The organism is Ruegeria sp. HKCCA4008, from assembly GCF_013033125.1.
Lineage (GTDB): Bacteria > Pseudomonadota > Alphaproteobacteria > Rhodobacterales > Rhodobacteraceae > Ruegeria.
Genome location: NZ_WQDM01000013.1, coordinates 1 through 57139, shown reverse-complemented (window position 1 = coordinate 57139; position 57139 = coordinate 1). Strand labels below are relative to the sequence as shown.

General features: G+C 58.4%; 52 protein-coding genes, 1 other RNA gene and 1 riboswitch (1 of these 54 cut by a window edge). Of the genes, 37 read left to right on the top strand and 16 right to left on the bottom strand.

Going from position 1 to position 57139, the window contains the following annotated elements:
• On the top strand, positions 1-1019 hold the 3' portion of the coding sequence (locus GOW60_RS20025) for a permease (RefSeq protein ID WP_171230665.1). It extends 13 nt beyond the left edge of the window; 1019 of the gene's 1032 nt are visible here — the last part of the coding sequence; its start codon lies beyond the left edge, outside the window; the stop codon is at positions 1017-1019.
• Between the two features lie 56 nt (positions 1020-1075).
• On the opposite strand, the gene GOW60_RS20020 is transcribed toward GOW60_RS20025, so the two are convergent.
• Together GOW60_RS20020 and GOW60_RS20015 are read right to left on the bottom strand one after the other, a co-directional pair.
• Complete coding sequence (locus GOW60_RS20020) at positions 1076-1465, bottom strand: hypothetical protein (RefSeq protein ID WP_170347299.1); 390 nt, start codon at positions 1463-1465, stop codon at positions 1076-1078.
• A 51-nt stretch (positions 1466-1516) separates the two neighbouring features.
• Entirely contained in the window at positions 1517-2278 is a 762-nt protein-coding gene (locus GOW60_RS20015; RefSeq protein ID WP_171119869.1) for a DUF1013 domain-containing protein, read from the bottom strand.
• Positions 2279-2408: 130 nt separating this feature from the next.
• On the opposite strand from GOW60_RS20015, the gene GOW60_RS20010 reads away from it, so the two are divergent.
• Positions 2409-3050, top strand: coding sequence for a ribonuclease T2 (locus GOW60_RS20010; RefSeq protein ID WP_171230664.1), 642 nt, complete (start codon positions 2409-2411; stop codon positions 3048-3050).
• On the opposite strand, the gene GOW60_RS20005 is transcribed toward GOW60_RS20010, so the two are convergent.
• Positions 3047-3535, bottom strand: a complete 489-nt coding sequence (locus GOW60_RS20005) for a hypothetical protein (protein WP_152459209.1) — start codon at positions 3533-3535, stop codon at positions 3047-3049. The two genes, GOW60_RS20010 and GOW60_RS20005, sit on opposite strands and share 4 nt — an antisense overlap.
• Positions 3536-3741: 206 nt before the next feature.
• Here GOW60_RS20005 and GOW60_RS20000 point away from each other — a divergent pair, with 206 nt between their 5' ends.
• A complete protein-coding gene (locus GOW60_RS20000; RefSeq protein ID WP_152459208.1) occupies positions 3742-4239 on the top strand; it encodes a lactoylglutathione lyase family protein in 498 nt (165 codons plus the stop codon).
• Between the two features lie 69 nt (positions 4240-4308).
• Here GOW60_RS20000 and recR read toward each other — a convergent pair whose 3' ends face one another.
• From recR to GOW60_RS19985, 3 genes are all read right to left on the bottom strand, one after another.
• The gene (gene recR, locus GOW60_RS19995) at positions 4309-4902 is read right to left on the bottom strand and encodes a recombination mediator RecR (protein WP_171230663.1); all 594 of its coding nucleotides are present in this window, start codon (positions 4900-4902) and stop codon (positions 4309-4311) included.
• A gap of 61 nt (positions 4903-4963) precedes the next feature.
• Positions 4964-5317: a YbaB/EbfC family nucleoid-associated protein gene (locus GOW60_RS19990; protein WP_171230662.1), complete on the bottom strand. Its 354-nt coding sequence runs from the start codon at positions 5315-5317 to the stop codon at positions 4964-4966.
• A gap of 400 nt (positions 5318-5717) precedes the next feature.
• Entirely contained in the window at positions 5718-7481 is a 1764-nt protein-coding gene (locus tag GOW60_RS19985; RefSeq protein WP_171230661.1) for a DNA polymerase III subunit gamma/tau, read from the bottom strand.
• A gap of 171 nt (positions 7482-7652) precedes the next feature.
• Here GOW60_RS19985 and GOW60_RS19980 point away from each other — a divergent pair, with 171 nt between their 5' ends.
• Complete coding sequence (locus GOW60_RS19980) at positions 7653-8165, top strand: dual specificity protein phosphatase family protein (RefSeq protein WP_152459204.1); 513 nt, start codon at positions 7653-7655, stop codon at positions 8163-8165.
• On the opposite strand, the gene GOW60_RS19975 is transcribed toward GOW60_RS19980, so the two are convergent.
• On the bottom strand, positions 8157-8564 hold the full coding sequence (locus GOW60_RS19975; protein WP_152459203.1) for a hypothetical protein: 408 nt from the start codon (positions 8562-8564) through the stop codon (positions 8157-8159). The genes GOW60_RS19980 and GOW60_RS19975 overlap by 9 nt on opposite strands.
• Positions 8565-8654: 90 nt before the next feature.
• Positions 8655-8877: riboswitch (cobalamin riboswitch) on the bottom strand.
• 70 nt (positions 8878-8947) lie between these two features.
• Here GOW60_RS19975 and GOW60_RS19970 point away from each other — a divergent pair.
• Positions 8948-9868: a hypothetical protein gene (locus GOW60_RS19970; protein WP_371813399.1), complete on the top strand. Its 921-nt coding sequence runs from the start codon at positions 8948-8950 to the stop codon at positions 9866-9868.
• Between the two features lie 39 nt (positions 9869-9907).
• Here GOW60_RS19970 and rsgA read toward each other — a convergent pair whose 3' ends face one another.
• The 3 genes from rsgA to GOW60_RS19955 form a co-directional block, all read right to left on the bottom strand.
• Positions 9908-10933 (bottom strand): ribosome small subunit-dependent GTPase A, encoded by a 1026-nt coding sequence (rsgA, locus tag GOW60_RS19965; RefSeq protein WP_171230660.1) that lies wholly within the window; start codon positions 10931-10933, stop codon positions 9908-9910.
• A gap of 158 nt (positions 10934-11091) precedes the next feature.
• Positions 11092-11190, bottom strand: an RNA gene (gene ffs / locus GOW60_RS19960) — signal recognition particle sRNA small type.
• 39 nt (positions 11191-11229) lie between these two features.
• Positions 11230-13098 carry a bifunctional 2',3'-cyclic-nucleotide 2'-phosphodiesterase/3'-nucleotidase gene (locus GOW60_RS19955; protein WP_371813398.1) on the bottom strand — a complete coding sequence of 623 codons (1869 nt, stop codon included), beginning with the start codon at positions 13096-13098 and terminating at the stop codon, positions 11230-11232.
• 182 nt (positions 13099-13280) lie between these two features.
• Between GOW60_RS19955 and nudC the strand changes: the two genes are divergently transcribed.
• Genes nudC through GOW60_RS19940 form a run of 3 tightly spaced genes read left to right on the top strand, consistent with a single transcriptional unit; the run spans position 13281 to position 15360 of the window.
• Positions 13281-14264 (top strand): NAD(+) diphosphatase, encoded by a 984-nt coding sequence (gene nudC / locus GOW60_RS19950; RefSeq protein ID WP_171230659.1) that lies wholly within the window; start codon positions 13281-13283, stop codon positions 14262-14264.
• Between the two features lie 36 nt (positions 14265-14300).
• Positions 14301-14768 carry an SRPBCC family protein gene (locus GOW60_RS19945; RefSeq protein ID WP_171119860.1) on the top strand — a complete coding sequence of 156 codons (468 nt, stop codon included), beginning with the start codon at positions 14301-14303 and terminating at the stop codon, positions 14766-14768.
• Between the two features lie 49 nt (positions 14769-14817).
• Positions 14818-15360: a chloramphenicol phosphotransferase CPT family protein gene (locus GOW60_RS19940; RefSeq protein WP_171230658.1), complete on the top strand. Its 543-nt coding sequence runs from the start codon at positions 14818-14820 to the stop codon at positions 15358-15360.
• A gap of 4 nt (positions 15361-15364) precedes the next feature.
• Here GOW60_RS19940 and GOW60_RS19935 read toward each other — a convergent pair whose 3' ends face one another.
• Positions 15365-16198 carry a prephenate dehydratase gene (locus tag GOW60_RS19935; protein WP_171230657.1) on the bottom strand — a complete coding sequence of 278 codons (834 nt, stop codon included), beginning with the start codon at positions 16196-16198 and terminating at the stop codon, positions 15365-15367.
• A gap of 120 nt (positions 16199-16318) precedes the next feature.
• On the opposite strand from GOW60_RS19935, the gene GOW60_RS19930 reads away from it, so the two are divergent.
• The 5 genes from GOW60_RS19930 to GOW60_RS19910 all read left to right on the top strand — a co-directional run bounded on the left by GOW60_RS19930 (position 16319) and on the right by GOW60_RS19910 (position 22683).
• Positions 16319-16831: a cytochrome c family protein gene (locus tag GOW60_RS19930; RefSeq protein ID WP_152459925.1), complete on the top strand. Its 513-nt coding sequence runs from the start codon at positions 16319-16321 to the stop codon at positions 16829-16831.
• Positions 16832-17001: 170 nt separating this feature from the next.
• Positions 17002-18906: an extracellular solute-binding protein gene (locus GOW60_RS19925; RefSeq protein WP_171230656.1), complete on the top strand. Its 1905-nt coding sequence runs from the start codon at positions 17002-17004 to the stop codon at positions 18904-18906.
• A gap of 1 nt (position 18907) precedes the next feature.
• Positions 18908-20002, top strand: a complete 1095-nt coding sequence (locus tag GOW60_RS19920; RefSeq protein ID WP_152459198.1) for a microcin C ABC transporter permease YejB — start codon at positions 18908-18910, stop codon at positions 20000-20002.
• Positions 20003-21109 carry an ABC transporter permease gene (locus GOW60_RS19915; protein ID WP_171230655.1) on the top strand — a complete coding sequence of 369 codons (1107 nt, stop codon included), beginning with the start codon at positions 20003-20005 and terminating at the stop codon, positions 21107-21109.
• Positions 21106-22683, top strand: coding sequence for an ABC transporter ATP-binding protein (locus GOW60_RS19910; protein ID WP_171230654.1), 1578 nt, complete (start codon positions 21106-21108; stop codon positions 22681-22683). The genes GOW60_RS19915 and GOW60_RS19910 overlap by 4 nt, the downstream gene beginning before the upstream one ends.
• Before the next feature lie 24 nt (positions 22684-22707).
• Here the strand turns inward: GOW60_RS19910 and GOW60_RS19905 are convergent, their stop codons facing one another.
• Entirely contained in the window at positions 22708-24636 is a 1929-nt protein-coding gene (locus GOW60_RS19905) for an elongation factor G (protein WP_171230653.1), read from the bottom strand.
• Between the two features lie 212 nt (positions 24637-24848).
• The gene (hemN, locus tag GOW60_RS19900) at positions 24849-26204 is read right to left on the bottom strand and encodes an oxygen-independent coproporphyrinogen III oxidase (RefSeq protein WP_171230652.1); all 1356 of its coding nucleotides are present in this window, start codon (positions 26202-26204) and stop codon (positions 24849-24851) included.
• A gap of 61 nt (positions 26205-26265) precedes the next feature.
• Here hemN and fnrL point away from each other — a divergent pair, with 61 nt between their 5' ends.
• Entirely contained in the window at positions 26266-27009 is a 744-nt protein-coding gene (gene fnrL / locus GOW60_RS19895) for a transcriptional regulator FnrL (RefSeq protein ID WP_152459193.1), read from the top strand.
• 70 nt (positions 27010-27079) lie between these two features.
• Positions 27080-27334: a GlsB/YeaQ/YmgE family stress response membrane protein gene (locus GOW60_RS19890; RefSeq protein WP_152459192.1), complete on the top strand. Its 255-nt coding sequence runs from the start codon at positions 27080-27082 to the stop codon at positions 27332-27334.
• 37 nt (positions 27335-27371) lie between these two features.
• Here GOW60_RS19890 and GOW60_RS19885 read toward each other — a convergent pair whose 3' ends face one another.
• Positions 27372-28211 (bottom strand): universal stress protein, encoded by an 840-nt coding sequence (locus GOW60_RS19885; RefSeq protein ID WP_171119850.1) that lies wholly within the window; start codon positions 28209-28211, stop codon positions 27372-27374.
• Positions 28212-28411: 200 nt separating this feature from the next.
• On the opposite strand from GOW60_RS19885, the gene ccoN reads away from it, so the two are divergent.
• The 10 genes from ccoN (at position 28412) to nusG (ending at position 37502) form a co-directional block, all read left to right on the top strand.
• A complete protein-coding gene (gene ccoN, locus GOW60_RS19880) occupies positions 28412-30019 on the top strand; it encodes a cytochrome-c oxidase, cbb3-type subunit I (protein ID WP_152459190.1) in 1608 nt (535 codons plus the stop codon).
• A gap of 14 nt (positions 30020-30033) precedes the next feature.
• The gene (gene ccoO, locus GOW60_RS19875; protein ID WP_171230651.1) at positions 30034-30762 is read left to right on the top strand and encodes a cytochrome-c oxidase, cbb3-type subunit II; all 729 of its coding nucleotides are present in this window, start codon (positions 30034-30036) and stop codon (positions 30760-30762) included.
• 12 nt (positions 30763-30774) lie between these two features.
• On the top strand, positions 30775-30960 hold the full coding sequence (locus tag GOW60_RS19870) for a CcoQ/FixQ family Cbb3-type cytochrome c oxidase assembly chaperone (RefSeq protein WP_050605006.1): 186 nt from the start codon (positions 30775-30777) through the stop codon (positions 30958-30960).
• The gene (ccoP, locus tag GOW60_RS19865) at positions 30957-31820 is read left to right on the top strand and encodes a cytochrome-c oxidase, cbb3-type subunit III (protein WP_171119849.1); all 864 of its coding nucleotides are present in this window, start codon (positions 30957-30959) and stop codon (positions 31818-31820) included. Before GOW60_RS19870 ends, ccoP begins: the two co-directional genes overlap by 4 nt.
• Positions 31821-32239: 419 nt before the next feature.
• Positions 32240-33667 carry a cytochrome c oxidase accessory protein CcoG gene (gene ccoG / locus GOW60_RS19860; RefSeq protein WP_171230650.1) on the top strand — a complete coding sequence of 476 codons (1428 nt, stop codon included), beginning with the start codon at positions 32240-32242 and terminating at the stop codon, positions 33665-33667.
• A 2-nt stretch (positions 33668-33669) separates the two neighbouring features.
• Entirely contained in the window at positions 33670-34128 is a 459-nt protein-coding gene (locus GOW60_RS19855; protein WP_171230649.1) for a FixH family protein, read from the top strand.
• Between the two features lie 2 nt (positions 34129-34130).
• Positions 34131-36308, top strand: a complete 2178-nt coding sequence (locus GOW60_RS19850) for a heavy metal translocating P-type ATPase (protein WP_171230648.1) — start codon at positions 34131-34133, stop codon at positions 36306-36308.
• 5 nt (positions 36309-36313) lie between these two features.
• Complete coding sequence (gene ccoS, locus GOW60_RS19845; protein ID WP_152459183.1) at positions 36314-36472, top strand: cbb3-type cytochrome oxidase assembly protein CcoS; 159 nt, start codon at positions 36314-36316, stop codon at positions 36470-36472.
• Between the two features lie 99 nt (positions 36473-36571).
• Positions 36572-36769 carry a preprotein translocase subunit SecE gene (gene secE / locus GOW60_RS19840; protein ID WP_050605011.1) on the top strand — a complete coding sequence of 66 codons (198 nt, stop codon included), beginning with the start codon at positions 36572-36574 and terminating at the stop codon, positions 36767-36769.
• Between the two features lie 199 nt (positions 36770-36968).
• Positions 36969-37502, top strand: a complete 534-nt coding sequence (gene nusG, locus GOW60_RS19835; protein ID WP_152459924.1) for a transcription termination/antitermination protein NusG — start codon at positions 36969-36971, stop codon at positions 37500-37502.
• A gap of 87 nt (positions 37503-37589) precedes the next feature.
• On the opposite strand, the gene GOW60_RS19830 is transcribed toward nusG, so the two are convergent.
• Positions 37590-38819, bottom strand: coding sequence for a peptidoglycan-binding domain-containing protein (locus tag GOW60_RS19830; protein WP_171230647.1), 1230 nt, complete (start codon positions 38817-38819; stop codon positions 37590-37592).
• A 382-nt stretch (positions 38820-39201) separates the two neighbouring features.
• On the opposite strand from GOW60_RS19830, the gene rplK reads away from it, so the two are divergent.
• The 9 genes from rplK (at position 39202) to GOW60_RS19785 (ending at position 52849) form a co-directional block, all read left to right on the top strand.
• Positions 39202-39651 carry a 50S ribosomal protein L11 gene (gene rplK / locus GOW60_RS19825; protein ID WP_152459181.1) on the top strand — a complete coding sequence of 150 codons (450 nt, stop codon included), beginning with the start codon at positions 39202-39204 and terminating at the stop codon, positions 39649-39651.
• 1 nt (position 39652) lies between these two features.
• Positions 39653-40351, top strand: a complete 699-nt coding sequence (rplA, locus tag GOW60_RS19820) for a 50S ribosomal protein L1 (protein WP_171230646.1) — start codon at positions 39653-39655, stop codon at positions 40349-40351.
• Positions 40352-40479: 128 nt separating this feature from the next.
• On the top strand, positions 40480-41238 hold the full coding sequence (locus tag GOW60_RS19815) for a nuclear transport factor 2 family protein (RefSeq protein WP_171230645.1): 759 nt from the start codon (positions 40480-40482) through the stop codon (positions 41236-41238).
• A 322-nt stretch (positions 41239-41560) separates the two neighbouring features.
• Positions 41561-42079, top strand: a complete 519-nt coding sequence (rplJ, locus tag GOW60_RS19810; RefSeq protein WP_152459179.1) for a 50S ribosomal protein L10 — start codon at positions 41561-41563, stop codon at positions 42077-42079.
• A gap of 79 nt (positions 42080-42158) precedes the next feature.
• On the top strand, positions 42159-42536 hold the full coding sequence (gene rplL / locus GOW60_RS19805; RefSeq protein WP_152459178.1) for a 50S ribosomal protein L7/L12: 378 nt from the start codon (positions 42159-42161) through the stop codon (positions 42534-42536).
• 250 nt (positions 42537-42786) lie between these two features.
• Positions 42787-46923 carry a DNA-directed RNA polymerase subunit beta gene (gene rpoB / locus GOW60_RS19800; RefSeq protein WP_171230644.1) on the top strand — a complete coding sequence of 1379 codons (4137 nt, stop codon included), beginning with the start codon at positions 42787-42789 and terminating at the stop codon, positions 46921-46923.
• Between the two features lie 50 nt (positions 46924-46973).
• Positions 46974-51215, top strand: coding sequence for a DNA-directed RNA polymerase subunit beta' (gene rpoC / locus GOW60_RS19795; RefSeq protein WP_152459176.1), 4242 nt, complete (start codon positions 46974-46976; stop codon positions 51213-51215).
• Positions 51216-51487: 272 nt separating this feature from the next.
• On the top strand, positions 51488-51889 hold the full coding sequence (locus tag GOW60_RS19790) for a hypothetical protein (RefSeq protein ID WP_171230643.1): 402 nt from the start codon (positions 51488-51490) through the stop codon (positions 51887-51889).
• Between the two features lie 90 nt (positions 51890-51979).
• Entirely contained in the window at positions 51980-52849 is an 870-nt protein-coding gene (locus GOW60_RS19785; RefSeq protein ID WP_171230642.1) for a DMT family transporter, read from the top strand.
• Here the strand turns inward: GOW60_RS19785 and GOW60_RS19780 are convergent.
• Entirely contained in the window at positions 52834-53640 is an 807-nt protein-coding gene (locus tag GOW60_RS19780; protein ID WP_171230641.1) for a putative rhamnosyl transferase, read from the bottom strand. The genes GOW60_RS19785 and GOW60_RS19780 overlap by 16 nt on opposite strands.
• Before the next feature lie 390 nt (positions 53641-54030).
• Between GOW60_RS19780 and rpsL the strand changes: the two genes are divergently transcribed.
• Genes rpsL through fusA form a run of 3 tightly spaced genes read left to right on the top strand, consistent with a single transcriptional unit; the run spans position 54031 to position 57024 of the window.
• A complete protein-coding gene (gene rpsL, locus GOW60_RS19775) occupies positions 54031-54402 on the top strand; it encodes a 30S ribosomal protein S12 (protein ID WP_005621086.1) in 372 nt (123 codons plus the stop codon).
• A 15-nt stretch (positions 54403-54417) separates the two neighbouring features.
• Complete coding sequence (rpsG, locus tag GOW60_RS19770) at positions 54418-54888, top strand: 30S ribosomal protein S7 (RefSeq protein ID WP_010441203.1); 471 nt, start codon at positions 54418-54420, stop codon at positions 54886-54888.
• 18 nt (positions 54889-54906) lie between these two features.
• Complete coding sequence (fusA, locus tag GOW60_RS19765) at positions 54907-57024, top strand: elongation factor G (protein WP_152459172.1); 2118 nt, start codon at positions 54907-54909, stop codon at positions 57022-57024.
• The last annotated feature ends 115 nt before the right edge of the window (positions 57025-57139 follow it).

The following is a 57139-nucleotide window of genomic DNA, read 5'->3' as shown; positions in this document are numbered from 1 at the left end:
CGCAGAACCCGCGCATGACTGCCAAAGTGGCGCTGGACCTGATCAAGACACCCTGGACGCTGATCGTCGTCATTCTGGCGGCGGTGGCGATCCTGGATCCCGGAAACTTGCCCGAGGTGGTGACATTTGCAGCCAAGGCTCTGGCGCATACAGGGCAGTATATTCTGTTTGCAGTGCTTCTGCTGTCTTACCTCAAGGCGACCGGCGCAGAGGTGATGGTGGCGCGTGCCTTTGAGGGGCGCGAAACCCGGATGATCTTTCTGGCTGCCTTGTTCGGTGGTCTTGCACCGTTCTGTTCTTGCGAGGTTATCCCCTTTATTGCGGGTCTTCTGGCCCTTGGTGCGCCGTTGTCCGCGGTCATGGCGTTCTGGCTCAGCTCACCCTTGATCGATCCGCCGACGCTTTTGATTACCGCCGGTGCGCTGGGATGGCCCTTTGCCATCGGCAAGGCTGTTGCGGCTGTTGCGCTTGGCCTGTTCGGTGGGTTCGCGGTTCGGTTGCTGATGCGCAACGGCGCGTTTGCCCAGCCCTTGCGCGAATACAAGCCCGCCGGGTGCTGCGGATGTGGTCCGAAAACGGATGACAAACCGGTCTGGAAATTCTGGCAGGAGCCCGAGCGTCGCGCCCGGTTCCGTTCGGAATTCGTGCACAACGGTCTGTTCCTATTGAAATGGCTTGCGCTGGCTTATGTGCTGGAGGCGCTTTTGGTAAACTATGTCCCCGCCGACTTGATCGCAGGCTTGGTTGGCGGAGAAGGCGTGCTGCCGATCGTAGTTGCTGCGCTGGTGGGTATGCCGGCATACCTGAACTCCTACGTGGCGCCGCCTTTGCTGGCAGGGTTGATGGAGCAAGGTATGACAGCGGGTGCGGCCATGTCGTTCATGGTTGCCGGTGCCGTCAGTTCCATCCCGGCGATGGCTGCAGTCTGGTCATTGGTCAAACCACGTGTCTTTGCAACCTATCTGACCCTGGGGGTCGGTGGCGCAATCGTGGCTGGTATCATCTTTCAATTGGTTTGAACGCAAAAGCCGCCCGGTGTCACATCGGGCGGCTTTTATCCGTTCGGTTCCGTCGATCAACTACCGTCGCACAGACGTGGCAGTTTGAACCGGTATCGGGCTTCTCCGCTTTCGACGTAAACGCGTTTTTCGATACAGGCCGTCGTGCCCACTGTCTGCGAAATCTGCGCATCTGTGGACGTAATCGATGTGGCGGACCCATCAGGCAAGCGGACCGATGCCACGACGCCGTTTTTCAGATCTCCGTTCACCGGAGTTGCAGACAGAACCGGGACGGTCAGAAATGCCTCATGCTCGTGTTCGCCTTCATCCCCCAGCAGAAACAATGTCGTGACGATGGCAATCATGACAACGCCGCCGGCCAGACCAAGCCCCCACGTTTTCAGAAAGGCATAAATCGTGACGGCGCGGTGCGGGCCAAATACCGCAGATAGAACGTTCAGCATGGCAAGTCCGTGAAAAAAGCCCCAGCCGTCATGGCCGAGGCTGTTTGCGCGTTACGGGCGAAGATCGTCTTCGTCTTCGTCATCCGCCCCACCCTTGGGCAGGTTGAAAAAGCTGTCTGCGTCGATGATCGGTTCGTCTTCTTTCTCTTCCGACGGCTCGTCGGACAGCGAGAAGGTTTCCAGGCCTTCTATTGCGGTCGGGATTTTCGGCGCTGCGTCCATTTCCAGCGACTGCTCGGTCGAGACCAGCTTGCGACGCTCGTCATCGCTCATCACGCCGCCTTCAGCTGCTTTCTTGGCCGCCGCTTTCTGCACGGCGGTGTCCAGTTCAGACTGTTTGCACAGACCCAGAGCAACAGGATCAATCGGCTGCATGTTGGTGATGTTCCAGTGCGTGCGTTCGCGGATCGACTGGATGGTGGGCTTGGTGGTGCCGACCAGCTTGGCAATCTGGCCGTCGCTGAGTTCCGGGTGGAACTTGACCAGCCACAGGATCGAGTTCGGACGGTCCTGGCGTTTCGAAAGCGGCGTGTAACGCGGGCCACGGCGCTTTTCCTCGCCGGCGGCCGATGGGTTGAACTTGAGCTTCAGCTTGTGAAGCGGGTTGTTCTGTGCCGCGTCGATTTCTTCCTGGGTCAGCTGGTTGTTGGCGATCGGGTCAAAGCCCTTGACGCCGGCGGCGACGTCGCCATCAGCGATACCCTGCACTTCCAACTCGTGCATTCCTACGAAATCCGCGATCTGCTTGAAGCTGATCGTGGTGTTGTCCACCAGCCATACGGCGGTTGCCTTGGCCATAAGCGGTTTTGCCATCAGCCCGTCTCCTATACATACATCTGTCCCGTCGCCGGAATTCGGCGGCCCCTTGGTTTTGGGGCAGGTTTCCGTTGTCGGGGAACTTCGCCCGTATATAGTCGCGCAAAGGCAAGAAGGGAAGAGGCGAATGCGCCAAGGGATTACGGGGCTGGTTTTGTGGATCTTGAGCGCGGTCGCTGCGCTGGCCGAGGGCGAAAAGGCGGGCGAGTTCGATTACTACGTGCTGTCGCTCAGCTGGTCGCCCAACTGGTGCGCCCGCGAAGGTGACGCGCGCGGCTCGGATCAATGTGACGATCGGCATGATCACGGCTGGATACTGCACGGGTTATGGCCACAGTTCCATCAGGGCTGGCCGTCCTACTGCCGTACCCCCGAAAGCCCACCTTCGCGACGCATGACGCGGGAAATGGAGGATATTCAGGGCAGCTCCGGCCTTGCTTGGCATCAATGGAAGAAACACGGCACATGCTCGGGATTGTCGGCATCCGACTATTTTGCCTTGTCCCGGCGGGCTTATGAAGCGGTCAAGCGCCCTGAGGTGTTCCGCAAGCTGGATTCATCCGTCAAACTGCCGGCTTCGGTGGTCGAGGAGGCATTCCTGAAGGCCAACCCGGAGTTGGAGCGCGACATGATCACGATCACCTGCAAACAGGGCTATATCGAAGAAGTCCGCCTGTGCCTGTCCCGCGATCTTGATCCCGTACCCTGTGGCCGCGACGTGATCCGCGACTGCACCGCTAAGGACGCCCTGTTCGATCCGATTCGTTAGAGCTTTTTGTTCTGGCAGTCCCGCGCATAGTCCAGCGCCTTGGCGGTGCCTTTCAGATCGATGGCCATCACCACTTCACCTGCCGGATTGTAGACGGTCATCGTTTTGTTCTGAGCGATGGCGTTCACAAAGCTCCGGTCGGTGAAAAACACGGTTGCGCCCGGCACGTCGCGTTCGTTGAACCCGATGGCCGTCGCATCATAGCTTTTGCCGTCCAGATCAAAGCGGATCGGGTAACTCTCACCCTGTTTAATGTCGCCCCATGCCTTGTTGTAAACGGCGAAATACCCACGATTGCCCAGCGCGTCATAGCCCAGCCGCACCACCGAGAGATCCTGATACACCGTCTGGATCAGGCACCCGTTGCCAAGCGCTGGGTCCATCATGATGTTCCAACCTTCGACAAAGCCCTTGTCCACAAGGTCCTGCGACAGGGCGGCGGTTGCAGTGAACGTGGCGAAGGCGAGGGCGAGAAGGCGGGCCATAACGTATTCCAATCAAAGGGATCAAGTCCGAGGCATTCTACTACGCGCGCACGGAAGGCAAAGCCCCTTTTGCTTTGTAGCGAGTATTTTATCTCCGGGTCATGACCCATGCAGCGGGGTGAACCCTGCTATGAAGGCTTGGGAAGCAACTTGAAAACTAATCGCTGTCCAATAGTTTTACGTCTTAGCAGATTGAGGAGCCTTCTATGTCTCAGTTTCCAAGGACTTTTTCACATATCGGGTTGTCCGTTCCAAACGTGGACGAAGCCGTGAAGTTCTATTCCGAGGTCTTGGGTTTTTACGTCATCATGCCGCCCACCGACGTGGTCGAGGATGACTCGGATATTGGCGTTATGTGCACGGATGTTTTTGGCCCGGACTGGAGGAAACTGCGTATCGCGCATCTCGCGACAGCGGACAGGATTGGAATTGAACTCTTCGAGTTTGACGGGAATTACGAGCCTGAAAACAACATCGATTTCCGCAGAAATGGCACGTTTCACTTTTGCATTCAGGACCCTGACGTCGAAGGTCTGGTCGAAAAGATTGTGCAGGCTGGTGGAAAACAGAGGATGCCGATACGGCACTACTATCCCGGAGAAAAGCCTTACCGAATGGTCTATGTTGAAGACCCCTTTGGTATCGTATTCGAAATCTACAGCCACTCGTATGAGCTGACCTACTCGTCTGGCGCATATACCTGAAGCCCGTGAGCCCGCGTTGATACGTGCTGGGGCGATGGCGCAGTTATCGCCCTGATCCTCTGAGGTTCGCTACAGTTCCTTCCGCGCCCGCAGCGCGGCCGTGATCGTCCCGTCATCCAGATAATCCAGCTCTCCGCCAATCGGCACACCCTGCGCCAGCGAGGTCAGGCGCACCTGCCCCTCAAGCTGATCGGCGATGTAGTGGGCGGTGGTCTGGCCATCGACGGTGGCGTTCAGCGCCAGGATGACCTCGGAAATCCCTTCGGCCACAACCCGGTCTTTGAGGCGGGGAATGCGCAACTCGTCGGGGCCGATCCCGTCCAGCGCCGACAGTGTGCCGCCCAGAACGTGATAACGGCCTTTGAACACTCCGGCACGCTCCATCGCCCACAGATCGGCGACGTCTTCGACCACGCACAGCTCGCCGGTTGCGCGGGCCTCATCGTTGCAGATGTCACAGATATCGGTGGTGCCCACGTTGCCGCAATTCAGGCATTCCCGGGCCGTGATCGCGACCTGCTGCATGGCATCAGACAGGGGCGTCAGCAGCAGGGCGCGTTTGCGGATCAGATGCAGAACCGCGCGGCGGGCCGAGCGCGGGCCCAGGCCCGGCAGTTTGGCCATCAGGTCGATCAGGTTGTCGATGTCGCTGTTCGAACTCATGGCCAATCCTGCTTTGCGCCGGAGGGAGCCTCCGGCGGGAGTATTTTAGAAAAGATGAAGCTCAGAACGGCAGCTTGATGTCTGCGGGCAAGCCCATGCTTTCGGTCAGCTTGGCCATTTCTTCTTGCGAACGTGCGGTTGCCTTGGTCTGCGCATCCTTGATGGCGGCCAGGATCAGGTCTTCGACCACTTCCTTGTCATCACCGTTGAAGATCGACGGGTCGATATCCAGACCTTTGAGTTCACCCTTGGCTGTCGCCGTTGCCTTGACCAGCCCTGCGCCGGATTCGCCGACAACCATCATGTTGTTCAGCTCTTCCTGCATTTCGGTCATCTTGGTTTGCAGGTCCTGCGCGGATTTCATCATCTTGGCCATGTCGCCCAGACCGCCAAGCCCGCCGAGTCCTTTCAGCATAGTATTCTCCTGTGTCTCCGTTTGCGCTCTAGATACGGGCAGCAGCCACATGGCACAAGGGTTCTCCCGCCGGTCGGAGGCTCAACCGTTCCGGCCGGCATGTTGATCGGCGCAGGCGTCAGCAGGATCGTGCCACCCGTCTGCGACGCCATATTTGCCAGCAGGCCCGACACGCGCGGATCGTCCTTGGCGCGCATATGGTCTGCAACCGAGAGTGATTGCATGGAACACAGAAAATCTGGGCGGGGTTCGAATGGCTACGCAGCATCCGGATCAGAATTGTCACGGGCCGCCTTCCGCTGGCCGGTGTCGCAACAAACGATCTGAGACATGCGGGCGGATGTGTTCGATCGAAACCTCGGTCAGCTTCGTTTGAAACAGGGGGTGATGGGCGGCGGGGTCAGTCTTCCTCGAACGGGTCCCACTCGTCTTCCACCTCGGGAAGCGCTTCGGTCTCGACCTTGGCGGCGCGTTGCTCCGGCGTTTCGATCCTGGTGATTTTCGCCTTTGGGAATTGCGCCAGTACCGCCTGCACCAAAGGATGTTGTTCGGCCTCGGATTTCAGTGCCAGCTCGGCCTCGTCCCGTATTTCTGCAATTGTGGGGGCTTCTCCGTTCGAGACGATCGAGACAGCCCACCGGTTTCCTGTCCAGCGTTGCAGAGCAGAGCCCAGTCGTGGCGCCAAATCGGCCGGCGCCTGGGTGGCGGGTGTGAATTCGATTCGCCCCGGTTGATAGGAGACGAGGCGCACGCCGTTTTCCACCTCGACCAGCAATTTCACGTCGCGATTTGTCCGGATCAGTTCCACCACGTGGTCGAAGGTCGGGTACCGGGCAAGAGCCGTCTGGGTATCCTGCGCCAGGGCTGCAGCCGGTGCGCCACCGGCACCGCGAGGGGGCGGCGCGTAGGCAGGTGGATGGGCCGCGCCAGCCGGCGCCGGGCCGGTGCCCGGTCGGGATATCGAAACGCCGCCATTGGGTCCGCCCGGCGGCGGTGGCGGGGCATCTTGCAACCGTTTGATCAGCTCTTCGGGGCTGGGTAAATCCGCTACATGGGTCAGGCGAATAACGGCCATTTCAGCAGCCATCATGGCGTTGGGGGCTGCCGAGACTTCCTCGAGCGCCTTCAGCAGCATTTGCCACATCCGGGTCAGAACCCGCATCGGCAGAGCCTCGGCCATGTGTTGGCCCCGGGTCCGTTCGTCCGGAGAAACCGTCGGGTCCTGCGCCGCGTCAGGCGTGATCTTGACGACGGACACCCAATGCGTGATCTCGGCCAGATCGCGCAGCACCGCCAGCGGGTCCGCGCCTTCGGCGTATTGGCCGCTCAACTCGGTAAGTGCTTCGGCGGCATCGCCGCGCAGGATCATATCCATAAGGTCCAGAACCCGGCCACGGTCTGCCAGTCCAAGCATTGCACGGACCTGATCGGCGGTCGTCTCACCAGCCCCATGCGAAATCGCCTGATCCAGCAACGAGGTCGCATCCCGCGCCGATCCTTCCGCTGCTCGGGTGATCAGCGCCAGCGCGTCTTCGGCGATCTGGGCGTTTTCCGCTTCGGCGATCTTGCGCAGCAGGCCAATCATGTCTTCGGGTTCGATCCGGCGCAGGTCGAAACGCTGGCAGCGGGACAGCACGGTGACAGGGACTTTGCGGATTTCAGTGGTTGCGAAGATGAACTTCACATGCGCGGGCGGTTCTTCCAACGTCTTGAGCAGCGCGTTGAACGCGCTGGTCGAGAGCATATGAACCTCGTCGATGATATAAATCTTGTAACGCGCGCTGGCGGCGCGATAGCGGACACTGTCAATGATCTCGCGGATATCGTTGACGCCCGTACGGCTGGCGGCGTCCATCTCCATCACGTCGACATGGCGGCCTTCCATGATGGCGACACAATGTTCACACTGACCGCAGGGCTCGGTCGTGGGGCCACCGGTTCCGTCGGGTCCGATGCAGTTCATCCCTTTGGCGATGATCCTTGCGGTCGTGGTTTTGCCGGTGCCGCGAATGCCGGTCATGATGAAGGCCTGCGCGATCCGGTCGGCCGCAAACGCGTTTTTCAGGGTGCGCACCATCGCATCCTGACCCACTAGATCGGCAAAGGTTTCCGGGCGATATTTGCGGGCGAGAACCTGATAGGCGGGGCTGGAGCTGTCTGTCATGTCTTCTCGTTGGGATTCGGTGCTTGGGCACAGCGTAGTGGCCACCGTTGCCCGCGTCCACAGCGGGGCGCGATGATTTTTGATTTAGAAACGAGTCGCTTTCGCACTAAACTGCATCAGCGGATTTAATGGCTCATTTTTGTAAAGAGTTCTTTGGGGAGGACAGGATTCATGTCGCAGTTGGTGATCTACGCCCTGCAAGTCGGTGGCGGAACGCTGGCACTGACCTCGATGCCCGGACGCGGCGGAGATTACTCCAGCGATCTGGATATGATCGCAGCCTGGCAGCCGGGGCTTGTTGTTTCGATGACGACGGATGTCGAAATGCTTCAGGACGGGGCGCAGGAATTTGGCAGCGATATTCAAAGCCGCGCCAGCCGATGGGTTCACCTGCCGATCGAAGATTTCGGAGCGCCGACAAAAGCGATTGATGACGCGTGGCCGTCCGTCAGCGCCGCGGCCCGGCACGCGCTTTCCGGCGGAGGTCGCGTATTGGTGCACTGCCGCGGGGGATGTGGCAGGTCAGGTATGGTTGTCCTTCGGCTTATGGTCGAATGCGGCGAACGCGCGGACACGGCGCTGCAACGATTGCGGGCGGTGCGCCCTTGCGCCGTCGAAACGGATGCGCAACTGGCCTGGGCCTCTCGGCGCGCCCAGGCACAGGTCAGTCTGGATTCAGATTGAAATCTGCACGGGCGCGCAAGCAGGTTTCCAAGGCCGGATCGTGGAAACTTCGATCATCGCGCAGGGTGGAGGATTCACGACGCCGGATGGCATCGCACTGAACGTGTTTCCGAAGATCAGGTCGGCATAGCCGTTCAGCGGCTCAACTGCGGTTTCGGGCTGCGTCCCGCAAAAAACACGAATGCTGTCTGATTGCGCGCGGAAAATTGCATGACATCCTTCGGTGCAATGTGACAGCTCACTGCTGCCCTCAATCTCGAAATCGTCACTTGTGGCCGAGGTCGCCTGGGCCATGGCTTCGGATATCGAGCGCGCCAGCCGCGCCAAAGCGGGGCAGGTTTTACCCGTCCGCTGACATACTGTTGCACTGAATTCATGTGTTTTTGTCTTCCAGATCATCCTGCGCCCTCCGCGCTTGGTGGACAGGATATTTTGGACAGGTGGGACATCGTGATGCCGTCAGGACCTGCCCGGACACCCCGCCCGAGTTTCGGTTTCGTTTCCGATGGCAGGTCTCCTGACTTGCGGGTCATCGCTTTGCCGACCTTCCCAGCCTTCGGGGCCAGTGGTGTTTCGGCATCGCTTACCGCTTACAGTTGCGGGGGCAGTCGCGGATTTGGTTGTTGCCTGCATGACCAGACACTACCGCACCGTGTTCCCTTTTCATCCCGACCCCTTGTGGAGGCCGGAAACCATCACACAACCGCTAGCGTTTGAGCACGCATCGAGTCAAGCCGATCTTTTGACCGGACGCTTGGTCATGCTGGATACGATGTTGGTTCATGCATAGTGTCGAGGGCGTTGAGGTTCGGAAACCGGATTCACCAAGCGCAAAGCCAGAGATCATGTTGGACACAGAGCAAACGGTATTGACCGAAGAGTTTCGCTTTCCGTCCGGGCAGAAAACACTGTCTGCCCGGTTGTACAGCCCGCTGACCTCGCCCGAAATCGTCGTCGTGCTGAACAGTGCAACGGGTGTGCCGCGCGATTATTACCGTCATTTCGCACGATGGCTTGCTGCCGAGCAGGGTATGGCCTGCCTGACCTATGACTATCGCGATTACGGGCATTCCTTGACCGGCCGCCTGAAAGATTCGCGTGCGACCATGGCGGATTGGGCCTTGATCGACATGCCCGCGGCACGGGCGGAAATGCGCAGACGGTTTCCCGATTCGCAGCATTGGACCATCGGCCATTCGATCGGCGCGATGTTGGGGCCTGTGCAGCCGGATATCGATCTGATTGACCGGATGATCTGTGTGTGTTCGGGGCTGGTAACCCTAAGCGACCATCCATGGCCCTATCGGGGTTTGGCAGGATTGTTCTGGTATGGTCATGCCCCGCTTTTGGCCCGAGCCCTTGGCTACCTTCCCGGAAAGGCGATCGGGTTCGGCTCGGATCTGCCGGCATCGGTCTATTGGCAGTGGCGCAAATGGTGTACCGCGCCTTTGAACTATGTGCCTGAAATCGGGCATGAGTTACCTGCGGCGCAGTGGAAGGATTCTGGAACGCCCGTGGATTTGTTCACCTTCGAGGACGACCAGATGGTGCCGCCGGACGCGGTTTGGCGGCTTGCGGATCTTTACGGCCCCGATGCCAACCGCCACCTGCTGAGCCCTGCCGATTTCGGGTTGCCCGAGGTTGGTCATATCGGCGCATTTGCCCGGCGCAATGCAGCGGTTTGGCCGCGACTGATCGCTTGATCAGACGCGGCGCAGGACGGGCCGGGCACCGTCCAACAATCACCGGGTGCGAAGTTTCTTTTCCTTCATGACGCCACGGACCATCTTGCCGAACGCTTTGTCCCGCGCCCGGGACTGCGCGACGGTTTCAGAATTGCGCTGATCTTCGCGCCGAAGCTTGCGCCACCGGTCCAATCGAGCCGGATCAAGCGTGCCGTGGCTGATCGCCTTTTGCACGGCACATCCGGGCTCGGAGCTGTGCTGGCAATCCGAAAAACGGCAGTCCCGGCTCAACTCGGCAAGGTCAGAGAAAACGTCGTCGATCCCGTCCCGAGCGTCCAGCAGGCGCAACGCGCGCATTCCGGGTGTATCGATCAACCAGCCGCCGTTGCGCATCCGGTGCAATGCGCGTGCGGTCGTCGTGTGCCGGCCCCGCGCGTCATCCTCGCGAATGTCCGAGGTGGCAAGATCCTGATCGGTCATGGTATTGGCAAGTGTCGTCTTGCCAACGCCCGACGAGCCAACCAGCGCTCCGGTCTGGCTTTTGGGGCACCAGGACAGAACCTTTTCAACCTCTGCCGGGTCCAGCGCGTTGATCGCCAGAACCGTCAGGAACGGATCCAGTGATTGCACCTGTCCCGAGAAACTGTCAGGGTCCGCCGATTTGTCGGCCTTTGTCAGAACGACGACCGGGTAACACCCGGCCTGATGCGCAAGCGCCAGATATCGTTCCAGCCGGGGCAGGTTGAAATCGGCATTGCACGAGCTGACGATGAACAACACATCGACATTGGCTGCGATCAGTTGCGTCGCGGCACCTGTCCCGGCGGCGCGCCGGTGCAGCAGGCTGCGCCGGTCGAGCAAATGGCGCACACGTTTGTCGTCATCGGCGAGAACCCAATCGCCAACGGCATAGCTGCCGGTCGTTTGATCGGGGGTCAGCAACGGGACTTCGCCGTCAGGGTTCAGCCCGATCAGGCGGTCCCGATGAACGGAAGTGATGCGAAAAGGTGTGCAGGAAGGATAAGCCGCGTGTTGCGCAGCAAAGTGAGAGGACCATCCAAGGTCCGAAAGTGCAAGAAACATTGGTTTGCCTGTCGTCAGAAACAGCACTCCCGACGGATGGCGATCGCTCATCCCCGGGTCATGTGTTCAGGCAGTCAGTCGATACCGTTAGGTCAGAACCGTGCTGCCCGAAGGGTCTTTGCTACAATCATAAAGCCCTCCTGCGGCCAAGGTTCGTAAAGTGAGAGGTTGGACATCGACCCAAGCGGGGCTCGTTGTGGCTGCTTCCTTCCGGACCTGACCAGGTTGGCGAGGCGCTCGCCCGCGCCAACCTCTCGACTCTGGATATAGGGAAGGCTTCGGCAAAAGACAACCCGTCAGAGCGTCAGCCGAATGCGAGCAAAACCGTTTTCGTCAGGCTCCAGAATCTTGGGGGCAAACCTGTTCAATTCGTCGACATACTTCAAAGCACCGGGACCGGTCCGAAGAATGGTCGTCACCCCCGATTTCGGCATCAGAGAGAACGGATAAGGTTGCCGGGCCAATGGGTCGGGTGGCAGGCGGTGCGTCATGTAATCCCGCAAAATGTCCCGGATATCCAGCGGGGGCAGATCGATGGCCGGGGCCGATGACACATGCGGGAAATGCCCGCCCCCGCTTGCGCGATAATTATCGAGCGCAACGACAAATGCCTGATCGGGTTGCACGGCCTGGCCTGCGCAAGTCAGATGATGCACCCGCCTGTGGCCGGGATGGATCATTTGCCCCCCGACATCGTAACGCGCCGGTTGCGACGGGTCGATCTGATAGGACAGGCCAAAGATGACATCGAAATTGTATCCCGCCCGAGCCCGGTCGAACAGCTCTGCCTCGGCATCGGGGAATTGTTGGTTGAATGCGCTGGCTGACATCTCCAACCACTCCAGCAGCTGCGCGCCCGTGATCTGAACCGCGCGCAACTCGTTGGGAAAGACATGCAGGTCCGCCACGTGACGCAGACAGATTTCACCGGGCGGCACGTCTGTGTAGTGCCTGGGGCCAGAGCGCCCGCCGCATTTGGCCGGTGACGCGGCTGACAACAGCGGCAGCTCTGCAAGCGTGGTGCCGTGTAAAAAAGGGCGCAACGCAGCTGCCTGTGCGGCGGCCACAAGCGTCAATCCACGATCCGGCGCACAGAAACTGAAATAGCTGTTCAATGTCTCCGAGACGTGCGCAACGGGCGCGGCCATGTCCTGACGGGTCTGCTGATGCGCGGGTTCAACCAGATGTGCGATTTCCAAATCTTCGCCAATCGCGGTGCCGCCCACCGAAACCGGGCGCAATTCGGCGTGGCTGTCGACAACGCGCAGCCCCGATTGGGGCTCTAGGGTAACGGCCAGATCGATTACTCCAAGAAATGCGCCTGCCGAGCCGGGCATGACAACCGGCGTTCCATGCACCAGCCCTTTCACGTAATCCACATTCGGGGTTTGCGCGCCGGTGCGTGCGGGAAGGGTCAGGTGAGTGTGCCCGGCGACAACAGCGTCGATGCCCTCGATCGCGGCCAGGGGAATAACGGCATTTTCAGTGTCGGTCGCTGCGTCCGGGTGTCCAAGCCCGGAATGGGCGAGCGCCACGATCAGATCGCACCCCTTTTCGCGCAAGATACGCGTCAGGGACCGTGCCGCGACAACGATGTCGTCCGCCTCTACGGATTCGTTCAGATTGTGTTCTTCCCAACGTGTTGTCTGCGGTGGCAGAACCGAAAACACGCCGACGCGAATGGGTACATCCTTGTTTCCCACCCTAACGATACGGTCAAGGATCGCAAAACGCTGCCAAGATTGTTGTTCTCCGGACCGATGAAGATTGCCGCACAGAACCGGGCACGGGGCTTGTGCAAGGGTCTTGTCCAATGTCGGCAGCCCGAACCCGAAATCATGGTTGCCCAGACCAATCGCATCATAGTCCAGCGCATTGAATGCCTGCATCATCGGGTGGGGATTGTCGTTCCGAACGGCCCATTCGCCCATCGGCGTTCCCTGGAGCGAATCCCCGTTGTCGAACATCAGCACCAGCGTGTCTGTGGCCTCGTGCCGGGCCTTGCGGATCAGGCTGGCGGTGCGAGTCAGCCCAAGCGCCGGGTCCGGTGTGTCCGCGTAATAGTCAAAACCGGTCAGATGCATGTGCAGGTCGGAGGTGGCAAGAATACGAATACGCCCACGGTCTTTTGTGGGTTGAACCTGCGTCGATGGGTTTTGCTTCACTTTTGTTGTTCTGCTTTTGAATGTGGTAATGGGCTAAAATCATCAAAACGCAGTCTAGATGATTTTTCCGAGGCCGCCATGCGGCTTTTCGGCGGCGCGTCTGTGCGTTTTGCGTCTTGAATTGCCATTGCAACAGGGCCTGAGACATGGCAGCCCTGTGCGCAAGACCAGAAGGAATTCCAATGAAAAACGCAGAGCAGGTGACTTTCGGCGGCTCGGGTCTGAATCGGGCAGCGCATCTTCGTGGGGATTCAGAGAAGCTGGCCGAGATGGCACGCGACCCTGCTGCGCGATGCATATTGCTGTGGCGAGGCAAGCTTTTGGTCGTGGGCGCGGCGCTGGATCAGCTTGCCCTGACGCAGATGACTCACCCTTTGGTCAGCGATGGCCCCGGCGGCGTGATCGAAGCACCGGTTTTTCTGGGCCTGAGCGCAGAGGGCGCACCCCTGTTTGCCGCGGATATCTCGGCCTGGGGGGCAGAGGGATTGGATCTGACCGGCCTAGGAGAGTTCGTGGACAGATCCGAACAGCAGCACCCGGATTTGCCTGAAGGGCATGTTTTTGCCGAGCTTCGCCGGATCATGGCGCGATTGTCGCCTCGTGATGCCGAACTGGCCGCATCGGCCAAGGCGGTTGTCGGTTGGCACGAAACACATCGCTTCTGTGCCCGCTGCGGCGCAGCCAGCGATATGTCGCAAGGGGGATGGCAGCGCAGTTGCCCGTCATGCGGCGGGCAACATTTTCCGCGCACGGATCCGGTTGTGATCATGCTGATTACGCATGGGGACAATGTGCTTATGGGGCGGTCTCCGGGTTGGCCCGAGGGCATGTTTTCCTTGCTGGCGGGATTTGTCGAACCCGGCGAAACGCTCGAAGCGGCGGTGCGTCGCGAGGTGATGGAAGAGGCAGGCGTACCTGTTGGTGCGGTGTCTTACCTGTCCAGCCAGCCCTGGCCGTTCCCGGCATCCCTGATGTTCGGATGCGCCGGCGAGGCCCTGTCGCGCGACATAGTTATCGATCCGGTCGAGATCGAAGAGGCGATGTGGGTCAGCAAATCCGAAATGATGCAGGCATTTGCCGGCGAACATCCCCGGTTGTTGCCGGCTCGCAAGGGAGCTATCGCTCATTTTCTGCTTCAGAACTGGCTTGCGGATACGCTGGACTGAGAAAAACTGGTGAAGCCATAAACAGCAAAGGTCATTATGCAGTTTTCAGCGCGCGAAGATATCGAAGCCCCGATCAATTCGGTGTTCGACATGGTGTCGGATTTCGAAAGGTTCGAACGTATGGCGATGCGTCGTGGTATCGACGTGCGGCGTCTGGAGGCTGATGCAATGGTGGTTGCCGGCACTGAATGGAAAACCGAATTCAAGTTGCGTGGAAAGCCGCGCCAGATGTCGGTGGTGATGACGGATTACGACAAGCCGTCGCAAATGCGGTTCGAGGCGGCCAGCAAAGGGATGACCGGCCTGACGACAGTTGATTTTCTGGCCCTGTCTCCGCGCCGGACACGCCTGAGCATCGAAATGTCCTTGGCCGCAAAGTCCTTGCCCGCGCGGTTGCTGTTGCAGTCCATGAAGCTTGGACAGTCAAAGTTCCGCAAGCAATTCCAGGTGCGGTTCAGCGAGTTTGCGCGTGAACTGGAGCAGCGTCACCTGCACGGGGCGTGAACGGCGTCTGCTGGGCTGATCGGGGCAAGGATTGGAAAAGAAACCGCAGATGTCGCACATCATTTTTCTGCATGGCGCATCAAGCAGTGGTAAATCGACGATCGCGCAGGCTTTGCAACAGAAGATAGCGAAGCCGTTCTGGCATATCTCGATCGACCACTTGCGAGATTGTGGTGTTCTGCCGCTGGATCGCTATCGCCGTGGCGAGTTCGATTGGTCCGACGACCGATCGGCAGTCTTTGATGGGTTTCATCAGTCGCTGGCTGCCTACGCGGCCTCGGGCAACAATCTGATTTTGGAACATATTCTGGATACGCCGGGGTGGGACAAAGATTTGCGCGACCTTTTCCGCCCGTTTGATGTTCTGTTCGTGGCTGTCCATTGCCCGGTTCCCGAGTTGAACGCGCGCGAACGATTGCGCGGCGACCGTCCGGTGGGAAGCGCCCAACGGGACCAAACCATGATCCACGCTGGCAGAGTTTACGATATCGAAATTGATTCCATGGACGGCATCGAGGCCAACGTGCAGGCAATTCTTCAGGCATGGCGCAGTGACCTGCGCCAATCGGAATTCAACCAGTCTTTCGCGTGACCTGTCAGCCGCGAGGATGGGCCGCAGGGTAGACGCCAAGAACCTCGACATTGGTCGTGAAATGTTCCAGCTCGTCCATTGCCAGCTGCACGTTGCGGTCTTCGGGATGTCCAACGATATCCGCATAAAACTGCGTTGCAGTGAAGGACCCGTCGACCATATAGCTTTCCAGCTTGGTCATGTTGATCCCGTTGGTGGCAAAGCCACCCATGGCCTTGTACAGCGCGGCCGGGATGTTGCGGACCTGAAACACGAAGCTGGTGATCATTCCATACTCACCCCGACGTGACAGATCCGCCTCTCGTGACATGACAAGAAAACGGGTCGTGTTGTCGTCATTGTCCTCGATATGGCGGGCCAGCACGTTCAGGTCGTAGATTTCAGCCGCAAGCTCGCTGGCCAGAGCGGCGGAATGCAAATCCCCGATTTCGGCCACTTCGCGCGCGGCGCGGGCATTGTCGGGACTGACACGGCCGCGAATACCGTGTTCTTTCAGAAAGCCGGAACATTGCGGCAGCAGCACCAGATGCGAATGCGCTTCGGTGATGTCTTCCAGTTTTGCGCCGGGTACACCAAGAAGGTTGATGTGAACACGCACGAACGCTTCATCGATGATGTGAAGCCCGCTATGGGGCAACAGCCGGTGAATATCGGCAACCCGACCATAGGTCGTATTTTCGACCGGCAGCATCGCCAGATCGGCCGCGCCCGAGCGAACCGATTCGATCACATCCTCGAATGTGCGGCAGGGCAGGGCCTCCATTTCGGGTCGTGCGTTGCGGCAGGCCTCGTGACTGTAGGCGCCGGGTTCGCCCTGAAAAGCAATGCGATTGGTCATTTGGTCGATTCCATGCAACAAGTTCGCGATTTGGTCGTTTCGTCGCGGTGTCTATACCTTGCCTCTCGCAAGTGGAAGCCTTAGACACCTGCGCAGACAGCTGAAATGGACACGCGATCAATGTTCGACACGATGACAGTTACGAAGGCCGCCGCAGGCCTGTTCGGCACTTTCCTGGTGCTGCTTCTGGCCAAATGGGGGGCTGACATCCTCTATTCTTCCGGTGGCCATGGCTCGGCTGAGGCCGCCTACATTATCGAAACCGAAAGCTCGGGCGAAAGCGCCGACGGCGAAGAAGTGGTCTTTGAAGATCTGCTGGCCGCCGCTGACGTTGAGAAGGGCGCGAAAGTATTCCGCAAGTGCACCGCGTGCCACAAGCTGGAAGACGGGGCGAATGGAACCGGCCCTTACCTGTATGGCGTAGTTGATCGCCCGGTTGCCTCGGCAAAAGGTTTCACCGGTTACTCAGCCAGCATGCAGGCCCATGGCGGCAACTGGACGCCCGAAGCGCTGGATGCCTTCCTGGAACGCCCAAGCGCTTATATCTCGGGAACATCGATGAGTTTTGCTGGCTTGAAAAAACCTCAGGACCGCGCGGACTTGATTGCTTATCTGCAGACAATTGGCAACTGATTGCCTGAGAGACCATTGAAGTTCAGAGCCGCTGCCCCGCGCAGCGGCTTTTTTTGTCTGAAGGGAACTTCACAAAGCGCTCACGCATTCTAAACTTGAAACTGTCAGCGTTGGCACTTTAGCTAGCGTATGCGACATAAAAGATTACAATAACCCAGAGGATGAGCCCCATGATATCCCTAATGCCTGCTGCACGTGATCTTAAGGTCAGGCCATTGGCTGGCATATTCGGGCTTTGTGCTGTTCTGCTCTCTTCGCAAGCCGCTTTGGCATTGGATGAGGGGGTTACCCGCAGTCATGGATATTCGTATTTCGGCAATCTGGATTACACTGCTGACTATCCGCATCTGAATTACGTGAATCCAGATGCGCCCAAAGGTGGTGAGTTGTCCTTGGCGGCTTCGGGGACGTTCGATTCCCTGAATCCCTATTCCCGCAAGGGGCGCGCAGGCGCCTTGACGACGCTGCAATATGATCGCCTGTTCGAAAGCTCTGATGACGGTGTCGGGCAGTATTACGGCGTGCTGGCGGAAAGTCTGGAATATGATGAAGGGCGCAACTACGTCATTTTCCATTTGCGACCCGAAGCAACCTTTTGGGATGGCACGCCGGTGACGGCCGAGGATGTTGTCTACAGCCACCGCTTGTTCATCGAACAGGGCCTGCCTTCGTACGCCCAGGCCGTGGGCCGCATGGTGACGGGGGCCGAAGCGTTGGATGATCACACGGTCAAGTTCACGTTCAATCCGGAAGTCACACGCCGCAGTTTGATCGAGACCGTTGGGTCGACCCCCGTCTTTTCGAAAGCATGGTTCGAGGCGGATGAATCCAGACGTCTGGATGAGCCGCGTCTGGAAGTTGCGGTCGGCTCGGGCCCCTACAAACTCGACAGCTATGACATCAATCGCCGTATCGTTTACAAGCGACGCGACGACTATTGGGGTAAAGATCTGCCATTCAATGTTGGTCGCAACAATTTCGATACCATCCGCGTCGAGTATTTCGCCGATCAGACAGCGGCGTTCGAGGGGTTCAAGGCCGGTGAATACACGCTGCGGATTGAAAGCGATCCCAAGCTTTGGGCGACGGCGTATGATTTTCCGAAGCTAAACGAAGGTGTGATCGTTCGGGACGAGATACCGGATGGCAGCCCGCCAACGCCGTCAGGCTTCGTCTTCAACCTCGGAAAACCGCAGTTTTCCGACAAGAACGTACGCAAGGCCCTTGCACTGGCCTTCAATTTCGAATGGGCAAATGAATCCCTGCTGTTTGGTCTGAATTCACCGCGCAATTCCTTTACACAAGGCACCCCGCTGGAAGCGCAAGGCCTGCCCGAGGGCGATGAACTGGCGTTTCTTCAAGCGCTGGGTGAGGTTGTGCCCGAGGACCTTCTTTCAGAACCTGCCGTGACGGTCCACGAGTCAAACCCCGCGCGCCTGAACGATCGCAGAAATCTGCGAAAAGCCGCGAAATTGCTGGACGAGGCCGGGTGGCCCGTTGGCGATGGCAACGTGCGGCGCAACGCGGAAGGGCAGACGCTCAAGGTGGATTTCCCCTATCCTTCAAACCTGCCGACCTCGACGGCCACGATGATTGAAACCTATGTCCAGAACCTGCAAGCCATTGGCGTGGATGCGTCGGCGGAAAAGGTTGACCCGGCGCAATACACGCTGCGCAGCCGCGAGCGGGACTATGACATGGTCTATTCCACTCGTTACGGGTCTTTTTTGTCGACCGGTGGCGGGTTGAGCCAGATGTACGGGTCGGAAGAGGCCGCATTCAGTCTTTTCAACCCGGCCGGATTGGCCAGCCCATTGGTTGACGCAATCATCGAAGCATCCTTTGATACTGACAATCAGGCGGATCAGGACATGGCGTTGAAGGCGTTGGATCGCGCTTTGCGGTACGAGTTCTTCGTGATCCCCGTAGGATACATCGCTGACCACTGGGTGGCATATTACGATATGTATGAATACCCGGAAAACCTGCCGCCTTATTCGCTGGGCTATCTGGATCTGTGGTGGATCAATCCGGAAAAAGAGGCCGCACTGAAAGCGAAAGGCGCGCTGCGATAACATGGGCGCCTATATTCTAAGACGTTTGTTGCTGATCATTCCGACCCTTCTGGGCATCATGATCGTCAACTTTACGCTGGTACAATTCGTGCCTGGCGGACCGGTTGAGCAGATCATTGCCCAGATCGAAGGTCAGGGGGATGTTTTCGCCGGTTTTGCGGGTGCGGGCGATGCCGGCGCGGGGTCAGAGCCGGCGGGCGGCGTTTTCGACGACAAATATGTCGGTGCGCGGGGCCTGCCGCCCGAGTTCATCGCCGAACTTGAAAAGGAATTCGGCTTCGACAAACCGCCCCTGGAACGTTTTCTGATCATGATGGGCAACTATCTGACGCTGGATTTCGGCGAGAGCTATTTCCGCTCGATCAGCGTGATTGATCTGGTGCTCGAGAAAATGCCGGTCTCGATCTCGCTGGGCCTGTGGTCAACGCTGATTGCCTATCTGGTTTCGATCCCTCTGGGCATTCGCAAGGCGATCAGGGACGGTTCGCAGTTCGACACGTGGACCAGCGCAGCGATCATCGTGGCCTATGCGATCCCTGGCTTCCTGTTTGCCATTCTGCTGCTGGTGCTTTTCGCCGGTGGATCCTATTGGCAGATCTTCCCGCTTCGGGGGCTGACATCCGACAACTGGGACAGCCTGAGTCTCTTTGGCAAGATCGCAGATTATTTCTGGCATATCGCGTTGCCGACCATTGCGCTGACGATCTCGGCCTTCGCGACGCTGACGCTGCTGACCAAGAACTCGTTTCTCGATGAAATCAAAAAGCAATATGTTATGACCGCCCGCGCCAAAGGCTTGAGCGAACGCAAGGTGCTGTATGGCCATGTGTTCCGCAACGCGATGCTGATCGTCATAGCCGGATTTCCGGCCGTGTTCATCGGCGTGTTCTTCGGAGGTTCGATCATCATCGAAACGATCTTCTCACTTGATGGTCTGGGACGTCTGGGTTTTGAAGCCGCCGTGGCGCGGGATTACCCGGTGATCTTCGGCACGTTGTTCATCTTTGGCCTGATGGGTCTGGTGGTCGGCATCATCAGCGATCTGATGTATGTGCTGGTCGACCCGCGCATCGATTTTGAAAAGCGGGAGGGGTAAATGGCATTGTCCCCCCTGAACCAGCGCCGCTGGAGCAACTTTCGCCGCAACAAGCGCGCCTTCTGGTCGTTGATCATCTTCGCCGTGTTGTTCGGCCTGTCGCTGTTTGCAGAGTTCATCGCCAACGACAAACCGATTCTGGTGAAATACCGGGGCGAGTTTTACATGCCGGTCTTCAACTTCTACGCGGAAACCGATTTTGGCGGAGACTTCCAGACAGAGGCGATCTATCGCGACCCCGAGGTTCAGTGCCTGATAGACAGTGGCGGGCTTGAGCAGTGTTTTGACGATCCCGAAGGCATTATCGAACAGATCGACGCCGGCACGTTCCAGGCGGAGGGGTTCGAGCGTGGCTGGTCGCTTTGGCCGCTGATCCCCTATTCCTACAACACGTCTGTGGATCGCCCCGGGGCTGCACCTTTGCCGCCCAACGGCCAGAACCTGCTGGGCACCGATGACACCAAGCGCGATGTGCTGGCACGGGTGATTTACGGCTTCCGCTTGTCGATCCTGTTCACGCTGCTGGTGACGGGCGCTGCCAGCCTGATCGGTATTTTTGCCGGTGCCATACAGGGTTTCTTCGGCGGTTGGCTGGATCTGATCTTTCAGCGGATCATCGAGATCTGGTCAGCGACACCGTCGCTTTACGTCATCATCATCATGTTCGCGGTATTGGGGCGAAGTTTCTGGCTGCTGGTCGCGTTGATGATCCTGTTCAGCTGGACCGGGCTGGTTGGCGTGGTGCGCGCAGAATTCCTGCGGGCGCGAAACCTTGAATATGTGCGCGCTGCACGGGCATTGGGCGTGGGCAACATGACCATCATGTTCCGCCACATGCTGCCCAACGCAATGGTTGCCACGCTGACCTTCATGCCCTTCATCGTTACGGGCACCATTGGCGGGCTGGCTTCGCTGGATTATCTGGGTTTTGGTCTTCCGTCTTCGGCCCCCTCGCTGGGGGAGCTCACTTTGCAGGCAAAACAGAACCTTCAGGCCCCATGGCTGGCTTTCACGGCCTTTTTCACCTTTGCCATCATGCTGTCCCTGCTGGTCTTCATCTTTGAAGGCGTGCGGGATGCGTTCGATCCCAGAAAGACCTTCTCATGAGCCTGCTGGATGTAAACAACCTGAAGGTCTCGTTCCGGCAGGACGGTCAGATCAGTGCTGCGGTACGGGGCGTATCGTTCCATGTCGATCGCGGGGAAACCGTGGCGCTGGTGGGCGAATCCGGATCGGGCAAATCTGTCACCGCGCTCAGCACCGTAACTTTGCTGGGCGACAGCGCGATCGTCGAAGGGTCCGTCACCTATGACGGGCAGGAGATGATCGGCGCCTCGGAGCAACGCCTGATGGAGGTGCGCGGCAATGACATCAGCTTCATTTTCCAGGAGCCGATGACATCGCTGAACCCGCTGCACACGATCCAGAAGCAGATGGCGGAATCGCTAGCCCTGCATCAGGGGGTCACGGGTGATGTCGCGCGCGAACGGATTCTTGAACTGTTGAACAAGGTCGGTATTCGCGACCCCGAAGACCGGCTGGACAGCTATCCGCACCAGTTGTCGGGCGGACAGCGGCAGCGCGTGATGATCGCCATGGCGCTGGCGAACAAGCCGGACATCCTGATCGCCGATGAACCGACGACGGCGTTGGATGTAACCATTCAGGCACAGATCCTCGAGTTGCTGGCCAGTTTGCAGAAATCCGAAAACATGGGGATGCTGTTCATCACCCACGATCTGGGCATCGTGCGGCGCATCGCCGACCGGGTCTGTGTGATGAAGGATGGTGAGATCGTCGAGACCGGTGCGACTGCCGAGATCTTCGACAACCCGCAGCACCCCTATACCCGCAAGCTCCTGGCTGCGGAACCCTCGGGTCAGCCAGACGCCGTTGCGACAGATGCCGAGGAAGTCGCGCGTACCGATCACCTGAAGGTCTGGTTCCCGATCCAGCGCGGGTTTCTGAAACGCACGGTCGGCTATGTGAAGGCGGTGAATGACGCCACGCTGAGCGTGCGCGCGGGTGAGACCTTGGGGATCGTGGGCGAAAGCGGGTCGGGCAAGACCACGCTGGCGCTGGCGATCATGCGTCTGATCGCGTCCGAAGGCGGCATCACCTTCCGCGATCAGGATGTTCGAAAATGGTCCACGCGAGAGCTGCGCCGGCTGCGCAAGGATATGCAGATCGTGTTTCAGGACCCGTTCGGCAGCCTCAGCCCACGCATGACCTGTCAGCAGATCATCGCGGAAGGTCTGGCCATTCACAACATTGATCCTCATCGCGCGCCGCGTGAACTGGTCGCTGAAGTGATGACCGAAGTGGGCTTGGATCCTGCGGCGATGGACCGGTATCCGCACGAGTTTTCGGGCGGTCAGCGTCAGCGCATCGCGATTGCGCGCGCGATGGTCTTGCGCCCCAAGCTGCTGGTTCTGGACGAACCGACCAGCGCGCTGGACATGACGGTTCAGGTTCAGATCGTCGATCTGCTGCGCGATCTGCAAAAGAAATACGGGCTGGCGTACCTGTTCATCAGCCATGACCTGAAAGTTGTGCGGGCGATGTCGCACAAGGTGATCGTCATGCGAAACGGAGATGTGGTTGAAATGGGCACGGCCGAGGATTTGTTCGAAAATGCCCAGACCGACTATACCCGCGAGTTGATAGCAGCGGCGGGCTGAGATCAGCCCGCCACCGTCAGGCCATCAGGCGCTGGCTTTTTCTTTGTCTGCCGCTTTCGGCACCGGCCCGCGCAGTTCTTCATAGTGATCAAAGCTCAGCTTGACCCACCCGGTTCCGCGCGTGGCACTGGCAAGGGTGCGATGCAGTTCATCCTCGGCCACGGCGGGAATCAGAGCGTTGAAAATCTCCCAGCCTGATGCGTTTGGGTTGCCCTCGAACCCCAGAACCTGCCCTTGCAGAGAGCTGATCGTCGGCACGAGGTCGCCGACAAAATCAGAAGGCAGGTGGATTTCGGCGTTCAGGATCGGCTGCAAAACAACGGGCTTGGCCTGTGGCAGTGCTTCGCGCACGGCGTTCTTGCCCGCGGTGCGGAAGGCATAATCGGAACTGTCCACGTTGTGATGCTTGCCGTCATGCAGCGTGACCTTCACATCCACCACCGGAAAGCCCTCGGGGCCTTGCTCCAGCGCGTCTCTGGCGCCCTGTTCCACGGATGGAATGTAATTCTTGGGCACCGCGCCGCCCTTGACCACCTCTTCGAACTGGAACCCAGATCCGCGCGGCAGCGGCGCGACCGAGATCACGACATCCGCGAACTGCCCGGCCCCGCCGGATTGTTTGCGGTGTCTGTGGCGGTGTTCGACAGGTGTTCGGATGGTTTCGCGATAGGCGGTTTCGACCGGGTCGGCTTCAATCTCGATCCCGAAATCCTCGGCCAGCTTGGCGGTCACGCGCCGCATGTGCTGCGGACCTTGAGACCCAAGAACGGCGTGGCCGGTCAGCTCATCCTGTTGCAGGTGAAGGCCGGGGTCGATCTCGGCCAGGCGGCTCAGGGCGTTGGACAGGCGCACATCGTCCCGCTCATGCGCGGGCGAGACGATCTGACGATGCGCCACCGGATGCGAGGCCGCCCATTCCGGCAGTTCCGTCGCCGAATTGCTGTCGTAGATAAAGCCGGGGTTGAGGTGATCGGATTTCACCGCCAGACCAATCTGCCCGGCCTCAAGCGTGGCGATCTGGGTTTTGGCATCCAGCGTTGTCAGGTTGCCGACGGTCTCACCCCCCAAGGCTTCATGGGCTTGCACGCCGTCCCCCAGGCCGCGCAGAACGACGATTTTTCCGATGTGCTTTTTGACATCCGCAAAACCGGCAATGGCGCGGGCGCTGTCTGCGGCCTCGTCGCGCCCGGCGGCGATGTCAAACTCGGGAGCTTCGTGCCGCAGCGCCTTCATCAGACGCGTCAGCCCGTTGCCGTGGCTTGCGGCACCCAGGCAGGCGGGAATCAACTGATGGTTCTTCAGGACCTGTGCCGCCAGATCATAGACCTCGTCACTTGGCGGCTGCTTGTCTTCGATCAGCTGTTCCAGCAGGTTGTCATCGAAATCGGACAGGGTTTCGAGCAGCTCGGTTCGCGCTTCCTGCTCGCGGTCTTCGACGGATTGAGGCAGTTCGATCAGGGCCGAGGGCTGGCCCTCCTGATATTTCCAGGCCCGTTCCGAGATCAGATCGACCGCCCCGATGATCGTTTCCCCTTCGCGGATCGGTACCTGACGCAGGGCAATGTGGTGGGTGCAGTATGTTTGCAGAGCGGCGATGATATCGCGGACGCGGCCATTGGGGTTGTCCATCCGGTTGATGAACAGAAAACAGGGGATGCCGGCCTCTTCGACCAACCGCAGGTAGGGCGCGCACAGAACGGCGGCATTCGGATCGGGGGGCACCACGACCACGGCGGCGTCCGAAATCGCCATTGCAGGGCCGACATAGGCCAGTGCATCGCCGCCCCCATCGACGTCGATCGCGCACCAGGGCTCGTCCAGGTAAGAAAAACCGTGCAAATGCACGGTTCCGGAAACATCGAATGTGGTGGGACGCCCGTCGAGGCGGCTGATGGCCTCGACAAGCGTAGATTTGCCCGATTGGCTGGGCCCGAGGACGGTGAAAACGCGCATGAGTGTTGTCCCTCTTTCAGGTTGCAGATTGGCTACACGAAAGGGACCGACCGACGCGTTGGCGCCGACAAGGATTGTCTGTATTTTGCCCGCCTCAGACCGCAGAGCGAGATGCCGCCCTACAGCATGAGTGTGGGAAAAACCGCAGGCGTGCGTCAAGCCCCTGATGTGTTTTGCGCGTCACGGGCCGAATGTTGCCCGCCGAAAAAGGGTCAGATGGCCGAGCTGTGCCCGGCTTTGCTGAGGTCATAGGCGTCAAAGGTACGGGCGATCATCCGGGTCAGCGCCCGCGCTTCGGGCGGTATGAAAAGCCCGGCTTCGGTGATTTGCAGCATCCCGTCGAAAGATGCGTTGGCTGCGCGGTACATCTCGTCCAGGTCAGAGGCCGAAATATCGTGATCCCGCAGGATTTCCGCCGAGTCGATCTTGAAATCGCACATCAATGCCTCGATCAGGCGGGCACGCAGAATGTCCTGACCTTTGAAAAGGTGCCCTCGGGATGTCGAAAACTGCCCATCGCGAATGGCTTTGGTATGGGCAGAGGTGGCCGGAGCGTTCTGCGCGTAACCTTGCGGGAAACGAGAGATCGAGCTGGCCCCGACACCAATCAGAACATCGGCCTGATCGTCGGTGTAACCCTGGAAGTTCCGCTTGAGGCGACCCGCGCGCAAAGCGTGGGTCAGCCCGTCATCCTGAGTGGCGAAATGGTCGATGCCGATCTCGGCATAATTGTCCCAAAGGAACAAACGTCGGGCCGTGTCGAACAGTTCAAGGCGCTGTTCCGGTGTGGGCAGGGCGTCCGACGGAATCAGCTGCTGCCGCTTGGCCATCCAAGGCACGTGGGCATAACCGTAAAGTGCCACGCGATCCGGGCTGAGCGACAGGAGTTTCTGCACGCTTTCCGTCATACGCGCCTTGGTCTGATGTGGCAGACCGTAAAGGATATCCGCATTCAGGCTGGTGATGCCACGTTCACGGATCATGTCGATGGCGTCGCGCGTGGTGTCGTAGCTTTGAATACGGCCTATGGTTTTCTGGATTTCGTCATCGAAATCCTGCACCCCGATCGAGGCGCGGTTCATGCCCGCCTCTGCCAGCGCGTCCAGACGCGCTTCGTCAATCTCGTTCGGATCGATCTCGACCGAGAATTCGGCATTCGGCCCCATGGGCACGATACCCAGGATGTGTTGTGCCAATTCGCGCATCAATTGGGCGTTCAGCAATGTTGGTGTGCCGCCGCCCCAGTGCAGGCGCGACAAAACCACACCTTCAGGCAGACGGGCCGCCAAAAGGTCCAGTTCGGCCTTCAGAACATCGACATAGGCGATTACCGGATTATCGGTTTGTGTCCCTTGTGTCCGGCACGCACAGAACCAGCAAAGCCTGCGGCAGAATGGGACATGAATGTACAGCGAAATTGCACTGCCGGGTTTGATCCCGGAAATCCAGTCGCCAAACATGTCTGATCCCACGTCGTTGCTGAAGTGGGGGGCGGTGGGGTAGCTTGTGTAACGCGGTACTTTCGCGTCAAAAAGTCCAAGCTTTGCCAATTGTGGTTTCACTATCATGGCGATACCCTTATGCGACAGGCGACACAGGTGCTTTGATGGAGATCAAGTGGGAACGCGCATGACAGTAAAAGCACAATTTGACCATTCAAATTGCGGAGATTGCCCGATTCGTCATCGCGCCGTCTGTGCCCGTTGTGATGCCGATGAGCTGGAAGAGCTTGAAAGCATTAAATATTACCGTAGTTTTGAGGCGGGTCAGACGATCATCTGGTCTGGGGATCAGATGAGTTTTGTCGGCTCGGTTGTGGCCGGAATCGCATCGTTGACCCAGACGATGGAAGATGGCCGCACCCAAATGGTTGGTCTGCTGCTGCCAAGCGACTTCGTTGGCCGCCCGGGTCGCGATACTGCGCCTTATGATGTTCAGGCCACGACGGATGTCGTGATGTGCTGTTTCCGCAAGAAACCGTTCGAAGAGTTGATGGACCATACCCCGCATATCGCCCATCGTCTTTTGCAGATGACTTTGGACGAGCTTGATGCCGCCCGCGAGTGGATGCTGGTTCTGGGGCGCAAAACGGCGCGTGAGAAGATTGCCAGCCTGCTGTCGATCATTGCGCGCCGGGACGCTTCGGTCAGCCAAAAGGGTCTGACTGGATCTATCGTGTTCGACCTGCCCCTGACCCGAGAAGCAATGGCGGATTACCTGGGTTTGACATTGGAAACGGTCAGTCGCCAGATATCAGCTTTGAAAAAAGACGGGGTGATCACACTTGAAGGAAAGCGGCACGTGACCATCCCCGATCTGGGCCGCCTGATGGAAGAGGCAGGTGACGATTCGGATGGCGGCTTTCCGGTCTGACGTAATCGGCTTTTGACCACTAACTGCCGCCGCAGTCTTTTTCGCGGGATATCTAATTCAGGAGCTCGGCATGGAATTTACCAGTTTGTTAGCAATGCTTTTGGTCGGCGCAATCGCCGGTTGGCTTTCCGGAAAGATCATGGAGGGCAGGGGTTTTGGTCTTTTCGGAAACATAGTTGTCGGAATCGTAGGTGCGTTTCTGGCGGGGTTGATTTTTCCGGCGCTTGGATTTGCCGTTGGCGGCGGCCTGCTGTCATCTATCCTCTTCGCAACAGCAGGTGCCGTAATCTTGTTGTTCCTGATAGGCCTGATCCGCAGAGGATGACAAAAGCCGCCAAGTCGGGCGGCTTTTGAAGGGCGGCTCAATGGGCCAGGAATACCGGTACGGTAGACTGCTCCAGCATGTTTCGGGTTGCGCCGCCCAGAATGGCCTCGCGAAAACGGGAATGACCGTAAGCGCCCATGACGATCAGATCCGATTCTGTATCGGATGCGTGACGGTTGAGAATATCCGACACGCGCGTCATGCTTTTGCTCAGCACATCAATCTCACATTTGACCCCGTGTCGGGCCAGCATCTGTGACAGCATTCCGCCCGGATCAGACCGGTCCGGCCCATGGCGGGGCGGATCGATGACCACGATTCGGACCAGCTCGGCCTGTTTCAGGAAGGGCAGGGCGTGACGAATGGCGCACATGGCCTCTACGCTTTCGTTCCAACCTATCATGATGTTGCGCGGCACCGTCAGCGGCTCGGCGTCGTCCGGTACGACCAGAACCGGGCAATGCCCTTCGAACATGGCGGCTTCGATGATGGGCTCGGCCTCGGCGCCGCGGTCTTTGCCATAAGGGTGCGGCAGGACCACCAGATCGGAAAACCGTGCCCTATGCGCAACATGGCGTCCGATATCGGCGATCTGCGCGACGCCGTGCTCGGCGGACCAACGAACGCCGGACTTGCCAAGGTAGTCATTGGCAAAGTTCAACAGCTCCTGGGCCTCGGCATTGGCCCGGCTCAGTGTTTCCTGAACGATAAGCGCATTGGCACCCGCATAGTAATAACCTGTCTGACTGCGATCGACGCCAAGGCACAGGGCTTCGGCATGTGCATCCTGCGATTCTGCCAGGGCCACCATCTGCGCCAGAGCGGCGGGTGCCGTCTGTGTTTCGGTCATGACAGTGAGTAGTGATTTGTAAGTCATTGCGACCTCATGATTCGGGCATTTGGTCTCATGTGACCAGTCGGCCTATTTCCTCTACAATGCGTGTCACAGAAAACGCAGAACTGTCTTGATACAGATCAAAGCAGTAACAGCTGCCGTGCTTCAGAACGGCAGCCAGTCAAATGGGTTTCGCGCGTACAAGAATCAAAAACGCGCGGGGCATGGCAAAGGGACGCAATATGTCGAATTACATCAAGCTGATCGTGCTTGGTCTGATCGCGCTGTTTGCAGCGATCGGAACCAATTATGCACGCGATTTGGCGTATCAGGTACATGCACTGCTGGTGATGCTTATCGCCGGTGGCCTGTTTATCTGGACGCTTCGAAACACTGACGAGCCAGATATTCTAGTCGATCGCTCGGGCGAATACATGGATGACGTGATCCGCTATGGCGTGATCGCAACCGCCTTCTGGGGCGTGGTCGGGTTTCTGGCCGGGACCTTCATCGCGTTTCAGCTCGCCTTTCCGGTGCTGAACTTTGAATGGGCACAGGGATATCTGAATTTCGGTCGTTTGCGTCCGCTGCATACATCGGCAGTGATTTTTGCCTTTGGTGGCAACGCGCTGATCGCAACGTCGTTCTACGTCGTTCAACGTACCAGCGCCGCGCGTCTTTGGGGCGGCAATCTGGCCTGGTTCGTTTTCTGGGGCTATCAGCTGTTCATCGTGCTGGCGGCGACGGGCTATGTCCTGGGCGGAACGCAGTCCAAGGAATATGCCGAGCCTGAATGGTATGTCGATCTGTGGCTGACCATTGTCTGGGTCGCCTACCTGGCCGTGTTCCTGGGTACGATCGTCAAGCGGAAAGAGCCGCATATCTACGTAGCCAACTGGTTCTACCTGGCCTTTATCGTCACCGTTGCGATGCTGCACCTGGTCAACAACATGACCGTTCCCGTCAGCATCTGGGGTTCGAAATCGGTCATCGTCTGGTCGGGCGTACAAGACGCCATGATCCAGTGGTGGTACGGCCACAACGCGGTGGGATTCTTCCTGACTGCCGGCTTTCTGGGCATGATGTACTATTTCATCCCGAAACAGGCCGAACGCCCTGTATTCTCGTACAAGCTGTCGATCATCCACTTCTGGGCACTGATCTTCCTGTATATCTGGGCCGGTCCGCACCACCTGCACTATACCGCGCTGCCTGACTGGGCTTCGACGCTGGGCATGGTGTTCTCGGTGGTCCTGTGGATGCCGTCCTGGGGTGGTATGATCAACGGTCTGATGACCCTGTCGGGCGCATGGGACAAGCTGCGCACCGACCCGGTGATCCGGATGATGGTGATCTCGGTCGGCTTCTACGGCATGTCCACCTTCGAAGGCCCGATGATGTCGATCCGCGCGGTGAACTCGCTGTCGCACTACACTGACTGGACCATTGGTCACGTGCACTCGGGCGCGCTGGGCTGGAACGGTATGATCACCTTCGGTGCGCTGTACTTCCTGGTGCCCGTCCTGTGGAAGCGTGAGCGTCTGTACTCGCTGCAAATGGTCAGCTGGCACTTCTGGCTCGCCACCATCGGTATCGTGCTTTACGCCGCGTCGATGTGGGTCACCGGTATCATGGAAGGCCTGATGTGGCGCGAAGTGGATGCCAACGGCTTCCTGGTTAACTCGTTCGCCGACACCGTGGCTGCCAAGTTCCCGATGTATGTGGTGCGTGCTCTGGGTGGCGTGATGTTCGTCGCCGGTTCGCTGATCATGTGCTACAACCTGTGGATGACTGTGCGGAAGGCACCGGCCAAAGAGGCCAGCCTGACCGTCGCGGTCCCGGCTGAATAAGGAGGGCCGGAGCAATGGCAATTCTCGACAAACACAAGATCCTCGAGACCAACGCGACCCTCCTGCTGATCTTCAGCTTTCTGGTCGTGACCATCGGTGGCATCGTTCAGATCACCCCGCTGTTCTATCTTGAGAACACGATCGAAAAGGTGGAGGGCATGCGCCCTTATACCCCCTTGGAAATGGCGGGGCGCGAGATCTATATCCGCGAAGGCTGCTATGTCTGCCACAGCCAGATGATCCGCCCGATGCGGGATGAGGTCGAACGCTATGGCCACTACTCGCTGGCGGCGGAATCGATGTACGATCACCCGTTCCAGTGGGGGTCCAAACGGACCGGACCGGATCTGGCGCGTGTCGGTGGCCGCTATTCTGACCAATGGCATGTCGACCACCTGCGGGATCCGCAATCCGTTGTGCCTGAATCGGTGATGCCGAAATACGGCTTCCTTGAACATCGCAAAATTGACGGCAAGTACATCGGTGATGTGATGGCCGCCAATGCTCTGGTCGGTACGCCATATACCGAAGAGATGCTGGAAAACGCACAAGCCGACTTTCTCGCTCAGGCTGACCCGGACAGCGACTATGACGGGCTGCTGGAGCGCTATGGCGACAAGGTCAACGTGCGCAACTTCGACGGCCAGCCCGAGTTGACCGAAGCTGATGCGTTGGTTGCCTATCTTCAGATGCTGGGCACGTTGGTCGATTTTTCGACCTTCACCCCGGACGCAAGCCGCTAAAGGAGGATCGTGATGGAAGAATACACAATTCTCAGGCAGTTCGCGGATAGCTGGATGCTGCTGCTGTTGTTCGCCTTCTTCGTTGGTATCGTCATCTGGGTTTTCCGCCCCGGTGCCAGCAAGGAATACAAGGACACCGCCAACATCCCCTTCCGGCATCAAGACAAACCCGCCACATCCAAGGAGGCGCGGCAATGAGCAAGACACCTGAAAAACAGCCGGGTGATCCGAATACAACCGGGCACAGCTGGGACGGGATCGAAGAGTTCGACAACCCGATGCCGCGCTGGTGGCTGTGGACCTTCTACGCCACTATCTTCTGGGGCGTGATCTACACGATCATGTATCCAGCATGGCCCTTGGTGCAGTCGGCAACCGCCGGCGTCATGGGCTGGTCTTCACGGGCTTTGGTCCAGCAGGAGATGGTCGCATTCGAAGAGGCAAATGCACCCTGGAACGCCAAACTGGTGGAAACACCATTGGAAGACATCGCGAAGGACGCTGAGCTTCAGCAATATGCCGTGAACTCTGGCGGTGCCGTGTTCCGTACCTGGTGTGCACAGTGCCACGGTTCCGGTGCGCAGGGCGCGCCGGGTTTCCCGAACCTGCTGGATGACGCCTGGCTGTGGGGTGGTACGATGGAAGATATCGTCTACACCGTCAGCTATGGTATCCGGAACGAAGAAAGCGACGATGCGCGCTATTCCGAGATGCCTGCCTTCGGTGAAATCCTAGAGCATGACGAAATCACGCAGGTGGTTCAGTATGTCATGTCGCTGAGCAACGCTCAGACCGATGACGCGGCGGCACAGGCGGGCAAGGTTGTCTTCGAAGACAACTGCGCGGCCTGCCATGGTGAAGATGGCAAAGGTGACATCTTCCAGGGGGCGCCGAACCTGACCGACGCGATCTGGCTTTATGGCGGTAGCGAAGAAGCTCTGACCGAAACAGTGACTTACAGCCGCTTTGGTGTCATGCCGCCCTGGGATACCCGACTGACCGAGGCGCAGATCCGTGCGGTTTCCGCCTATGTCCACCAGTTGGGTGGTGGCCAGTAAGACCTAGAGGGCACCTTCGGGCGGCTGGCCGCCCGAAGGCTGTAGCACCGGCTGTTCCATCTGTTCGCGCGTTTCCTGAACAGCCGGTGCTTTTTTACACTGAATTCCTGTTGTTTTGCCATTCCGTTCTTTGCAACGACGGCTGATCACCCGCGTTCGGGCAGGGCTGACCCGGGGCTGCGACAATTGGTCGGCACTTGGAAAACTGCATGTCCCACGTGCAGCTGGTATCGCGCCACAAGTAGATTTTCCGCCAAAATAGGCTGAAAATCGGCTAAAATACCTGATCTCCGGTGCCGGCAAGATGGGCTGATCTTTAAAAGATGTTTGCTCGATGCGCTTTTTGACCCATGTCAAAGTTCGCCTAGGCATGATCTGGAACAAGACGTCTTCAGAAGACCCATTTGTGGAGCCAGCCAGTGAGCGATTCCGATCCCGCCCCCAGCCTTTACGCCGCGCGTGAGCCGATTTTTCCAAGACGTGTTTCGGGGCCGTTTCGAAACCTGAAATGGATCATCCTCATCGTCACACTGGGCATCTACTATGTGACACCCTGGATCAGATGGGATCGCGGCCCCAGCCTGCCTGATCAGGCTGTCCTTCTGGATCTTGCAAATCGACGTTTTTATTTCTTCTGGATCGAGATCTGGCCGCACGAATTCTACTTTGTCGCTGGTCTGCTGATCATGGCAGGTTTGGGTCTGTTCCTGTTTACGTCGGCTCTGGGTCGCGTTTGGTGCGGGTATGCATGCCCGCAAACCGTCTGGACGGATCTGTTTATTCTGGTCGAGCGTTGGATTGAAGGCGACAGAAACGCCCGCCTGCGCCTGCACCGTCAGGAAAAGCTTGATTTCCGAAAGGCTCGCTTGCGGGTCACCAAATGGGCGGTCTGGTTTCTGATCGGTTTGGCGACAGGTGGTGCCTGGGTGTTCTATTTCGCGGATGCGCCTACGCTGGCCCGTGATCTTGTGACGGGCAACGCGCATCCCATTGCCTACACGACGATGTTGATCCTGACGGGTACAACCTTCTTCTTCGGCGGGTTCGCCCGCGAGCAGATCTGTATCTATGCCTGCCCATGGCCGCGCATTCAGGCGGCGATGATGGATGAGGACACGCTGGTTGTCGGCTATCGCGAATGGCGGGGTGAACCGCGCGGCAAAGGCAAGCGGACGGCCGATTCTGAATTGGGGGATTGCATCGACTGTATGGCCTGCGTGAATGTCTGCCCTGTCGGAATCGATATTCGGGATGGCCAGCAGCTGGAATGCATCACCTGTGCCCTTTGCATCGACGCTTGTGATGACATGATGGCCAAGATCGGAAAGCCACGAGGGCTGATCGACTACATGGCGCTGAGCGATGAAAAGCATGAGCGATCTGGCGAGCCCGCCAAGAATGTCTGGAAGCACATTCTAAGGCCGCGTACGATCATGTACACCGCATTGTGGGCGCTGGTCGGGTTCGGGCTGCTGTTTGCGCTCTTCATCCGTTCTGACATCGATCTGACTGTTGCACCGGTCCGCAACCCCACTTTCGTCACCCTGTCGGACGGTACAATCCGCAACACCTATGACGTTCGTCTGCGCAATAAGCACGGTGAGGACCGTCTGTTCAAACTGTCTTTGGCGGGCGATCCGGCGATGCGACTGGAAATCGAGGGAACCAAAATCGATACTGTGAATGTCACGGCGGATACGGCACAATTGACCCGTGTATATATCGTGGCCTCTCGCGATAGCGATCCGGCCACAGCAGAGGCGACACCAGTACGGATCTGGGTCGAAGACCTCAGCAGCGGCGAACGCGCCTACAAGGACACCACGTTTAACGGACGAGGAAACTGATCATGGCCGAACGTAAATTCACCGGAAAGCACGCTTTGGCCGTGTTTGTCGGCGCTTTTGGCGTGATCATCGCGGTGAACCTCGTGCTGGCGTATAATGCGGTGAAAACCTTTCCCGGGCTGGAGGTCAAGAACTCCTACGTCGCCAGTCAGGAGTTCAACGAGCGCCTGAAAGAGCAGCAGGCGCTGGGATGGACAGTTCGGGCGGAAACCCAAGGCGGCCTTCTGATCCTGCACATCACCGACGAAAGCGGTGCGCCGGTTGAGGTGAGCGAATTGCAGGCCGTGGTCGGCAGGGCAACCCATGTGCGCGACGACTTCGTGCCGGATTTTACGTTCGACGGTACAGCCTATGCCACGCCTGCTACACTGGGCAAGGGCAACTGGAACATCCGATTGGTGGCGCGTGACGGAAACGGTGCCGAATTCTCGCAGCGCGTCCCGCTTTACGTGAAGGGGTAAGCATGACGGCTCAGCTTTCATCCGGCACAGCAGCCTGTCCGGGCTGCCTTGCGGCCCCGGCCGAACCGGCCCGGCCCATACCGGAGGATGTGCAGATCGCTTTGTCGCTGCCGGGCATTCATTGCTCGGCCTGTATCGCGACGGTCGAGCGTGAACTGAACGCGCATCCCGGCGTCGAAGACGCCCGGGTGAACCTGACGCTCAAACGCGCGATGATCAAGGCCACGCCGGAAACGCGTGCAAGCGATCTGATCCCGGTGCTTGAACAGGCAGGATTCGAAGCGCATGAGCTTGATCCGGGGGCTTTGTCCGCAACGCAGACGGACAAGGCCGGGCGTGATCTTCTGATGCGACTGGCCGTGGCCGGGTTTGCATCCATGAACGTGATGTTGCTGTCGGTGTCGGTCTGGTCCGGTGCGACGGATGCAACGCGGGACATGTTCCACTGGATTTCAGCGGCCATTGCGCTGCCGGCCATTGCGTTCTCGGCCCAGCCGTTCTTTGCCAATGCCTGGAGCGCCCTGCGCGTGCGCCGGCTGAATATGGATGTGCCGATTGTGCTGGCGATCCTGTTGGCGCTGGTCACGTCGCTGTGGGAAACCGCACTGAGCGGCGAGCATGCCTATTTCGACGCAGCCCTGACATTGACCTTCTTTCTGCTGGCCGGACGGTATCTGGATTACCGCACCCGTGCCGCGGCGCGATCTGCGGCCGAGGAATTGACCGCGTTGGAAGTTCCCCGCGCCATTCGTGTCGCCGATGGGGTTGAAGATGAAGTGCCCGTTTCCGAGTTGCCCGTCGGTGACCTGATCCTTGTGCGACCGGGTGGGCGCATGCCCGTGGACGGCCAGATCGTGTCGGGTCAGTCCGAACTGGATCGATCCCTTCTGACGGGCGAGACGGTGCCAGTCTTTGCCGAAGCCGGGCAGGTTGTGAGCGCGGGTGAAGTCAACCTGACGGGTCCGTTGACAATCCGGGCAACGGCGGTGGGTGAAGACACGTCGCTCCATCGTATGGCTGATCTGGTCGCCATCGCCGAGTCTGGCCGGTCCCGTTACACCTCGTTGGCCGACAAGGCCGCCAAGCTGTATGCGCCGGGTGTTCACATTCTGTCGGCGCTCAGCTTTGTTGGGTGGTACATCTATTCCGGTGACTTGCGCACGGCGCTGAATATCGCGGCGGCTGTTCTGATTATTACCTGCCCCTGTGCGTTGGGTCTGGCCGTGCCAGCGGTAACCACGGCCGCGTCCGGCCGGTTGTTCCGCAAGGGAATGCTGATCAAGCACGCCACGGCACTGGAGCGGCTGTCCGAAGCTGACACGGTTGTATTCGACAAGACGGGCACGCTGACATCCGGCGCACCCGAACTGGTCAATCTGGCAGACCATGCACGCGCCAAGATCGAGGTCGCTCTGGCGCTGGCTGAGGCTTCTGCGCATCCCTTGTCCGTATCATTGGCAAAAGCGGCGCGTGCGGCAGGGATCAAACCAGCAAATGTGCGGGGAATAGCCGAGGTTCCCGGTTATGGCACCGAGGGCAAATTCCGTGGTCAACGTGTTCGTCTGGGGCGGGCGGCCTGGGTCGGCGCGGATCAGGGCACCGACACTTCGGCCTGGCTGGCAATCGGCGAGGACGCACCCGTGGCCTTCCGATTCTCGGACGCGTTGCGCCCGGGCGCCGCTGAGGCGGTGGATGCCCTGCGTGCTTCGGGCAAACGTGTACTTTTAATTTCAGGGGATTCGCAGGGGGCGGTGCGCGCCTTGGCCGAAAAACTGGGAATCACGGATTGGATCGCCGAGGCTTTGCCGCAGGACAAGGCAAGACGCATTCAGGATCTCAGCGATGAAGGCCACAAAGTTCTGATGGTTGGCGACGGTCTGAACGATACCGCCGCTTTGGCCGCGGCGCATGTGTCGATCTCTCCGGCCTCTGCGCTGGATGCGGCGCGGGTCGCGTCGGATATCGTGCTGTTGGGCAATGATCTTTCGCCCATTGCGGATGCGTGTGACACGGCCGTCAAAGCCACCAGACGCATTCGCGAAAACTTCCAGATCGCAACCGTTTACAACGTGATCGCCGTTCCTCTGGCCGTGATCGGATTGGCGACACCGCTGATCGCGGCCTTGGCGATGTCGACCTCGTCCATTACCGTGTCCCTGAACGCCCTGCGGCTGAGGTAACCTGAATGGAAGTGCTTGCTTATCTGATCCCGATTTCCCTGTTCCTGGGGGGCGTTGGTCTGGCTGCCTTCGTATATACCGTTCGTACGAACCAGTACGAAGACCCCGAAGGTGATGCGCGCCGGATCCTGAGCGACGAATGGGATGACAAACCCAAACCCTGAACGAATGCCCCATAGAGGCAGAGTTGAACCAACTGCCCTTGAAATTGCCGCAATGCCCGGCTATGTCCGGCCCATCCGCTAGCAGAGAGAACACGCCAAATGGCCACCACCAATCCGATCCAGTTCATTCAGCAAGTCCGTGCCGAAGTCTCCAAGGTCGTCTGGCCGACCCGGCGCGAGGTGCTGTTGACCACGGTAATGGTCTTCATCATGGCGGCGCTGACGGCTGTATTTTTCGCTTTGGTCGATTTGGGTATTCGGGGTGGTCTTCAACTGATCCTGGGTGCTTTCAGCTAGACGGGATCAGCGCGCTGAAACGTCTCTGCCCCCTTGCGCTGCGGGCAATGTCAGAGTAGGTGACGCGGTACTATTCGGAATGGGCGTGTGGCGATTCGGGCTGCGCGCCGCTTTTTATTCCGGATGGCGTGACAAGATTTTAATGACGGGTGTGTCCGGTACGCTTGATGCCCCGAAGACAAACAAGGACGACAGGTTCATGGCGAAACGGTGGTACTCGGTCAGCGTTCTTTCGAATTTCGAAAAGAAGATCGCAGAACAGATCCGCACGTCGGTGGCTGAACAGGGCCTTGAGGACGATATCGACGAAGTTCTGGTGCCCACCGAAGAGGTGATCGAAGTGCGCCGGGGCAAGAAGGTCACGACCGAACGCCGCTTTATGCCTGGTTACGTTCTGGTGCATATGGAAATGTCGGATCAGGGGTACCACCTGATCAACTCGATCAACCGCGTCACCGGTTTCCTGGGCCCGCAAGGCCGCCCGATGCCGATGCGCGACGCCGAAGTGAACCAGATCCTGAACCGTGTTCAGGAAGGTGAAGAAGCGCCCAAGCTGATGATCAGCTTCGAGGTCGGTGAGAAGGTCAAAGTCAACGACGGCCCGTTCGAAGATTTCGACGGCATGGTCGAAGGTGTGGACGACGAGAACCAGAAGCTGAAGGTTTCGGTTTCGATCTTCGGCCGGGAAACTCCGGTCGAGCTGGACTTCACGCAGGTCACCAAGCAGAGCTGAGGAAACATTCCTCGAGAATTGAAACGCCGCGATGCCAAGGGCAACGCGGCGTTTTTTTGTTTGGGTATTCGCTGAAAACGGATCGACCTATTGCGCCTGAACCATGGCCGCGCGCAAGAGTTGCGGTCGGTCGGTCTGGGAAGGCAGGAACACAGCCTGCGATCCGGCATCCAGTGCCGACAGGCTCGCGTCATACCACTGCATCGCAAGATCGCGACGTTTCTGCACACCGAAGCCTTCGCGCAGATGGTGGCCAATCAACTCGCCATAGGCGGGTTCACCCATTGCGACCAGCATCAGGGCAGACCCAAGAGCAGCATCCATGTTGTCCTGACGATAGCCAATCGCAAGGCAAACCTTGCTTGTCGCGGCCAGATCTTGGGGGCTGAGGCCCGAGTCCAGCGCCAGCTTGCGCATCTGGGTTTCAGCCTCGGTTTTCGAGTTGATAGACAGAGCATCAACCTGAGGCGCCACCATTTCACCATACGAGTCGCATTGAGCACTCACCTGATCCGGCGTCAGCCCCTGGATATCCTGAATAAGATCTTCACCGCGTGCCATCGCGTAGCTGCGGGCAAGACAGAACTGTTCGCTGAGCGCAAAGTCGGGATCCGACATGTTCGCCAGGGTCGTATAGCCGCCGTTGGTAGATGTTTGCAGCATGACCCCGCTACAACGATTGGCCAGAGACGGGCCTCCGGTGCCGCCGGAAAACAGGCTCGGCAGGCTGGCAGACGTTGTTTCGGTTGTCTCCGGCTCAGGTTCTTGCGGAGTCGCAACCGGAACAGGTTGTGCTGGGGCGGCTTGTGCCGGAGCTTGCGGAGCAGTAGCCAAAGCAGATCCCGTTTGCACCTGACGGCGATACGCCATCAGAAGCGGTTGGCCCGCAAGTTGAGTCGTCGCCTGTCCTCCGCTTGTGGCCCAATAGTAGGCTTGCATCAGAAAGTCATACTGATACGGCTGAAAATCATAGCCGTTTACTGGATAACCCATCGAGGCCTGATAGCGTTCGATTGCGGACCGGGTGCCACGACCGACCTGACCATCGACCCTTCCTGCGTTGTATCCGAAGTAATTGAGCGCGGTCTGGGTTTGCGCGCCTTGTGTGGTAGACGGAATACCTGACCGATAGGTGCGGTTCGATGAAGTTGTTCTCTGAGATTTTTTCTTTTGTTGGTCCTTGCCGATTGCGTAACCAACGATCCCGCCGACGACCGCACCACCAAGAAACTCTCCAGCGTCGGCCCGTGCCGTTTGAGGGATGGCAGCAGCAAGAGAAAAGGCGATGCCAAGAGTTAAAGCTAAACGAAGTATCATAATTAACCTCCACCAATAATCACAATTTTTAAGGAGTATAGCACGGTCATCTGCGTTGTGGCGAAGCAAGCGCCAATGTCGCGTTCAATTGGCTGCAAACTGGCGGTTTTACATGTCTTTGCAGATTGTTAGAGGAATTCGAAACTGTACGGACATTCGCGTGCAATCACGCAGGCAGCAAGAATCCTCTCAGGGTTTGATTCGGTACAACCCGAATGGTGCGCCAACCACTTGTCATCTCTCCTGATCCCATGTAAACGCCGCCTTTATCGTCTTCGGGCGAGATTCTCTCGTGGGAGGTTGCTGGGGTCGCGATCCCGGACCGGACCACGCAACATAATCTGGGTGGGACGCGTTTCACCCAAGTTGAAAGGAAAACCAAATGGCCAAGAAGCTTGCTGGTACAATGAAACTGCAGGTTCCTGCAGGTCAGGCGAACCCGTCGCCGCCAGTTGGTCCGGCGCTGGGTCAGCGCGGCATCAACATCATGGAATTCTGCAAGGCGTTCAACGCCAAGACAGCAGACATGGAGCCTGGCGCTCCGTGCCCGACCGTGATCACCTATTATCAGGACAAGTCCTTCACCATGGACATCAAGACGCCGCCCGCGTCTTATTACCTGAAAAAAGCAGCTGGTCTGAAGCCGGTCGGTAAGCGTAACCGTCCCCGCGGCGCGGAAAACCCAGGTCGTGAGACCGTGGCAACCGTGACCTCGAAGCAGGTTCGCGAAATCGCCGAAGCCAAAATGAAAGATCTGAACGCCAACGACATCGAAGGCGCAATGCAGATCATCCTGGGCTCGGCCCGCTCCATGGGCATCGAGGTGAAGTAAGATGGCAAAACTCGGTAAACGTACCCGCGCTGCGCGCGAAGCTGTCGTAGGCAAGGAAAACCTGTCGGTTGATGAGGCAGTTGCCCTGGTCAAAGCCAACGCAACCGCGAAATTCGACGAGACCATCGAAATCGCGATGAACCTGGGCGTTGACACCCGTCACGCTGACCAGATGGTTCGCGGCGTTGTCGGCCTGCCGAACGGCACCGGTAAAGCGATGCGCGTTGCCGTCTTCGCTCGTGGTCCCAAGGCAGACGAAGCAAAAGAAGCAGGCGCCGATATCGTCGGTGCAGAAGACCTGATGGAAACCATTCAGGGCGGCACCATCGAATTTGATCGCTGCATCGCAACCCCGGACATGATGCCGATCGTCGGTCGTCTGGGTAAGGTTCTGGGCCCCCGCAACCTGATGCCGAACCCCAAAGTTGGTACCGTGACCATGGACGTGAAAGCGGCCGTGGAAGCAGCCAAGGGTGGTGAAGTTCAGTTCAAGGCGGAAAAAGGCGGCGTTGTTCATGCCGGTGTTGGCAAAGCGTCGTTCGACGAAGCCAAACTGGCTGAAAACGTCCGCGCGTTTGTCTCGGCTGTTGCCAAGGCGAAACCGTCGGGCGCCAAAGGCACCTATATGAAGAAAATCGCGCTGAGCTCGACCATGGGCCCCGGTGTGACCGTTGATGTAGCAGAGGCCTCGGGCGACTAAGCCAGACAAATCTGATGCAAAGAATTGATCCCGGGTGGTGCAAACTGCCCGGGATTTTCATTTTGCCGGGTTCGGTGCGAAGATAAATCGCATGCATTTCAGTTCTGGCAATCGAACGGACCATGGCTATGGAAACTAAGCGCGAACTCCTCCAAAGATTTCTTAAGGGTTTGGAGACCGGTGACGCCATGGCGGCAGCGGTTGTGAATGAAAAGAAGTACATCCAGCACAACCCTCAAACTCACGAAGGCAGCGAAGGTATTGCCGACCTGTTCGCAAGGCTGTCCAAAACCTCACCCAAGGTTACATTCAAAAGGGTTTTCGAGGATGGCGACTTTGCCTTTGCGCATATTGAGTACGATTTCAGTAGCCTGCGCGCCGCGTTCGAGGTGTTTCGGTTCGAAGATGGCAAGGCCGTAGAGCATTGGGACAACATTCAGCCTTTGCGCGGTCCAAACCTTTCTGGGCGTGGAATGCTGGATGGTCACACCGAAGTAACAGATCTTGAGAAGACGGAAGAAAACCGGGCCGCTAGCAGCATGTTTGTTACAGACGTTCTGATAAAGCGCAGGTTTGAAAGATTGGTGGACTTTGTTGCAGAGGATCTAAAACAGCACAATCCGGATACGGCCGACGGAATCGTAGCGCTCAAGAACGTGTTGGAAGGAACAAACGAAAGCGGGACAAAATTTGTCTACAAGCATTTGCATCGGGTTTTGGCAGAGGGAAATTTCGTCCTTTGCGTGTGTGAAGGGGAAAGAAATGGGGTGCATTCCAGCTTTTATGATTTGTATCGCTGGGACGCTGATCAGATCGTCGAACACTGGAGTACCATCGAAGCGGTTCCGCCGCGCGAGGAATGGAAAAACGACAACGGGAAGTTCTGAAAACATGCCCTTGGAAATTGGGTGCTGTATGATCTGAATTGGGTGTAATTTACCCCTTGGAAACCCCCTCCATCTGCCCTAAGAAGACCTGCGGAACAAAGCGTGCGATTCGTCGTGCGCTTTGTTTCGTTTCGTCCAAGACGGTGGGTGGGTCCGTTCGGCCCCTTAATTCCCTGCCTGAGACGGGTAAGACCAAAGAATTCTGGGGGTCCCACCCTCGGGCGCATTTTGGCCAATCCCGTAACAAGGACCTGAACGCCGGAGCGAAAGCTGCGGCAAATATGAGCCGGGGTGAGATTTCGCCCCTAACTTGGAGAGAACTGTGGATAGAGCCCAGAAAGAGAAAGTGGTCGAGGAACTCGGCCAAATCTTCGAAAGCTCTGGCGTCGTAGTGGTTGCCCACTACGCCGGTCTGACAGTTGCCGAGATGCAGGACCTGCGCGCGCGTGCACGCGAAGCGGGCGGTTCCGTGCGTGTTGCCAAAAACAGGCTCGCCAAAATCGCCCTTGAGGGTAAGCCGTGTGCAAACATGGCCGACCTGCTGACAGGGATGACCGTTCTGACCTATTCCGAGGACCCCGTGGCAGCAGCCAAGGTGGCCGAGGACTTCGCCAAGGAGAACAAAAAGTTCGAAATCCTTGGCGGTGCAATGGGCGAGAACGCTCTGGACCGCAAAGGCGTCGAAGCTGTTTCGAAAATGCCGTCTCGCGAGGAGCTTATTGCTTCGATCGTGGGCTGCATTGGCGCACCTGCTTCGAACATCGCCGGCGCGATTGGCGCACCTGCAAGCAATATCGCAAGCATCCTTTCCACCATCGAAGAGAAGGCGGAAGCTGCGTAAGCGGTTGGCACTGAATGATCTGCGTGGGGCATGTGCCCTGACGTTGGAACACACACTGTAAACGGAAAGAGCTGATAAAATGGCTGATCTGAAAGCACTCGCAGAAAGCATCGTGGGTCTGACCCTGCTGGAAGCACAAGAACTGAAAACCATCCTCAAAGACGAATACGGCATCGAGCCCGCAGCTGGCGGCGCCGTAATGGTCGCAGGTGCAGCTGGCGACGCCGGCGGCGCAGCTGAGGAAGAAAAAACCGAATTCGACGTCGTTCTGAAGAACGCCGGCGCATCGAAAATCAACGTCATCAAAGAAGTTCGCGGCATCACCGGCCTGGGCCTGAAAGAAGCCAAGGAACTGGTCGAAGCCGGCGGCAAGATCAAAGAAGGCGTGGACAAAGCAGAAGCAGAAGACGTCAAAGCCAAGCTGGAAGCAGCTGGCGCCGAAGTCGAACTGGCCTAAGCTTATCCTCAGGTGCATCGCTGATGTGCCGAAAAATTTGGCTGGGTCCGGAGAAATCCGGGTCCAGCCGAACCTGTCTTAGAAAGGGCCTCAAGACGCGAGGCGTTTTCTAAGACACGGTTTTCGGATCGGGAGGACGCCTTCGGGACGGTGGCCATGAATTGATCCGGACGTGTTGTCTCGATTGTGCAAGATGCCGGGGCCCGACGGTGTCTTTGCCCGCTGAGAACATCGAAAGGTGACATCTGACATGGCTCAAACGTTCCTTGGCCAGAAACGTCTTCGTAAATATTACGGCAAAATCCGCGAAGTGCTGGAGATGCCGAACCTCATTGAGGTCCAGAAATCTTCTTATGATCTTTTCCTGCGCTCCGGCGATGCAGAGCAGCCCACCGACGGCGAAGGCATCAAAGGCGTGTTCCAGTCGGTTTTCCCGATCAAGGATTTCAACGAAACCTCCGTTCTGGAATTCGTGAAATACGATCTGGAAAAACCCAAATACGACGTCGAAGAATGTATGCAACGCGACATGACCTACAGCGCGCCGCTGAAGGTAACACTGCGTTTGATCGTTTTTGATGTCGATGAGGACACCGGCGCAAAATCGGTAAAGGACATCAAGGAACAGGATGTCTTCATGGGCGATATGCCTTTGATGACGCCGAACGGCACCTTTGTCGTGAACGGGACCGAGCGTGTGATCGTATCGCAGATGCACCGTTCGCCCGGCGTGTTCTTTGACCACGACAAGGGCAAGACTCATTCCTCGGGCAAGCTTCTGTTTGCCTGCCGCATCATCCCGTATCGCGGCAGCTGGCTGGACTTTGAGTTCGACGCCAAGGACATCGTGTTCGCCCGGATCGACCGTCGCCGCAAACTGCCTGTGACAACCCTGCTCTATGCGCTGGGTCTGGATCAGGAAGCGATCATGGACGCGTATTACAACACCGTGTCCTACAAGCTGGACAAGAACAAGGGTTGGGTCACTCCGTTCTTCCCCGAGCGCGTGCGCGGCACCCGCCCGACCTATGATCTGGTTGACGCCAAATCCGGTGAAGTGATTGCCGAAGCGGGCAAGAAAGTTACCCCACGCGCGGTCAAGAAGCTGATCGACGAAGGAACCGTCACTGATCTGCTCGTTCCGTTTGATCACATCGTCGGCAAGTTTGTCGCCAAGGATATCATCAACGAAGAAACCGGCGCGATCTATGTCGAAGCCGGTGATGAGCTGACCCTGGAATACGACAAGGATGGCGACCTGATCGGTGGCACCGTCAAGGAACTGATCGATGCGGGCATCACCGACATCCCGGTTCTGGACATCGACAACGTCAATGTCGGTCCCTACATGCGCAACACCATGGCTCAGGACAAGAACCTGAACCGTGAAAGCGCGCTGATGGACATCTACCGCGTCATGCGCCCGGGCGAGCCGCCCACCGTCGAGGCTGCGTCGGCTCTGTTCGACACGTTGTTCTTCGACAGCGAGCGGTACGACCTGTCCGCTGTTGGCCGCGTGAAGATGAATATGCGTCTGGCTTTGGATGCGCCCGACACCCTGCGCACCCTGCGCCGCGAAGACATCGTGGCCTGCATCAAGGCGCTGGTGGAACTGCGTGACGGCAAAGGCGATGTGGACGATATCGACCACCTCGGCAACCGCCGTGTGCGTTCGGTCGGCGAACTGATGGAAAACCAGTACCGCGTCGGCCTGCTGCGCATGGAGCGCGCAATCAAAGAGCGTATGTCGTCGGTCGAGATTGACACCGTCATGCCGCAGGACCTGATCAACGCGAAACCGGCGGCGGCCGCGGTTCGTGAATTCTTTGGCAGCTCGCAGTTGTCGCAGTTCATGGACCAGACCAACCCGCTGTCCGAGGTTACCCACAAACGCCGTCTTTCGGCGCTTGGCCCCGGTGGTCTGACACGTGAACGTGCGGGCTTTGAGGTGCGCGACGTTCACCCGACCCACTATGGCCGGATGTGCCCGATCGAAACGCCTGAAGGTCCGAACATCGGTCTGATCAACTCGCTGGCCACCTTCGCCCGCGTGAACAAGTACGGCTTCATCGAAACCCCTTATCGCGTCGTAAAAGACGGGCAGGTGACCGACGAGGTCCACTACATGTCCGCGACCGAGGAAATGCGTCACACCGTGGCGCAGGCCAACGCGACGTTGGATACGGATGGCAAGTTCATCAACGATCTGGTTTCGACCCGTCAGGCGGGTGACTACACGCTTGCCCCGCGCGAGAATGTAGACCTGATCGACGTGTCGCCGAAACAGCTGGTCTCGGTTGCTGCCTCGCTGATCCCGTTCCTTGAAAATGACGACGCCAACCGCGCTCTTATGGGCTCGAACATGCAACGTCAGGCGGTTCCGCTGCTGCGGGCCGAGGCACCGCTGGTCGGTACCGGCATCGAGGAAAAGGTTGCGATCGACTCGGGTGCTGCGATTCAGGCGAAACGCGCCGGTATCATCGACCAGGTCGATGCCCAGCGTATCGTTATCCGCGCCACCGAGGATTTGGAACTGGGCGACGCTGGCGTTGACATCTATCGTCTGCGCAAATTCCAGCGTTCGAACCAGAACACCTGCATCAACCAGCGTCCGCTGATCAAGGTGGGTGACACCGTCCAGAAGGGCGAGGTCATCGCTGATGGTCCGTCGACCGATATGGGTGAACTGGCCCTTGGTAAGAACGTGGTCGTCGCGTTCATGCCGTGGAACGGTTACAACTACGAAGACTCGATCCTGATCTCGGAACGTATCGCGCGTGACGACGTCTTTACCTCGGTCCATATCGAAGAGTTTGAAGTCGCCGCCCGTGACACCAAGCTGGGCCCGGAAGAGATCACCCGCGACATCCCGAATGTCGGTGAAGAAGCGCTGCGCAACCTCGACGAGGCTGGCATTGTTTACATCGGCGCGGATGTTGAGCCGGGCGATATTCTGGTCGGCAAGATCACTCCGAAGGGCGAAAGCCCGATGACCCCGGAAGAAAAGCTGCTGCGCGCCATCTTTGGTGAAAAAGCATCTGACGTGCGCGACACTTCGCTGCGCGTGAAGCCGGGCGACTACGGTACGGTCGTTGAAGTCCGCGTGTTCAACCGTCACGGTGTCGAGAAAGACGAGCGTGCGCTGCAGATCGAGCGTGAGGAAGTCGAACGTCTGGCCCGTGACCGGGACGATGAGCTGGCGATCCTTGACCGCAACATCTATGCGCGTCTGCAAGGTCTGATCCTGGGCAAAACCGCTGTCAAAGGCCCGAAAGGCGTCAAGGCAGGGTCGGTGATCACCGAGGAGCTGCTGGAAACCCTGACCCGTGGTCAGTGGTGGCAGCTGGCGCTGGAAGACGAGCAGGATGCACAGATCGTCGAAGCTCTGAACGAGCAGTACGAAGTGCAAAAGCGCGCTCTGGACGCCCGTTTCGAGGACAAGGTCGAGAAAGTCCGTCGTGGCGACGATCTGCCGCCGGGTGTGATGAAGATGGTCAAAGTCTTCATCGCCGTGAAGCGCAAGTTGCAGCCGGGCGACAAGATGGCTGGTCGCCACGGGAACAAAGGTGTGATTTCCAAGGTTGTTCCGATGGAAGACATGCCGTTCCTGGCCGATGGTACGCCGGTCGACTTCTGTCTGAACCCGCTGGGCGTGCCGTCGCGTATGAACGTCGGTCAGATCCTTGAAACCCATATGGGTTGGGCCGCACGCGGTCTGGGCCTGAACATCGATGAGGCGCTACAGGAATACCGCCGTTCGGGCGATCTGACGCCGGTACGTGACGCGATGAAACACGCCTATGGCGAGGATGTCTATGAAGAGGGCATCAGCGGCATGGACGAGGACCAGCTGATCGAAGCGGCCAGCAACGTCACCCGCGGTGTTCCGATCGCAACCCCGGTCTTTGACGGCGCCAAAGAGGCTGACGTCAACGACGCGCTGGTGCGCGCGGGCTTCTCGGAAAGCGGTCAGTCGATCCTGTTCGACGGTCGTACCGGTGAGCAATTCGCGCGTCCGGTGACCGTGGGCATCAAGTACCTGCTGAAACTGCACCACCTGGTGGACGACAAAATCCACGCGCGTTCGACCGGGCCGTACAGCCTGGTTACCCAGCAGCCGCTGGGTGGTAAGGCGCAGTTCGGTGGTCAGCGCTTTGGTGAGATGGAAGTCTGGGCTCTGGAAGCTTACGGCGCCGCCTACACCTTGCAGGAGATGCTCACCGTGAAATCGGATGACGTCGCCGGCCGGACCAAGGTCTATGAGTCGATCGTCAAGGGCGAGGATAACTTTGAAGCGGGCGTACCGGAATCGTTCAACGTTCTGGTTAAAGAAGTCCGTGGCCTCGGCCTGAATATGGAACTCCTGGATGCGGAGGTTGAGGAGTAAGGGCGCTGCCCTTTCTCCCGTCCCCCCTTCCGCAAGATTTGAGGTAACAAATGAACCAGGAAATCACCAACAACCCGTTCAACCCGCTGACGCCCCCGAAGGTTTTCGACGAGATCAAGGTCTCGCTGGCGTCGCCCGAGCGGATTCTGTCTTGGTCCTATGGCGAGATCAAGAAACCCGAAACCATCAACTACCGGACGTTCAAGCCTGAACGTGACGGCCTGTTCTGCGCGCGTATCTTTGGCCCGATCAAAGACTACGAATGTCTGTGCGGCAAATACAAGCGGATGAAGTATCGCGGCGTCGTCTGCGAGAAATGCGGTGTGGAAGTCACCCTGCAGAAAGTCCGCCGCGAGCGTATGGGCCACATCGAACTGGCTGCGCCCGTCGCGCATATCTGGTTCCTGAAATCGCTGCCGTCCCGCATCGGTCTGATGCTGGACATGACACTGCGCGATCTGGAACGCGTTCTGTACTTTGAAAACTACGTCGTCATCGAGCCCGGTCTGACCGACCTGACCTACGGCCAGATGCTGACTGAAGAAGAGTACATGGACGCGCAGGATGCTTATGGCATGGACGCGTTCACCGCGAATATCGGTGCTGAAGCCATCCGTGAGATGCTGGCCCAGATCGATCTGGAAGCCGAAGCCGAGCAGCTGCGCGCTGATCTGGCCGAAGCGACCGGCGAACTGAAGCCCAAGAAGATCATCAAGCGTCTGAAGGTTGTTGAATCCTTCCTCGAGTCGGGCAACCGGCCCGAATGGATGGTGATGACCGTGATCCCGGTCATCCCGCCGGAACTGCGTCCGCTGGTTCCGCTGGATGGTGGCCGCTTTGCTACCTCGGATCTGAACGATCTGTATCGCCGCGTCATCAACCGGAACAACCGTCTGAAGCGTCTGATCGAACTGCGCGCGCCTGACATCATCGTCCGCAACGAAAAGCGGATGTTGCAGGAATCCGTGGACGCCTTGTTCGACAACGGCCGTCGTGGCCGCGTGATCACCGGTGCCAACAAGCGTCCGCTGAAATCGTTGTCGGACATGCTGAAAGGCAAGCAGGGTCGCTTCCGTCAGAACCTTCTGGGGAAACGCGTCGACTTCTCGGGCCGTTCGGTCATCGTGACCGGTCCGGAGCTGAAGCTGCACCAGTGTGGTCTGCCCAAGAAGATGGCGCTGGAACTGTTCAAGCCGTTCATCTACTCGCGCCTTGAAGCCAAGGGTCTGTCTTCGACCGTGAAGCAGGCGAAGAAACTGGTCGAGAAAGAGCGTCCCGAAGTGTGGGATATCCTCGACGAGGTGATCCGCGAACACCCTGTCATGCTGAACCGCGCGCCGACGCTGCACCGTTTGGGCATTCAAGCGTTCGAGCCGGTCCTGATCGAAGGTAAAGCCATCCAGCTGCACCCGCTGGTCTGTTCGGCCTTTAACGCCGACTTCGACGGTGACCAGATGGCTGTGCACGTCCCGCTGAGCCTTGAGGCCCAGCTGGAAGCCCGTGTTCTGATGATGTCGACGAACAACGTTCTGTCGCCTGCAAACGGTGCGCCGATCATCGTTCCGTCGCAGGATATGATCCTGGGTCTGTACTATGTGACCCTGGAACGCGAAGGCATGCCGGGCGAAGGCAAGGTCTTTGGATCGATCGAAGAAGTTCAGCACGCGCTGGATGCGGGCGAGGTGCATCTGCACTCGAAAATCACGGCCCGGATCACGCAGATCGACGAGGAAGGCAACGAAGTTCAGAAGCGCTATGAAACCACCCCGGGCCGTCTGCGTCTGGGTGCGTTGCTGCCGATGAACAACAAGGCGCCGTTCGATCTGGTCAACCGTCTGCTGCGGAAGAAAGAAGTGCAGCAGGTGATCGACACCGTCTACCGTTACTGCGGTCAGAAAGAGTCGGTGATCTTCTGTGACCAGATCATGTCGATGGGCTTCAAGGAAGCGTTCAAGGCGGGCATCTCGTTCGGCAAGGATGACATGGTCATTCCGAAGGACAAGTGGAGCATCGTCGATGACACCCGCAGCCAGGTGAAAGACTTTGAACAGCAGTACATGGACGGCCTGATCACTCAGGGCGAAAAGTACAACAAGGTTGTCGATGCCTGGTCGAAGTGTAACGACCGCGTGACCGAGGCAATGATGAGCACGATCTCGGACGTTGCCAAGGCCGAAGACGGGTCGGACATGGAGCCGAACTCGGTCTACATGATGGCCCACTCGGGTGCGCGTGGCTCGGTCACTCAGATGAAACAGCTGGGCGGTATGCGGGGCCTGATGGCCAAACCGAACGGTGACATCATCGAGACGCCGATCATCTCGAACTTCAAGGAAGGTCTGACCGTTCTCGAGTACTTCAACTCGACCCACGGTGCCCGTAAGGGTCTGTCGGATACCGCTCTGAAGACGGCGAACTCGGGTTACTTGACCCGTCGTCTGGTGGACGTGGCGCAAGACTGTATCGTTCGTGAGATCGACTGCGGCACCGAGCGTGCGATCACAGCCGAAGCAGCCGTGAACGACGGTGAGGTTGTCGCCTCGCTGGCCGAGCGCGTGTTGGGCCGTGTAGCCGCTGACGATGTTCTGCGTCCGGGCACCGATGAGGTGATCGTCGCAGCCGGTCAGCTGATCGACGAACGTATGGCCGATACCATCGACGAAGCCGGCGTTCAGTCGATGCGCATCCGCTCGCCTCTGACCTGTGAGTCCGAGGAAGGCGTCTGTGCGACCTGCTATGGTCGTGACCTTGCACGCGGTACGATGGTGAACACAGGTGAAGCTGTCGGCATCATCGCGGCTCAGTCGATCGGTGAACCCGGTACACAGCTGACCATGCGGACCTTCCACATCGGTGGTGTTGCGCAAGGTGGTCAGCAGTCGTTCCAAGAAGCCAGCCAGGAAGGTATCGTTTCCTTCGAGAACCCGCAGATTCTGGTCAACGCAGCCGGCGAAAGCCTGGTCATGGGCCGGAACATGAAGCTGGTGATCAAGGACGAACACGGCGAAGAGCGTGCCAGCCACAAGCTGGGCTACGGCTCCAAGCTGTTCGTCAAGGACGGCACCAAGGTGGCCCGTGGCGACAAGCTGTTCGAGTGGGACCCGTACACCTTGCCGATCATCGCCGAGAAAGCCGGTACTGCGAAATATGTCGATCTGGTTTCGGGCCTCGCTGTCCGCGACGAGACCGACGAAGCAACCGGCATGACCCAGAAGATCGTGATCGACTGGCGCGCCGCCCCCAAAGGCAGCGACCTCAAGCCCGAGATCATTCTGGTTGGCGAAGATGGCGAGCCGGTCCGCAACGATGCGGGCAACCCGGTTCACTATCCGATGTCGGTGGATGCGATCCTGTCGGTCGAAGACGGCCAGAAGGTCGAAGCCGGTGACGTCGTCGCGCGTATCCCGCGCGAAGGTGCCAAGACCAAGGACATCACCGGTGGTCTGCCGCGTGTGGCCGAACTGTTCGAAGCGCGCCGTCCCAAGGATCACGCGATCATCGCCGAGGCCGATGGGTACGTGCGCTTTGGCCGCGACTACAAGAACAAGCGCCGCATCAGCATCGAACCGGCGGACGAGTCCATGGAGACCATCGAGTACATGGTACCCAAGGGCAAGCACATCCCGGTCGCCGAAGGGGACTTCATCCAGAAGGGTGAATACCTGATGGACGGTAACCCTGCGCCGCATGACATCCTGTCCATCATGGGTGTCGAAGCGCTGGCCGATTACATGATCGACGAGGTGCAGGACGTGTATCGTCTGCAGGGCGTGAAGATCAACGACAAGCACATCGAGGTCATCGTGCGCCAGATGCTGCAGAAGTGGGAGATCCTGGATTCAGGCGACACCACCCTGCTGAAGGGCGAACATGTCGACAAGCAAGAGTTCGACGCGGCCAACGAAAAGACCATCGCCCGCGGTGGTCGCCCTGCTCAGGGTGAGCCGATCCTGTTGGGGATCACCAAGGCCTCGTTGCAGACGCGCTCGTTCATCTCGGCGGCGTCGTTCCAGGAGACCACCCGCGTGCTGACCGAAGCTTCGGTTCAGGGCAAGAAGGACAAGCTGGTCGGCCTGAAAGAGAACGTCATCGTCGGTCGTCTGATCCCCGCCGGTACCGGTGGGGCAACGCAGGCCGTCCGCCACATCGCGCAGTCGCGTGACAACGTGGTGATCGAAGCCCGCCGGGAAGAGGCCGAGGCCGCCGCCGCCCTGGCCGCACCGATCATGGATGATGATATGGTCGGGGATGAGTTGGACGTTCTGGTCGAAACACCGGAAAGCCGCGAATAAACCGCGTCATTCAGAATCAAACAGAAAAAGGCCCTGCGATTTCGTGGGGCCTTTTTTCCTCGCCTCTCCTGGTACGCAATTGTGAACCGGTGTGACAGAGCAAAGCCTTTGACCCGATTGCATCAGGCTTGTGGTTCTGCAATCGGTGGTTTAGCGCTGTACTGTGTTTTCGGATTATTTTGAGCTGAACAATGGACACCAAAAGCAACTCTTTCGAGGACCGTGTGGCGCGAATCAAGAAGCGTTCGGAAGAAAACACACGCAAGTCGCCTATGCCTCGAACCGAGAGTATCTGGCAACGTCTGGGGTATCCCGCTGCGTTTCTGGGGGCCTTTTTACTGGGTGTTTTTGCGGTCTTCCTGTCCCGACTGATTCAATATCAATCGGTCGGCATTCCGGTGCCCGGCAAGGTAGGAACGCAGGATTTCGTCAGCCTCGGCCTCGCAGGCGGGGCCTGCATCATGGTTATGCTGTTTCTGAAAGGTAAACTGCGAGAGTTCGCCGGGGCGCTCACGGTTGGCGCGTTGGTGACGACCTTTTCCTTTCATAATTTCGTGTGGAAATATCCTGTGATTTTCGAACTTGTATACGGGGAAGACTGGGTGGAGTTTGTGAAAGACACGACAGAGCCTTCCAGCCTGAATCTGTTCGGGACCATCCTTCCATTCGGTTGATGATCTTTGTACCCCTTGGAGCGTTGTTGACATCCAGCCCGACTCGGCGGCCAATGCGGGGCAATCAATTGCCCCGGAGCCCGAAGCAGCATGACCCCAAACACCAAAGGCGCTTTGCTGATGATGGGCAGCATGGCTGCCTTCACCCTGAACGACACACTGGTGAAGGTTGCCTTGCAGGATCTGCCATTGTTTCAGTTGGTGGCCATGCGCGGGTTTCTGGCGGCATTTCTGATCTATGTGCTAGCCCGGTACCTGGGCACGTTGCATCTGAATTTTTCGCGCCATGACAAGTGGCTGGTTGCACTGCGCTGCCTTGCAGAGCTTGCGGCGACATTCTTTTTCCTGACGGCGCTGAAGAACATGCCGCTTGCCAATGTTACGGCCATTCTTCAGGCATTGCCTCTTACGGTAACATTGGGTGCTGCTCTGGTTTTTTCCGAACAGGTTGGTTGGCGACGCGCTTTGGCAATCGCCGTGGGTTTCGTCGGAATGCTGCTGATCGTAAGACCCGGGCCAGAGGGGTTCAGCGTGTATTCCATCTATGCGCTGGTTGCAGTGGTTTCGATTACAGTTCGGGACCTCATCACGCGACGCATGTCAGCCGACGTGCCGTCAATGCTGGTTACCCTTGCCACCTCGGTTTCCATAGCGGGGGCTGCGGTAATAGCCTCGGTTTTCGAAGGATGGGTTGCGGTTTCGGTAACGGCGGGTTCTCTGGTCGCGGCGGCGGCCGTGTTTGTGTTGCTTGGCTATTTGTTCAGCGTCATGGTCATGCGGCAGGGAGATGTCGGATTCGTTGCACCGTTCAGATATTCCAGCCTGATCTGGGCGCTCGGGTTGGGTTGGGTCGTGTTTGACGAATGGCCTGACAGCCTGACGATGCTGGGTGCTGTCCTGATCGTGGGTGCCGGTCTGTTCACCTTGTTCCGGGCACGTAAGCGTCAGGGTTTGGCGTGACGCCGTCTGACCATGTCCGGATCAATGGCGAAACGGGTTTGAAACTCGAGCTCCTGCTGCCGGGTAAGAGGGTTGAGCGCGACATCCGTGTTTCTGGTTCGCGGTGAGTCATTGAACCGGTTCAATCCCCGTACCCACATCGGACTATCGGGTCGGGTCACAACGGGCATCGCGCGGTTGATCCTGTTATGGGCAAAATTCATGATCGATTTCTGCTGCCCGCCTTGCACGTACATTCCCAGACCGGCAGAGATCAACGGGCGATGCACACGCGTGGCCCGTATCCCCTCGGAACTGGCGCGGGCCAGATAACCGCAGTTGAAGTCAACGGCGACCATCGCGTGCCTTTCGAACAAGCCGACACATTCCCTGACACAGCCTCGAAACCGCTCGACAAAATCCACGGCCACTGCATCATCATCGTCGTGGCGAAACTGAAGGCAGGGTTGATCGGAATCGTTCCGCGCCGAATTCAGGACATCCTGCATGACTTTTCTGTGCCGCCCCGGAGGTTTCGCGACAATGCGCACCTGTTTCAGCCCACCGGTCAGATCGTTGAGGCGGTCAAATGCCAGCTTGGGCAGGCAGTCACCGACCACGATCACCAACTGGAAATCTTCGTCGGACTGTTTTTTGAAACCGGGCAGGGCGACCGTCTCGAACAGGCGAAACCGCTCTTCCAACCTGTCGTGCTGGTACAGGAATTGCCGTCTTTCTTCGACACTTTCGTGCGTTGTCTGAAAGCCGCCAATTGCGGGATAGGAAAACCGACAAAGGCCAATCACTTGCATCTGTAATCCATCAGCAGATATTCGACCCGACTATGCCCTTGCCGCGGTTCAGCCGCAACCGGGACAGCGGCGCGCAGGAAAGGCAATCCTACAGGCTGCATTCAACGCGCGCGCCGGGGCGCTGGGATAGGGCTGTTGACACTTGGGACGACTCCCCCTATACGCGCGTCATCTCGGTACCGGGGGCCGCCCCGTAGCCGATTCCAGTAATGAACTGGTCAAGGCCCGGACAATTTTATAGTTCGCGCCCTCTGAGAACCAACCGCGACGTTCACCTCGGAATGGGAACGCTCGTGGGTTTTGCGCTTGTGGACGCATAAGTGCAGCGAATTTAGCCGCACGCAACGCGCGTGCATGTCATGTGTGTTGCAAAACGGGGAAAGAACCGGAATGCCAACTATTCAACAGCTGATCCGCAAGCCGCGGCAGCCCAAAGTCAAACGCTCGAAGTCCATGCACCTGGAGCAGTGCCCGCAGAAGCGCGGTGTCTGCACACGTGTCTATACCACAACGCCTAAAAAGCCGAACTCGGCGATGCGTAAGGTTGCCAAGGTGCGCCTGACCAACGGGTTCGAGGTCATCTCGTACATCCCCGGTGAAAGCCACAACCTGCAGGAACACTCGGTTGTTCTGATCCGTGGCGGCCGTGTAAAAGACCTTCCCGGTGTGCGTTACCACATCCTGCGCGGTGTTCTGGATACTCAGGGCGTCAAAGACCGTAAGCAACGTCGTTCGAAATACGGCGCGAAGCGTCCCAAGTAAGAAGGAGAGGCTGATATGTCACGTCGTCACGCCGCCGAAAAACGCGAAGTCCTGCCTGACGCCAAATTTGGCGACAAGGTACTGACCAAATTCATGAACAACCTGATGATCGACGGCAAGAAGTCGGTCGCAGAGCGCATCGTCTACAACGCATTTGACCGCGTTGAGAACAAGGTAAAGCGCGCTCCGGTCGAAGTGTTCCACGAAGCGCTCGACAACATCAAACCTTCGGTCGAGGTTCGCTCGCGCCGTGTTGGTGGTGCAACTTACCAGGTTCCGGTCGAAGTGCGCCCCGAGCGCCGCGAAGCACTGGCCATCCGCTGGCTGATCACCGCTGCGCGCGGCCGCAACGAAAACACCATGGAAGAACGCCTCGCCGGCGAGCTGCTGGACGCCGTACAGTCCCGCGGTACTGCCGTTAAGAAGCGCGAAGACACCCACAAGATGGCCGAGGCGAACAAAGCCTTCAGCCACTACCGCTGGTAATTCTAGAGGCTTATCCAAATGGCACGCGAATATCCGCTCGAACTATACCGTAACTTCGGTATCATGGCGCACATCGATGCAGGCAAGACGACCTGCTCGGAACGCATCCTGTATTATACTGGTAAATCCCACAATATTGGTGAGGTGCACGATGGCGCCGCCACCATGGACTGGATGGAGCAGGAGCAGGAACGCGGCATCACCATCACTTCGGCTGCGACCACCACGTTCTGGGAACGCACCGAGGACGGTAAAACCGCCGATACCCCCAAGCACCGCCTGAACATCATCGACACCCCCGGCCACGTTGACTTCACCATCGAAGTCGAACGCTCGCTGGCGGTTCTCGACGGTGCCGTCTGCGTTCTGGACGCAAACGCCGGTGTTGAGCCCCAGACCGAAACCGTGTGGCGTCAGGCTGACCGCTACAAGGTTCCGCGTATGGTTTTCGTCAACAAGATGGACAAGATCGGCGCAGATTTCTTCAACTGCGTTCGCATGATCGAAGACCGCACCGGCGCACGTGCTGTTCCGGTTGGTATCCCGATCGGCGCCGAATCCGAGCTGGAAGGTCTGATCGACCTGGTCACCATGGAAGAATGGCTGTGGCAGGGTGAAGACCTGGGCGCAAGCTGGATCAAAGCTCCGATCCGCGACAGCCTGAAAGACATGGCTGAAGAATGGCGCGGCAAGATGATCGAAGCGGCCGTCGAAATGGACGACGACGCGATGATGGAATATCTGGAAGGCAATGAGCCCGACGTTCCGACCCTGCGTAAACTGCTGCGCAAGGGCACACTGGAAATCGCGTTCGTTCCGGTGCTGGGTGGTTCTGCGTTCAAGAACAAAGGCGTTCAGCCGCTGCTCAACGCTGTGATCGACTATCTGCCCAGCCCGCTGGACGTTGTCGATTACATGGGCTTCAAACCCGGTGATGAGGACGAAGTTCGGGACATCGCCCGTCGTGCTGACGACAACATGGCGTTCTCGGGTCTGGCGTTCAAAATCATGAACGACCCCTTCGTCGGTTCGCTGACCTTCACCCGGATTTATTCGGGCGTGCTGAACAAGGGTGACTCGATCCTGAACTCGACCAAAGGCAAGAAAGAGCGCATCGGTCGTATGATGATGATGCACTCGAACAACCGGGAAGAGATCGAAGAGGCGTTTGCAGGCGACATCATCGCGCTGGCGGGTCTGAAAGACACCACCACCGGTGACACCCTGTGTGACGCGAAGGATCCGGTGGTTCTGGAAACCATGACCTTCCCCGATCCGGTGATCGAGATCGCGGTCGAGCCCAAAACCAAGGGCGACCAGGAGAAAATGTCTCAGGGTCTGGCGCGTCTGGCGGCCGAAGACCCGTCCTTCCGCGTGGAAACCGACCTGGAATCGGGTCAAACCATCATGAAGGGCATGGGCGAACTTCACCTGGACATCCTGGTGGATCGCCTCAAGCGCGAGTTCAAAGTCGAGGCCAACATCGGTGCGCCGCAGGTGGCCTATCGTGAAACCATCTCGATGCCGGTCGAGCACACCTACACCCACAAGAAACAGTCGGGTGGTTCGGGTCAGTTCGCCGAGGTCAAGCTTGAGATCACTCCGACCGAGCCGGGCGAAGGTTATTCGTTCGAAAGCCGCATCGTTGGTGGTGCTGTTCCGAAGGAATACATCCCGGGTGTCGAAAAAGGCATCCAGTCTGTCATGGACAGCGGCCCTCTGGCTGGCTTCCCCGTGATCGACTTCAAGGTTGCCCTGCTGGACGGTAAGTTCCACGACGTTGACTCGAGCGTTCTGGCGTTCGAAATCGCAGCCCGTATGTGTATGCGTGAAGGCATGCGCAAAGCTGGCGCGAAACTGCTGGAACCGATCATGAAGGTCGAAGTGATCACCCCGGAAGAATACACCGGCGGTATCATCGGCGACCTGACCTCGCGTCGTGGCCAGGTGTCTGGTCAGGAACCGCGCGGCAACGCGATCGCGATCGACGCGTTCGTTCCGCTGGCGAACATGTTCGGCTACATCAACACCCTGCGTTCGATGTCGTCGGGCCGTGCCCAGTTCACCATGCAGTTCGACCACTACGATCCGGTTCCGCAGAACATCTCGGACGAGATCCAGGCGAAATACGCATAAGCGAAGATTTGAGGGAGCGTGGGCATCACGCTCCCTTCATTACCGAAAAAGGAGGCCATCATGGCAAAGGAAAAGTTTGAGCGTACAAAACCGCACGTCAACATCGGCACGATTG

Excerpts from the sequence above, each read along its gene's own strand:
- GOW60_RS20020 (WP_170347299.1), bottom strand. The coding sequence starts at position 1,465 with ATGCTGAACGTTCTATCTGCGGTATTTGGCCCGCACCGCGCCGTCACG.
- GOW60_RS20015 (WP_171119869.1), bottom strand. The coding sequence starts at position 2,278 with ATGGCAAAACCGCTTATGGCCAAGGCAACCGCCGTATGGCTGGTGGAC.
- GOW60_RS20010 (WP_171230664.1), top strand. The coding sequence starts at position 2,409 with ATGCGCCAAGGGATTACGGGGCTGGTTTTGTGGATCTTGAGCGCGGTC.
- GOW60_RS20005 (WP_152459209.1), bottom strand. The coding sequence starts at position 3,535 with ATGGCCCGCCTTCTCGCCCTCGCCTTCGCCACGTTCACTGCAACCGCC.
- GOW60_RS20000 (WP_152459208.1), top strand. The coding sequence starts at position 3,742 with ATGTCTCAGTTTCCAAGGACTTTTTCACATATCGGGTTGTCCGTTCCA.
- recR (WP_171230663.1), bottom strand. The coding sequence starts at position 4,902 with ATGAGTTCGAACAGCGACATCGACAACCTGATCGACCTGATGGCCAAA.
- GOW60_RS19990 (WP_171230662.1), bottom strand. The coding sequence starts at position 5,317 with ATGCTGAAAGGACTCGGCGGGCTTGGCGGTCTGGGCGACATGGCCAAG.
- GOW60_RS19985 (WP_171230661.1), bottom strand. The coding sequence starts at position 7,481 with ATGACAGACAGCTCCAGCCCCGCCTATCAGGTTCTCGCCCGCAAATAT.
- GOW60_RS19980 (WP_152459204.1), top strand. The coding sequence starts at position 7,653 with ATGTCGCAGTTGGTGATCTACGCCCTGCAAGTCGGTGGCGGAACGCTG.
- GOW60_RS19975 (WP_152459203.1), bottom strand. The coding sequence starts at position 8,564 with ATGATCTGGAAGACAAAAACACATGAATTCAGTGCAACAGTATGTCAG.
- GOW60_RS19970 (WP_371813399.1), top strand. The coding sequence starts at position 8,948 with ATGCATAGTGTCGAGGGCGTTGAGGTTCGGAAACCGGATTCACCAAGC.
- rsgA (WP_171230660.1), bottom strand. The coding sequence starts at position 10,933 with ATGTTTCTTGCACTTTCGGACCTTGGATGGTCCTCTCACTTTGCTGCG.
- nudC (WP_171230659.1), top strand. The coding sequence starts at position 13,281 with ATGAAAAACGCAGAGCAGGTGACTTTCGGCGGCTCGGGTCTGAATCGG.
- GOW60_RS19945 (WP_171119860.1), top strand. The coding sequence starts at position 14,301 with ATGCAGTTTTCAGCGCGCGAAGATATCGAAGCCCCGATCAATTCGGTG.
- GOW60_RS19940 (WP_171230658.1), top strand. The coding sequence starts at position 14,818 with ATGTCGCACATCATTTTTCTGCATGGCGCATCAAGCAGTGGTAAATCG.
- GOW60_RS19935 (WP_171230657.1), bottom strand. The coding sequence starts at position 16,198 with ATGACCAATCGCATTGCTTTTCAGGGCGAACCCGGCGCCTACAGTCAC.
- GOW60_RS19930 (WP_152459925.1), top strand. The coding sequence starts at position 16,319 with ATGTTCGACACGATGACAGTTACGAAGGCCGCCGCAGGCCTGTTCGGC.
- GOW60_RS19925 (WP_171230656.1), top strand. The coding sequence starts at position 17,002 with ATGATATCCCTAATGCCTGCTGCACGTGATCTTAAGGTCAGGCCATTG.
- GOW60_RS19920 (WP_152459198.1), top strand. The coding sequence starts at position 18,908 with ATGGGCGCCTATATTCTAAGACGTTTGTTGCTGATCATTCCGACCCTT.
- GOW60_RS19915 (WP_171230655.1), top strand. The coding sequence starts at position 20,003 with ATGGCATTGTCCCCCCTGAACCAGCGCCGCTGGAGCAACTTTCGCCGC.
- GOW60_RS19910 (WP_171230654.1), top strand. The coding sequence starts at position 21,106 with ATGAGCCTGCTGGATGTAAACAACCTGAAGGTCTCGTTCCGGCAGGAC.
- GOW60_RS19905 (WP_171230653.1), bottom strand. The coding sequence starts at position 24,636 with ATGCGCGTTTTCACCGTCCTCGGGCCCAGCCAATCGGGCAAATCTACG.
- hemN (WP_171230652.1), bottom strand. The coding sequence starts at position 26,204 with ATGATAGTGAAACCACAATTGGCAAAGCTTGGACTTTTTGACGCGAAA.
- fnrL (WP_152459193.1), top strand. The coding sequence starts at position 26,266 with ATGACAGTAAAAGCACAATTTGACCATTCAAATTGCGGAGATTGCCCG.
- GOW60_RS19890 (WP_152459192.1), top strand. The coding sequence starts at position 27,080 with ATGGAATTTACCAGTTTGTTAGCAATGCTTTTGGTCGGCGCAATCGCC.
- GOW60_RS19885 (WP_171119850.1), bottom strand. The coding sequence starts at position 28,211 with ATGACTTACAAATCACTACTCACTGTCATGACCGAAACACAGACGGCA.
- ccoN (WP_152459190.1), top strand. The coding sequence starts at position 28,412 with ATGTCGAATTACATCAAGCTGATCGTGCTTGGTCTGATCGCGCTGTTT.
- ccoO (WP_171230651.1), top strand. The coding sequence starts at position 30,034 with ATGGCAATTCTCGACAAACACAAGATCCTCGAGACCAACGCGACCCTC.
- GOW60_RS19870 (WP_050605006.1), top strand. The coding sequence starts at position 30,775 with ATGGAAGAATACACAATTCTCAGGCAGTTCGCGGATAGCTGGATGCTG.
- ccoP (WP_171119849.1), top strand. The coding sequence starts at position 30,957 with ATGAGCAAGACACCTGAAAAACAGCCGGGTGATCCGAATACAACCGGG.
- GOW60_RS19855 (WP_171230649.1), top strand. The coding sequence starts at position 33,670 with ATGGCCGAACGTAAATTCACCGGAAAGCACGCTTTGGCCGTGTTTGTC.
- GOW60_RS19850 (WP_171230648.1), top strand. The coding sequence starts at position 34,131 with ATGACGGCTCAGCTTTCATCCGGCACAGCAGCCTGTCCGGGCTGCCTT.
- ccoS (WP_152459183.1), top strand. The coding sequence starts at position 36,314 with ATGGAAGTGCTTGCTTATCTGATCCCGATTTCCCTGTTCCTGGGGGGC.
- secE (WP_050605011.1), top strand. The coding sequence starts at position 36,572 with ATGGCCACCACCAATCCGATCCAGTTCATTCAGCAAGTCCGTGCCGAA.
- nusG (WP_152459924.1), top strand. The coding sequence starts at position 36,969 with ATGGCGAAACGGTGGTACTCGGTCAGCGTTCTTTCGAATTTCGAAAAG.
- GOW60_RS19830 (WP_171230647.1), bottom strand. The coding sequence starts at position 38,819 with ATGATACTTCGTTTAGCTTTAACTCTTGGCATCGCCTTTTCTCTTGCT.
- rplK (WP_152459181.1), top strand. The coding sequence starts at position 39,202 with ATGGCCAAGAAGCTTGCTGGTACAATGAAACTGCAGGTTCCTGCAGGT.
- rplA (WP_171230646.1), top strand. The coding sequence starts at position 39,653 with ATGGCAAAACTCGGTAAACGTACCCGCGCTGCGCGCGAAGCTGTCGTA.
- GOW60_RS19815 (WP_171230645.1), top strand. The coding sequence starts at position 40,480 with ATGGAAACTAAGCGCGAACTCCTCCAAAGATTTCTTAAGGGTTTGGAG.
- rplL (WP_152459178.1), top strand. The coding sequence starts at position 42,159 with ATGGCTGATCTGAAAGCACTCGCAGAAAGCATCGTGGGTCTGACCCTG.
- rpoB (WP_171230644.1), top strand. The coding sequence starts at position 42,787 with ATGGCTCAAACGTTCCTTGGCCAGAAACGTCTTCGTAAATATTACGGC.
- rpoC (WP_152459176.1), top strand. The coding sequence starts at position 46,974 with ATGAACCAGGAAATCACCAACAACCCGTTCAACCCGCTGACGCCCCCG.
- GOW60_RS19790 (WP_171230643.1), top strand. The coding sequence starts at position 51,488 with ATGCCTCGAACCGAGAGTATCTGGCAACGTCTGGGGTATCCCGCTGCG.
- GOW60_RS19785 (WP_171230642.1), top strand. The coding sequence starts at position 51,980 with ATGACCCCAAACACCAAAGGCGCTTTGCTGATGATGGGCAGCATGGCT.
- GOW60_RS19780 (WP_171230641.1), bottom strand. The coding sequence starts at position 53,640 with ATGCAAGTGATTGGCCTTTGTCGGTTTTCCTATCCCGCAATTGGCGGC.
- rpsL (WP_005621086.1), top strand. The coding sequence starts at position 54,031 with ATGCCAACTATTCAACAGCTGATCCGCAAGCCGCGGCAGCCCAAAGTC.
- rpsG (WP_010441203.1), top strand. The coding sequence starts at position 54,418 with ATGTCACGTCGTCACGCCGCCGAAAAACGCGAAGTCCTGCCTGACGCC.
- fusA (WP_152459172.1), top strand. The coding sequence starts at position 54,907 with ATGGCACGCGAATATCCGCTCGAACTATACCGTAACTTCGGTATCATG.